Annotated in this window: 51 protein-coding genes, 2 tRNA genes, 1 pseudogene and 1 riboswitch (2 of these 55 running past the window's edge); of the genes and pseudogenes, 24 read left to right on the top strand and 30 right to left on the bottom strand. The window is 34.2% G+C overall.

The features are described from left to right. From RB619_RS08030 to RB619_RS07975, 12 genes and pseudogenes are all read right to left on the bottom strand, one after another. Positions 1 to 181, bottom strand: a pseudogene (locus RB619_RS08030) (hypothetical protein); its annotated part reaches 4796 nt to the left of the window's first position; the annotation flags it as partial. A 1016-nt stretch (positions 182 to 1197) separates the two neighbouring features. Then, positions 1198 to 2124: a tRNA epoxyqueuosine(34) reductase QueG gene (gene queG, locus RB619_RS08025; RefSeq protein WP_308096160.1), complete on the bottom strand. Its 927-nt coding sequence runs from the start codon at positions 2122 to 2124 to the stop codon at positions 1198 to 1200. Next, positions 2121 to 3467 carry a cytochrome P450 gene (locus tag RB619_RS08020; RefSeq protein ID WP_308096158.1) on the bottom strand — a complete coding sequence of 449 codons (1347 nt, stop codon included), beginning with the start codon at positions 3465 to 3467 and terminating at the stop codon, positions 2121 to 2123. Before RB619_RS08020 ends, queG begins: the two co-directional genes overlap by 4 nt. 10 nt (positions 3468 to 3477) lie before the next feature. Then, positions 3478 to 4500, bottom strand: coding sequence for a Holliday junction branch migration DNA helicase RuvB (gene ruvB, locus RB619_RS08015; protein WP_144339625.1), 1023 nt, complete (start codon positions 4498 to 4500; stop codon positions 3478 to 3480). 112 nt (positions 4501 to 4612) lie between these two features. Next, entirely contained in the window at positions 4613 to 6415 is a 1803-nt protein-coding gene (locus RB619_RS08010) for a cbb3-type cytochrome c oxidase subunit I (protein WP_308096155.1), read from the bottom strand. Between the two features lie 30 nt (positions 6416 to 6445). Then, positions 6446 to 7642 (bottom strand): cytochrome c oxidase subunit II, encoded by a 1197-nt coding sequence (locus RB619_RS08005; protein ID WP_308096153.1) that lies wholly within the window; start codon positions 7640 to 7642, stop codon positions 6446 to 6448. Between the two features lie 19 nt (positions 7643 to 7661). Further along, complete coding sequence (locus RB619_RS08000; RefSeq protein ID WP_308096152.1) at positions 7662 to 9056, bottom strand: quinol:cytochrome C oxidoreductase; 1395 nt, start codon at positions 9054 to 9056, stop codon at positions 7662 to 7664. A 27-nt stretch (positions 9057 to 9083) separates the two neighbouring features. Next, positions 9084 to 9629 (bottom strand): cytochrome c, encoded by a 546-nt coding sequence (locus RB619_RS07995; protein WP_026728590.1) that lies wholly within the window; start codon positions 9627 to 9629, stop codon positions 9084 to 9086. An 8-nt stretch (positions 9630 to 9637) separates the two neighbouring features. Then, complete coding sequence (locus tag RB619_RS07990) at positions 9638 to 10162, bottom strand: DUF3341 domain-containing protein (RefSeq protein WP_025572651.1); 525 nt, start codon at positions 10160 to 10162, stop codon at positions 9638 to 9640. After that, the gene (nrfD, locus tag RB619_RS07985; RefSeq protein ID WP_008466839.1) at positions 10155 to 11558 is read right to left on the bottom strand and encodes an NrfD/PsrC family molybdoenzyme membrane anchor subunit; all 1404 of its coding nucleotides are present in this window, start codon (positions 11556 to 11558) and stop codon (positions 10155 to 10157) included. The genes RB619_RS07990 and nrfD overlap by 8 nt, the downstream gene beginning before the upstream one ends. Positions 11559 to 11591: 33 nt before the next feature. Further along, complete coding sequence (locus RB619_RS07980; protein ID WP_308096146.1) at positions 11592 to 14645, bottom strand: TAT-variant-translocated molybdopterin oxidoreductase; 3054 nt, start codon at positions 14643 to 14645, stop codon at positions 11592 to 11594. Positions 14646 to 14677: 32 nt separating this feature from the next. Next, positions 14678 to 16009: a c-type cytochrome gene (locus tag RB619_RS07975; RefSeq protein ID WP_308096144.1), complete on the bottom strand. Its 1332-nt coding sequence runs from the start codon at positions 16007 to 16009 to the stop codon at positions 14678 to 14680. 219 nt (positions 16010 to 16228) lie between these two features. Here RB619_RS07975 and RB619_RS07970 point away from each other — a divergent pair, with 219 nt between their 5' ends. After that, complete coding sequence (locus RB619_RS07970) at positions 16229 to 16618, top strand: SPOR domain-containing protein (protein WP_308096142.1); 390 nt, start codon at positions 16229 to 16231, stop codon at positions 16616 to 16618. A 99-nt stretch (positions 16619 to 16717) separates the two neighbouring features. On the opposite strand, the gene RB619_RS07965 is transcribed toward RB619_RS07970, so the two are convergent. The 4 genes from RB619_RS07965 to rimP all read right to left on the bottom strand — a co-directional run bounded on the left by RB619_RS07965 (position 16718) and on the right by rimP (position 22041). Further along, positions 16718 to 17227: a DUF4920 domain-containing protein gene (locus RB619_RS07965; protein WP_308096141.1), complete on the bottom strand. Its 510-nt coding sequence runs from the start codon at positions 17225 to 17227 to the stop codon at positions 16718 to 16720. Positions 17228 to 17370: 143 nt separating this feature from the next. After that, the gene (gene infB / locus RB619_RS07960) at positions 17371 to 20250 is read right to left on the bottom strand and encodes a translation initiation factor IF-2 (protein ID WP_308096139.1); all 2880 of its coding nucleotides are present in this window, start codon (positions 20248 to 20250) and stop codon (positions 17371 to 17373) included. A 59-nt stretch (positions 20251 to 20309) separates the two neighbouring features. Beyond that, complete coding sequence (nusA, locus tag RB619_RS07955) at positions 20310 to 21563, bottom strand: transcription termination factor NusA (protein ID WP_133526433.1); 1254 nt, start codon at positions 21561 to 21563, stop codon at positions 20310 to 20312. A 13-nt stretch (positions 21564 to 21576) separates the two neighbouring features. Continuing rightward, positions 21577 to 22041, bottom strand: a complete 465-nt coding sequence (rimP, locus tag RB619_RS07950; protein WP_308096136.1) for a ribosome assembly cofactor RimP — start codon at positions 22039 to 22041, stop codon at positions 21577 to 21579. Between the two features lie 176 nt (positions 22042 to 22217). On the opposite strand from rimP, the gene RB619_RS07945 reads away from it, so the two are divergent. The 3 genes from RB619_RS07945 to RB619_RS07935 all read left to right on the top strand — a co-directional run bounded on the left by RB619_RS07945 (position 22218) and on the right by RB619_RS07935 (position 25507). Next, a complete protein-coding gene (locus RB619_RS07945) occupies positions 22218 to 23042 on the top strand; it encodes a universal stress protein (RefSeq protein ID WP_308096134.1) in 825 nt (274 codons plus the stop codon). Between the two features lie 173 nt (positions 23043 to 23215). Beyond that, a complete protein-coding gene (locus RB619_RS07940) occupies positions 23216 to 24637 on the top strand; it encodes an aldehyde dehydrogenase family protein (RefSeq protein ID WP_308096132.1) in 1422 nt (473 codons plus the stop codon). 63 nt (positions 24638 to 24700) lie between these two features. Next, positions 24701 to 25507: an AraC family transcriptional regulator gene (locus RB619_RS07935; protein ID WP_308096130.1), complete on the top strand. Its 807-nt coding sequence runs from the start codon at positions 24701 to 24703 to the stop codon at positions 25505 to 25507. A gap of 176 nt (positions 25508 to 25683) precedes the next feature. Here the strand turns inward: RB619_RS07935 and RB619_RS07930 are convergent. After that, positions 25684 to 25754: transfer RNA gene (locus RB619_RS07930), tRNA-Gln, on the bottom strand. Positions 25755 to 25864: 110 nt separating this feature from the next. Beyond that, a tRNA-Gln gene (locus RB619_RS07925) sits at positions 25865 to 25935 on the bottom strand. Positions 25936 to 26180: 245 nt separating this feature from the next. On the opposite strand from RB619_RS07925, the gene RB619_RS07920 reads away from it, so the two are divergent. Beyond that, entirely contained in the window at positions 26181 to 29462 is a 3282-nt protein-coding gene (locus RB619_RS07920) for a DUF2723 domain-containing protein (protein ID WP_308096128.1), read from the top strand. A 96-nt stretch (positions 29463 to 29558) separates the two neighbouring features. Continuing rightward, positions 29559 to 30197, top strand: a complete 639-nt coding sequence (locus RB619_RS07915; RefSeq protein WP_308096127.1) for a polysaccharide deacetylase family protein — start codon at positions 29559 to 29561, stop codon at positions 30195 to 30197. 26 nt (positions 30198 to 30223) lie between these two features. Here the strand turns inward: RB619_RS07915 and RB619_RS07910 are convergent, their stop codons facing one another. From RB619_RS07910 to RB619_RS07880, 7 genes are all read right to left on the bottom strand, one after another. Beyond that, positions 30224 to 30529: a co-chaperone YbbN gene (locus RB619_RS07910; protein WP_264552321.1), complete on the bottom strand. Its 306-nt coding sequence runs from the start codon at positions 30527 to 30529 to the stop codon at positions 30224 to 30226. A gap of 73 nt (positions 30530 to 30602) precedes the next feature. After that, entirely contained in the window at positions 30603 to 31838 is a 1236-nt protein-coding gene (locus RB619_RS07905; RefSeq protein WP_308096124.1) for a metallophosphoesterase, read from the bottom strand. 179 nt (positions 31839 to 32017) lie between these two features. Beyond that, positions 32018 to 32203: a hypothetical protein gene (locus RB619_RS07900; protein WP_308096122.1), complete on the bottom strand. Its 186-nt coding sequence runs from the start codon at positions 32201 to 32203 to the stop codon at positions 32018 to 32020. 102 nt (positions 32204 to 32305) lie between these two features. Further along, positions 32306 to 33643, bottom strand: coding sequence for a HAMP domain-containing sensor histidine kinase (locus RB619_RS07895; RefSeq protein ID WP_308096120.1), 1338 nt, complete (start codon positions 33641 to 33643; stop codon positions 32306 to 32308). A gap of 12 nt (positions 33644 to 33655) precedes the next feature. Further along, positions 33656 to 34330: a response regulator transcription factor gene (locus RB619_RS07890; RefSeq protein WP_308096118.1), complete on the bottom strand. Its 675-nt coding sequence runs from the start codon at positions 34328 to 34330 to the stop codon at positions 33656 to 33658. Between the two features lie 187 nt (positions 34331 to 34517). Further along, positions 34518 to 34712, bottom strand: coding sequence for a hypothetical protein (locus RB619_RS07885; protein WP_308096116.1), 195 nt, complete (start codon positions 34710 to 34712; stop codon positions 34518 to 34520). A 47-nt stretch (positions 34713 to 34759) separates the two neighbouring features. Continuing rightward, positions 34760 to 34957, bottom strand: a complete 198-nt coding sequence (locus RB619_RS07880; RefSeq protein ID WP_308096114.1) for a hypothetical protein — start codon at positions 34955 to 34957, stop codon at positions 34760 to 34762. Positions 34958 to 35273: 316 nt separating this feature from the next. Between RB619_RS07880 and polA the strand changes: the two genes are divergently transcribed. Beyond that, complete coding sequence (gene polA / locus RB619_RS07875; RefSeq protein ID WP_308096112.1) at positions 35274 to 38114, top strand: DNA polymerase I; 2841 nt, start codon at positions 35274 to 35276, stop codon at positions 38112 to 38114. A 126-nt stretch (positions 38115 to 38240) separates the two neighbouring features. On the opposite strand, the gene RB619_RS07870 is transcribed toward polA, so the two are convergent. Next, positions 38241 to 39269 carry a LacI family DNA-binding transcriptional regulator gene (locus RB619_RS07870; RefSeq protein WP_308096110.1) on the bottom strand — a complete coding sequence of 343 codons (1029 nt, stop codon included), beginning with the start codon at positions 39267 to 39269 and terminating at the stop codon, positions 38241 to 38243. Between the two features lie 195 nt (positions 39270 to 39464). On the opposite strand from RB619_RS07870, the gene RB619_RS07865 reads away from it, so the two are divergent. The 6 genes from RB619_RS07865 to tsf all read left to right on the top strand — a co-directional run bounded on the left by RB619_RS07865 (position 39465) and on the right by tsf (position 44124). Continuing rightward, the gene (locus RB619_RS07865) at positions 39465 to 40211 is read left to right on the top strand and encodes a ferritin-like domain-containing protein (RefSeq protein ID WP_308096108.1); all 747 of its coding nucleotides are present in this window, start codon (positions 39465 to 39467) and stop codon (positions 40209 to 40211) included. A gap of 26 nt (positions 40212 to 40237) precedes the next feature. Next, positions 40238 to 41050: a ferritin-like domain-containing protein gene (locus RB619_RS07860; RefSeq protein ID WP_308096106.1), complete on the top strand. Its 813-nt coding sequence runs from the start codon at positions 40238 to 40240 to the stop codon at positions 41048 to 41050. A 193-nt stretch (positions 41051 to 41243) separates the two neighbouring features. Beyond that, on the top strand, positions 41244 to 41699 hold the full coding sequence (rplM, locus tag RB619_RS07855) for a 50S ribosomal protein L13 (protein WP_133526449.1): 456 nt from the start codon (positions 41244 to 41246) through the stop codon (positions 41697 to 41699). Further along, on the top strand, positions 41699 to 42085 hold the full coding sequence (gene rpsI / locus RB619_RS07850) for a 30S ribosomal protein S9 (RefSeq protein ID WP_308096102.1): 387 nt from the start codon (positions 41699 to 41701) through the stop codon (positions 42083 to 42085). The genes rplM and rpsI overlap by 1 nt, the downstream gene beginning before the upstream one ends. A 173-nt stretch (positions 42086 to 42258) precedes the next feature. Continuing rightward, entirely contained in the window at positions 42259 to 43023 is a 765-nt protein-coding gene (rpsB, locus tag RB619_RS07845; protein ID WP_035645329.1) for a 30S ribosomal protein S2, read from the top strand. 138 nt (positions 43024 to 43161) lie between these two features. Continuing rightward, on the top strand, positions 43162 to 44124 hold the full coding sequence (tsf, locus tag RB619_RS07840; protein WP_308096098.1) for a translation elongation factor Ts: 963 nt from the start codon (positions 43162 to 43164) through the stop codon (positions 44122 to 44124). A gap of 202 nt (positions 44125 to 44326) precedes the next feature. On the opposite strand, the gene RB619_RS07835 is transcribed toward tsf, so the two are convergent. After that, complete coding sequence (locus RB619_RS07835; protein ID WP_308096096.1) at positions 44327 to 46444, bottom strand: M3 family metallopeptidase; 2118 nt, start codon at positions 46442 to 46444, stop codon at positions 44327 to 44329. A gap of 347 nt (positions 46445 to 46791) precedes the next feature. On the opposite strand from RB619_RS07835, the gene RB619_RS07830 reads away from it, so the two are divergent. The 11 genes from RB619_RS07830 to RB619_RS07780 all read left to right on the top strand — a co-directional run bounded on the left by RB619_RS07830 (position 46792) and on the right by RB619_RS07780 (position 55958). Further along, positions 46792 to 47454 carry a queuosine precursor transporter gene (locus RB619_RS07830; protein WP_308096094.1) on the top strand — a complete coding sequence of 221 codons (663 nt, stop codon included), beginning with the start codon at positions 46792 to 46794 and terminating at the stop codon, positions 47452 to 47454. A 107-nt stretch (positions 47455 to 47561) separates the two neighbouring features. Continuing rightward, a complete protein-coding gene (locus RB619_RS07825) occupies positions 47562 to 48146 on the top strand; it encodes a hypothetical protein (protein WP_308096092.1) in 585 nt (194 codons plus the stop codon). Beyond that, on the top strand, positions 48146 to 48718 hold the full coding sequence (locus RB619_RS07820) for a DNA-3-methyladenine glycosylase I (protein WP_308096090.1): 573 nt from the start codon (positions 48146 to 48148) through the stop codon (positions 48716 to 48718). Before RB619_RS07825 ends, RB619_RS07820 begins: the two co-directional genes overlap by 1 nt. 86 nt (positions 48719 to 48804) lie before the next feature. Next, positions 48805 to 48901, top strand: a riboswitch (TPP riboswitch). 66 nt (positions 48902 to 48967) lie between these two features. Further along, positions 48968 to 49174, top strand: a complete 207-nt coding sequence (gene thiS / locus RB619_RS07815) for a sulfur carrier protein ThiS (RefSeq protein WP_308096087.1) — start codon at positions 48968 to 48970, stop codon at positions 49172 to 49174. Between the two features lie 155 nt (positions 49175 to 49329). Then, the gene (thiC, locus tag RB619_RS07810) at positions 49330 to 51153 is read left to right on the top strand and encodes a phosphomethylpyrimidine synthase ThiC (RefSeq protein WP_308096085.1); all 1824 of its coding nucleotides are present in this window, start codon (positions 49330 to 49332) and stop codon (positions 51151 to 51153) included. A gap of 89 nt (positions 51154 to 51242) precedes the next feature. Then, positions 51243 to 51839, top strand: coding sequence for a thiamine phosphate synthase (locus RB619_RS07805; protein ID WP_308096083.1), 597 nt, complete (start codon positions 51243 to 51245; stop codon positions 51837 to 51839). Continuing rightward, positions 51797 to 52549 carry a hydroxymethylpyrimidine/phosphomethylpyrimidine kinase gene (locus RB619_RS07800; RefSeq protein ID WP_308096081.1) on the top strand — a complete coding sequence of 251 codons (753 nt, stop codon included), beginning with the start codon at positions 51797 to 51799 and terminating at the stop codon, positions 52547 to 52549. The genes RB619_RS07805 and RB619_RS07800 overlap by 43 nt, the downstream gene beginning before the upstream one ends. Next, positions 52542 to 53180 (top strand): thiamine phosphate synthase, encoded by a 639-nt coding sequence (locus RB619_RS07795; protein WP_308096078.1) that lies wholly within the window; start codon positions 52542 to 52544, stop codon positions 53178 to 53180. Before RB619_RS07800 ends, RB619_RS07795 begins: the two co-directional genes overlap by 8 nt. Then, positions 53161 to 53937, top strand: a complete 777-nt coding sequence (locus RB619_RS07790; protein ID WP_308096076.1) for a thiazole synthase — start codon at positions 53161 to 53163, stop codon at positions 53935 to 53937. The genes RB619_RS07795 and RB619_RS07790 overlap by 20 nt, the downstream gene beginning before the upstream one ends. A 111-nt stretch (positions 53938 to 54048) precedes the next feature. Next, a complete protein-coding gene (gene thiH / locus RB619_RS07785; RefSeq protein WP_308096073.1) occupies positions 54049 to 55164 on the top strand; it encodes a 2-iminoacetate synthase ThiH in 1116 nt (371 codons plus the stop codon). Between the two features lie 83 nt (positions 55165 to 55247). Continuing rightward, a complete protein-coding gene (locus RB619_RS07780; protein ID WP_308096071.1) occupies positions 55248 to 55958 on the top strand; it encodes a HesA/MoeB/ThiF family protein in 711 nt (236 codons plus the stop codon). Here the strand turns inward: RB619_RS07780 and RB619_RS07775 are convergent. From RB619_RS07775 to RB619_RS07765, 3 genes are all read right to left on the bottom strand, one after another. Continuing rightward, positions 55955 to 56749 (bottom strand): MOSC domain-containing protein, encoded by a 795-nt coding sequence (locus tag RB619_RS07775; protein ID WP_308096069.1) that lies wholly within the window; start codon positions 56747 to 56749, stop codon positions 55955 to 55957. The genes RB619_RS07780 and RB619_RS07775 overlap by 4 nt on opposite strands. A 1-nt stretch (position 56750) precedes the next feature. Next, complete coding sequence (gene aat / locus RB619_RS07770) at positions 56751 to 57395, bottom strand: leucyl/phenylalanyl-tRNA--protein transferase (protein ID WP_308096067.1); 645 nt, start codon at positions 57393 to 57395, stop codon at positions 56751 to 56753. A 262-nt stretch (positions 57396 to 57657) separates the two neighbouring features. Beyond that, positions 57658 to 57671, bottom strand: partial view of a DUF3127 domain-containing protein gene (locus RB619_RS07765; protein WP_308096065.1) — the 3' portion only. It continues 358 nt past the right edge of the window; the window shows 14 of its 372 coding nt (coding positions 359-372); its start codon lies beyond the right edge, outside the window; the stop codon is at positions 57658 to 57660.

Here is a 57671-nt window from a genome sequence, read left to right as displayed (position 1 = left end):
GTGTTTCTGATCTTGTCGCAATTACAATTTCATTTGATTTACTAAAATACTGCCAAGGTGCTGGTGCAATGTAATGTTTCGTATAAAATTGAGCCGAAGCATTGTAGCTAATCAGTAATAAAAATGCAATAAAAAAGGTTAGCCTAGAAAATCTAGACTGATTAGAAGTAGAGTTACGCATACGCAAGTGAGATTTGAGAGCAAATATTGCCAGCTGAAAAAACTACCATAGTTTTCAGCATATTGGACAAATACGAAAAAATGAAGGGATTGGATCTCGAAAGAAAAATAAAATCTCTTTTCAGATTTTTATTAAAATCAAAATTCATTTGAACCTTTTTAGGTCCAAGACATAAAAATTGTCTCATAGGTTATTTTGGTAGTTTTGGTGTCGCGAAAGTATATAAACACCTCATAATTAGCTACATTAGTCGACAAACTACCTATAAAAACGTTGAATAACATCTTTTTTCAACAAAATTCAATTCCGAAATTCATCAAAACTGACTATTTCACAACAAAACAGAAGAATTTTCCTAATTTATTAGCGATAACTCATAATTATCAAATATTTAAGAGAAAAACATCAAAATATCTTACAAAACAAACAATATTATCCATCTCAAAACTTCTTTAACACTTGTTTGCTTTTTTCTGCTCTCTAAATCACATTGATTTTAATTTTTGCAAATCTATTGTTGCCATAAATTTTTCATCCTTTAGTTGTTTTTCAAAGTAAAAAAAAGCACTGATAATTTTTAAAAATATAGTCATTACGAGTGCAACAAAAAAACAAATATATTGACTACCAATACTTTAAATATAGAACAAATTGAATGATTAATCTATAAAGATGTTTTTAAATAATTTGAAATTCTATTTTATCAGTAGAAAACCATATTAATCTCAAATTTAATTAAATACGCTAAAGGCAATAATTAACTTGACATTAATAGCCGCAAAAAATTGAATTTAAAAATTCACTATGAAACAAATGATAAACTAGAATGTCATTTATCGATAATAATTATCGACAAACGGCTTTTGATGTATTTTATTTCTTATACAGAACAGAAAGACACACGTATCAAACTAAAGCATAGCTTCTTACAAAAAATGTGTCTTATCTGAGTGAAAATTTATGAATGAAAAAAGGAAAATAATTGTCCGAAAATTTTAAATTATTTATGAAGTAACTTATTCTAAAAAAGAAATATTTCGCTTTAGTCCCTCAAACTTAGTTCTTTTTATGGGAGAATTTCTAAAAACTGTTCGGAAGGTTTCCTCTGTAATTTCGGTCCAATCTTTTTTGGAAAAAGAAAGCAAATCAGGATTGGGATTAAATAAAGGTTCTGAGTGGGGCTTTGAAAAACGATTCCATGGACAAACATCTTGGCAAGTATCACATCCAAACATCCATTCATCGAATTTCCCTTTCATATCATACGGAAGATTTTCCTTTAATTCGATTGTGTAATAAGATATGCATTTACTACCATCAACTACATAAGGCGCTACGATTGCCTGCGTAGGACAAGCATCAATGCAAGCAGTACAAGAGCCACAATGATCTGTAACTTTGTAATCATATTCTAAATCGAGATCCAAGATAAGTTCTGCAATAAAATAAAAAGAACCTACTTTTTGAGTTATTAGATTACTGTTTTTCCCAATCCAGCCCAAACCGCTTTTTGCTGCCCAAGCTTTATCTAAAACTGGTGCAGAGTCAACAAATGCACGGCCTGAAACTTCACCAATATTCTCTTGAATAGAATGAAGTAATTCTTTTAGTTTTTCTTTAATAACAAAATGATAATCCTGACCATAGGCGTACTTTGATATTTTAAAACTATCATCATTCTGAGATTCCGAAGGAAAATAATTAAGAAGAAGAGAAACCACACTTTTAGCATCATCAACTAGCAAAGTTGGATCTAAACGCTTGTCAAAATGATTTTCCATATAAGCCATTTGGCCGTTATGGTTATTATGCAGCCATTTTTCAAGACGAGGTGCCTCCTCTTCCAGAAAACCAGCTTTTGATATTCCACAAGAAAGAAATCCAAGCCTTTTAGCTTCTTCTTTTATAAACTTTGAATATGTTTCTTTCGAATTGATACTCATCTTTTAGATAGTGAAATTTCAACATTAACTGGTTTCAAAGTTACCAACGGATTAAACTCGACACTAGTTGTATTTGATACTATAACATAACGTTTGACAATTTGAGAGATCGCCAAGCACATTTCATAAATCGCAAAACCAGCTCCAATGCACATACGAGGTCCAGCACCAAAAGGATAAAAATATTGCATTGACTGTTTCTTCTTTTCACCAAGAAATCGCTCTGGAACAAATTTATCTGGATCTTGCCAATATTTTGGATTTCGATGCAATTCATAAAACGAAATCCCAATCAAAGTTCCTTTTTTAATTTTAAAGTCACCAACCGTATCGTCTTCAACATTTTGTCGATCTGTAATCCAGGCTGGCGGATATAAACGCATTGATTCATTCAAAACCGCATTAATATAAGGCATCTTTTGAAGTTGCTCAATCACATTATCTGTTTGCGATTCTACTTCAGCAATCTCATCAAAAACCTTTTGTTGAACATCAGGATTACTCCCAAGAAAATGAAGCGTAAAAGTCAATGCATTTGCCGTCGTTTCATGACCCGCAATAAACAAAATTTTAATTTCATCTATTAGTTGCTGCATTGCCATAGACTCCCCAGTATCTTCATACCGAGTTTCCATCAACATATTAAGCAGGTCATTGAAATCTTCATTTGAACTACTTCTTTCCTCAATAATTTCCTTAATAATCCTATTATTTTCTTCAGCTAATTTCAAATGCTTTTTTACCTGGCCACTTAAGGAAAACCATAAAGCTTTATGAGGAAGTCTAATTTCTTTAACTAGAAATTTTTGAACTTCTTCTATTATAAACTTAATTCTATTAAGCTTTTCTCCCGAAATTGAAAATTCAAATAATGATTTTGCTACAACATTAAATGCTAATTGACTCATCGCCGGGAAAGCATTAAAGGTCGTATTCTCTTCTAAAGAATCAATTTCAGAAATGATAGTCTTATTCATATTATCCACCAGCATATTCATTTTTTGCTTATGAAATGCGGGCTGAATAAGTCTTCGTTGTTTTAACCAAAAATCACCATCGCTTGTTAAAAGTCCTTTTCCTAAATATTTAGAAAGATATACAGACTGAAACTTTGACTTATGATAATTCTTTTGATTTTTAACTAAAATATATTGCGCAATTTCATTATCTCTAGACAAAATTAAGTGTTTAGAAAATCCGATTTTTAAAGAAAAGGAATCGCCAAGTTTATCAAAATATCTTTTATGAAAAGGTATTGGATTTCTACGAACACCTTCAGCATCAAGAAAAAATCTAAATATTGGCAGCTTATTAGGATAATTATATTTTTTGTCTGAAGACATAAAAGTGGATTTAAAACAAACCTCCTTGAATATTAGTGTTTATTTTACCAAGATGTTTATACGCCTTATCAGTAACTTCACGACCACGCGGAGTTCTCATAATAAACCCTTCTTGAATTAAAAATGGCTCATAAACTTCTTCAATAGTTTCACTGCTTTCAGAAACTGCAGTTGCCAAAGTTGAAAGTCCAACCGGACCACCTTTGAATTTATTGATAATAGTTAATAAAATTTTATTGTCCATTTCATCTAATCCATTTGCATCAACATTTAAAGCTTTTAATGCATATTTAGAAATTTCCAAATCAATTCTTCCGTTACCTTTTATCTGAGCAAAATCACGCACTCTTCGCAATAATGCATTTGCAATACGAGGAGTTCCACGGCTGCGACCAGCAATTTCAATTGCCGCTTCAAGATCAATAGGCATTTTTAAAATAGAAGCACTTCTTTCAACAATTGTCGTTAAAAGTTCAGTAGTATAATATTGTAGACGAGATGAAATTCCAAAACGAGCTCTCATCGGAGCAGTCAATAATCCCGAGCGCGTAGTAGCACCAATCAATGTAAACGGGTTCAAATTGATTTGCACTGTTCTCGCATTAGGACCAGATTCGATCATAATATCGATTTTGAAATCCTCCATTGCCGAATATAAATATTCCTCAACAACAGGACTTAATCTATGAATCTCATCAATGAATAAAACATCCCTTTCATCTAAATTAGTCAATAATCCAGCTAAATCACCAGGCTTGTCTAATACAGGTCCTGAAGTTATTTTAATTCCAACTTGAAGTTCATTAGCCAAGATATTAGCCAATGTGGTTTTACCAAGTCCCGGAGGTCCATGAAAAAGAGCATGATCAAGTGCTTCTCCACGTTGATTCGCAGCAGCAACAAAAACTTTTAAATTTTCTAAAACTTGATCTTGTCCGGCAAAATCATCAAATGACAGCGGACGCAATCTTTTTTCAAGATCTAATTCTTCTGGGTTATATCCTTTTGTGGTAGGATCTAGGTTTTCATTCATCCTACAAAGATATAGAAACTAATTAGTTTGTAAAACAGTAAAACTGAACGTTTAAAATTTTAACTAAACAAAAAAAAAAGACTATCATTTCTGATAGTCTTTTCTAATATTTCTAATGGTGTAAAACTTCTTCACCTTCTTTCATTGGTACATTTTGAGGAACAAAATCTACATCATGATTTGGGTTACTATAGTCATACGGCCAACGATATACATGAGGAATTTCACCTGGCCAGTTTCCATGAATATGTTCAACTGGTGTAGTCCACTCTAAAGTTGTAGATTTCCATGGATTCTGAACTGCTTTTTTACCGTAGAAAATACTGCTAAAGAAGTTGTATAAGAATACTAATTGGAAAGCACCTCCTACAAGAGCAAATGTTGTAATTAAAACATTCACATTTTGTAAATCATCAAATAATGGGAAGTTTGTGTTTGTATAATAACGTCTTGGTAAACCAGCTAATCCAATAAAATGCATTGGGAAGAATACTCCATAAGCACAAACAGCAGTTACCCAAAAGTGAATATAACCTAAGTTTTTATTCAACATTCTTCCGTACATTTTAGGGAACCAGTGGTAAATACCAGCAAACATTCCATAAAGTGCAGAGATACCCATTACTAAGTGAAAGTGAGCAATTACGAAGTAAGTATCGTGAACGTTAATATCTAAAGTACTATCTCCTAAAATGATCCCTGTTAAACCTCCAGTGATGAAAGTAGAAACCATTCCGATAGAGAATAACATTGCAGGGTTGAATTGTAAATTACCTTTCCATAAAGTTGTAATCCAGTTGAACGCTTTTACAGCAGATGGAATTGCAATCAATAAAGTTGTAAAAGTAAACACAGATCCTAAGAAAGGATTCATCCCAGAAATAAACATGTGGTGACCCCAAACAATAGTCGATAAGAATGCAATTGCAAGAACTGACATAATCATCGCTCTGTATCCGAATATTGGTTTACGAGAGTTCGTAGCCATAATTTCAGAAACAAGCCCCATTGCCGGCAAGATTACGATGTAAACTTCAGGGTGACCTAAGAACCAGAATAAGTGCTCAAACAATACTGGAGAACCTCCTTGGTAGTGTAAAACCTCTCCCGCAATATAGATATCAGATAAGAAGAATGAAGTACCAAAACTTCTATCGAAAATCAATAATAAAGCTGCAGATAATAATACTGGGAATGAAATAACACCAATAATAGCTGTTACGAAAAATGTCCAGATTGTAAGAGGAAGTCTAGTCATAGACATTCCTTTAGTTCTTAAATTAATAACAGTTACAATGTAGTTTAATGATCCCATTAAAGAAGATGCAATAAAGATCGCCATTGAAACTAACCATAAAGTCATACCAGTTCCTGATCCAGGGATCGCTTGTGGCAACGCACTTAATGGAGGATAAATTGTCCAACCTGCAGAAGCTGGTCCAGCTTCAACAAATAAAGAACATAACATTACTACAGCAGATAAAAAGAACAACCAGTATGAAATCATATTCATAAATCCAGAAGCCATATCTCTTGCTCCAATTTGAAGCGGAATAAGTAAGTTACTAAAAGTTCCACTCAATCCAGCTGTCAGTACAAAGAATACCATGATGGTACCGTGAATTGTAACCAAAGCAAGATAAATATCATTTGCCATCACACCATCAGGTGCAAATTTGTCTCCTAATAAAACATTAAAGATTTTGAAAGACTCTTCTGGCCATGCCAATTGCATTCTGAAAAGCAAAGACATAGCGATACCAATAATCCCCATGATAATACCCGTGATCAAGTATTGCTTAGCGATCATTTTGTGATCAATACTAAAGATATATTTAGTAATGAATGTGTCTTTATGATGATGTTCGTGCTCGTGATCGTGTCCGTGATCGTGACCGTGCGCTTCTGCTGACATATATGTGTACTTTAAATTTTCTTAATAATATTACTTAATCGCAACTTTAGCTACAGTTGCTTTTACAGTGTCAATAACCGCTTTAACAGTATCAATTACTTTTGCAGTTGTATCTGTTGTTGGTGCAGTTGCTTCTGCTGCTTTTGCCTTTTCTGCTTCTGCTGCTGCTTTAATATCCTGTGCTAAAGTAGTTTTTTCGCTTAACCATTTTTTATAATCTTCAGGCGTATCAACCACAACTTTCATTTGCATGTTATAGTGAGAAGCTCCACAAATTTTATTACACAATAATAAATAATCAAATGTGTAAGGATCTAAAGCTGTACCACCTTTAGCAACTAACTGAGTACTTTTTTCAGCTCTAAGTTTATTGATATTAGCAACTTTTTCAACCATAAAAGGCAACTCTCTATATTCAGCTGTAGTATAAGTAGGAACAAAAGCAAATTCTGTAACCATTCCAGGTACACAGTTCATTTGTGCTCTAAAATGAGGCATATAAGCTGAGTGAAGAACATCTTGAGAACGCATTTTGAAATGTACTTTCTTACCTTTTGGTATATGCAATTCAGTAACTACAATATCATCTTGAGCATTAGGATCAGACATATCAACACCTAAAGTATTAACACCTTCAATCAAACGAACGTTTGCTTTTCCTAAAACATTATCTTGACCAGCATATCTTGCTGTCCATTTAAATTGCTGTGCATATAATTCAATTTCAACTACATCTTCATCCTTATCAACAAACATAATATTGTTCCAAGCATATAATCCGTAAAGAATTAAACAAGCTAAAACAACAGATGGAATGATACTCCAAATTGCTTCAAGTTTATTACTATCTGCAAAAAACAAAGCTTTTCTATCTTTATGTCCTCTGTTTTTGAAAGAAAACCAATATAATAAACCTTGAGTAATAACTTGAACAGTAAAAATTAAAACCCAAGTAATATTCATTAAGTTATCTACTAAAAGTCCGTGCTCAGAAGCAGGAGTATGAAGTGCTAAATTACCCCATTTCAGTAAACCGTAAATCGTAAATATATAAATGAAAGCTAAAAAGCCAAACATAATATATCCCTGAACATTATTATCATTATCTGATGCAACCTGCGAATCGTCCGAAGATGAACCTACCTGAGTAAGGTCAAATATCTTCGTCAATTGCCATAATGCAACTGCTAATAAAACTACAACTATAATTACCAACAAACTTGTCATCTGTTTACTTCTTTAAATATTAATAATGAAAATGTTTACTTTCTTCAATGAAAGGATTTCTTTTTGCTAACAAAGGAGCTTTAGTTAATGCAGTAAATACAACAAAAATAAATAAACCTAAGAAGAAAAGAATAGATGCAATTTCAGAAACACCAATAAACCATTTGTCTCCAACTGTACCAGGCATAATCATATTAAAGAAATCAACATAGTGACCTAATAAAATAACAGTACCTGCCATTACAATTACCCAATTTAGACGTTTGAAATCTGTATTGATTAATATTAACAATGGGAAAACAAAGTTCATAACCACAGCACCAAAGAATGGTAAGTTATATAATTGAATTCTTGTTACAAAGTAAGTTACCTCCTCTGGAATGTTAGCATACCAGATTAACATGAATTGAGAGAACCATAAATAAGTCCAGAAAACACTGATACCAAACATGAATTTAGCTAAATCGTGAATATGGCTTGTGTTTACATACTCTAAATATCCTTTAGATTTCAAATAAATTGTTACCAATGCAATACTTGTAATACCACTTACAAAGAAAGAAGCAAACACATACCATCCAAACAATGTACTAAACCAGTGTGGATCAAATGACATAATCCAATCCCAAGACATAATTGATTCTGATACAATAAAGAATACTAAAAATCCAGCAGACATTTTGAAATTCTTTTTGTAGTAAAGATCATCATTAGCTTCATCTTGAGCTAAACAATTTTTTCTAGAATAAATTCTATAAAGGTTCCATCCTAATAAAAATACAAATGCTCTAGCAATCCAAAAAGGGAAATTTAAATAACCAGATTTTCCAGCAATAATTGCGTCATAATTAGCACTAGTTGGGTCAGTAACACCTTCTCCAAGCCAAACGAAAATATGATTAAAATGCAATCCGCATAAAACTAATATTATAAAGAAAATTATTGAACCAGCTGGTAAATAAGCAGTAATACCCTGCATTACTCTAAACAAAACTGGAGACCAGCCTGCCTGAGCCACTTGTTGGATAGCATAAAATGCTAAAACCCCCATAGAAAGCAGTAAAAAGAAAATACAAGCTACATATAATGCAGACCAAGGTTTGTTTTGCAATTGGTGCAATACGTGGTTTAAATGTTCTGTGTGCTCATCAGCAGCAACAACTTTTTCGTGCTCGCCACCTTTGTGCTCTTCGTGTGAAGCTTCAGCAGCTTCATGATGACCCGCTTCTTTATGTGACGCCTCTGCAGACTCCCCATGCGCAGTACCATGAGCTCCATGAGCATCTGCTGCTAGTATTTTTTCAACTTCTTGAATATCTTTAGGTGCACTTAAAAAACCATACCCAATTCCTAATAGTCCAAGAACCATTAAGATGATAGAAAAAGTTTTTAATTTACTTGAAAATGTATACATATCTATTACGATCAGTTTGTTCAACAATTATAATTGGCTTTTTAGTTTTAGAACATAGTCAGCAACTAACCAACGTTCGTGGGCGCTTAATTGATTTGCGTGTGAACCCATTGCATTTAAACCATAAGTCTCAACGTGGAAGATACTTCCTTCAGTAATTACCCTGTCTTTATAACTAGGTACCCCAAGAAATTTTTCTCTTTCAACCAATTTACCTTTACCGTTACCAGTTGCACCATGGCAACTAATACAATAAATTTCGAAAAGCTCTTTTCCTTTTCCAGAATTTCTATCTGCTTCAGTCAACGGTGATTTTAAATTAGCTTTTGCCAATTCATAACCCGCAGTCGAATTTTCATACTCATAAGGTTCAAAACCTCTATTAATAGTTCCTTCAACAGGAAGCTGACCTTCTTTTCCACCCTTAAATACTTTAGCTTCTGCGTAAGGCTCATAACCTACAGACTCATACATATTTGGGAAATACTGATAGTTTGGTGCCGAATTATTGTGGCAAGAAGAAACTAAAATAGTTATACCAACTAAAAGTGTTATTTTATATATCCTTTTCATAGCTACAATTAATTCTTTTCAATTACTTTAACTTCAACAGCTCCTGTACCTTCGAAGAAAGAAACTAATTCAGCTTCGTTATCGTTGACAGCAACTTCCATTAAAAAATGGTCATCTGTTGTTCTTACATCAGGATTTTCAGCTTGCTTAAATGGCCATAATCTACTTCTCATATAAAAAGTAATTACCATTAAGTGTGCAGCAAAAAATACAGTCATCTCAAACATAATTGGCACAAAAGATGGCATATTTTGAATGAAACTAAAACTTGGTTTTCCACCAATGTCCTGTGGCCAGTCATGAATCATAATATAACTCATCATTGTTGTTGCAACAGAAATACCAACACATCCATATAGGAAAGCACAAATTGCTAATCTTGTTGGTGCTAAGCCCATGGCTTTATCCAATCCGTGAACTGGGAATGGAGTAAAAACCTCTTCAATATGATGATGAGCAGCTCTGGTTTTCTTTACTGCATCCATCAAAATATCATCGTCATTATAAATGGCGTATATTACTTTATTACTCATGATGTGAATCTTTACTATTTGCTCTTTCTCTAATGTAATTATCTCCTGTTCCTTTCAAAATCGTTTTTACCTCTGCCTGAGCAATTACAGGGAATGTTCTAGAGTATAATAAAAACAATACGAAGAAGAAACCAATTGTTCCAATGAAAATTCCAATATCAACAAATGTTGGTGAGAACATTGTCCAAGAAGATGGAAGGTAATCTCTATGTAAAGAAGTAACAATGATTACGAATCTTTCAAACCACATTCCGATGTTTACAACGATCGAAATAATAAATGAAAACATGATACTTGTTCTTAATTTTTTAAACCACATAAACTGTGGAGAGAAAACGTTACAAGTCATCATTGACCAATATGCCCACCAGTAAGGTCCAGTAGCTCTGTTTAAGAAAGCATATTGCTCATACTCTACACCTGAATACCAAGCTACGAATAACTCAGTGATGTAAGCCACACCAACGATCGAACCAGTAATCATGATAATGATATTCATTAATTCGATATGTTGTAAAGTGATATACGCCTCAAGGTTAGAAACTTTTCTCATAACGATCAACAATGTGTTTACCATCGCAAATCCTGAGAAAACTGCTCCTGCTACGAAGTATGGAGGGAAAATTGTTGTATGCCATCCTGGAATTACAGAAGTAGCAAAGTCCATAGATACAATCGTGTGTACAGAAAGTACAAGAGGAGTAGCCAAACCAGCTAATACTAAAGATACTTCTTCAAAACGTTGCCAATCTTTAGCTCTACCGCTCCATCCAAAACTTAAGATAGAATAAACTCTTTTATTAAATGGAGTTATAGCTCTATCACGAAGCATTGCAAAATCAGGTAATAAACCAGTCCACCAGAAAACCAATGAAACTGAAAGATAAGTTGAAATAGCAAATACGTCCCATAATAATGGTGAGTTAAAGTTTACCCATAAAGAACCAAATTGATTTGGAATAGGTAAAACCCAGTATGCTAACCATGGACGTCCCATGTGAATAATTGGAAATAAACCTGCTTGAACTACTGAGAAGATAGTCATTGCTTCTGCAGAACGGTTAATAGCCATTCTCCAACGTTGACGGAAAAGTAATAGTACTGCTGAAATCAAAGTTCCGGCGTGACCAATACCAACCCACCAAACGAAGTTAGTAATATCCCAAGCCCAACCAACTGTTTTATTTAATCCCCATGTTCCAATACCGGTAGATACGGTGTAAATTATACAACCTAACCCCCAAAGGAAGGCTATTAATGCGATTGAAAATACAATCCACCATTGTTTATTTGCAGGTCCTTCAACAGGCGCTGCCACATCTACAGTTACATCGTGATAAGATTTATCACCAATAACTAAAGGTTTTCTAATGGGTGCTTCGTAGTGAGACGACATAATCCTTTATATTGTTTCTTATTAATAATTTTACTAAGTATTTCTAACTTTAACGTGGTATACCACATTAGGTTTTGTTCCTACATGCTCCAATAAGTGGTATGATCTTTCATCAGCAGCTAATTTTGCCACTTTACTTTCAGCGTCATTTACATCACCAAATATCATCGCTCCAGAAGAACAAGCACTTGAACAAGCAGTTTGGAATTCACCATCAGCAACTGGGCGACCTTCGTTTTTAGCTTTCAATTTAGTAGCTTGTGTCATTTGAATACACATAGAACATTTTTCCATTACTCCACGAGAACGAACGTTTACGTCTGGGTTTAATACCATACGACCTAAATCATCATTCATGTGATAATCGAATTCACTGTTTTTGTTATACAAGAACCAGTTAAAACGACGAACTTTATATGGACAGTTGTTAGCACAGTAACGAGTACCAACACATCTGTTGTACGCCATGTGGTTTTGACCTTCACGTCCGTGAGAAGTCGCAGCAACTGGACATACTGTTTCACAAGGTGCGTGATTACAGTGCTGACACATTACTGGTTGGAATGCTACTTGTGGATTCTCTCCAGCTTTCTCCATTTCATTGAATGTCGACAATGAACTAGATAAACCAGCAATTCCTTCTTTTCTTTTGTTATCACCTTCAAAAGTGCTTTCAGAAGAATAATATCTATCAATACGCAACCAGTGCATATCACGGCTTCTTCTAACTTCAGCTTTACCAACTACAGGTACATTATTCTCAGCGTGACATGCAATAACACATGCTCCACATCCAGTACAAGCATTTAAATCAATAGAAAGATTAAAATGATGACCAGTTGTACGATCGAATGATTCCCATAAGTCAACAGTTGTAGCTTCAACTTCTTGGTGATCTAAAGATACCATTGGTTTTTCATTCCAATGTTCAGCATCTTTAGTATTAAATATTTCAAGAGTAGTTTCTTTAATGATATCTCCTCTACCCATTAATGTTTTTTGTCCCTGAACACAAGCAAACTCGTGAACACCATTAGCTTTAGCCAAAGATATAGACTGAACATTATTGAAGTTTTTATATAAAGAGTATGCATTTAAACCTACTTGCATCTCTTCTTTTAAAGCCGCTTTACGACCATATCCAACTGCAAATCCAATTGTCCCAACAGCTTGTCCTGGCTGAACAATAACTGGAACATTCTCGATTTTCACACCATCAGCAGTTGTGATTGTAGCATAACTACCGTTCAAACCACCATTAGCAACAATCTCGTTTGATAAATCGTACTTTTTAGCATCTGCATTTGAAACAGTAATGTAGTTATCCCAAGAAACTCTTGTGATTGGATCCGGGAACTCTTGCAACCAAGGATTGTTTGCATGTTGACCATCACCCATACCCGTTTTAGTATACAATACTAATTCAAGACCTCCAGCAGATTTTGATTTAGAAAGCGCACTTGCTGCACCAGCCGAATCAAAAGCTCCACCAGATAATGCAGCTGAACCAGTTACCAAAACACCATCGTGCAATACTTTATTCCAAGAAGAACCAGTAACAAAACTAGAAGCATTAGCTTTAAGGTAATCGTAAAAAGTTCCACCAACACCATTTAAAGACAATAAAACATCTTGAAATTGTTTTGTATTAAAGATTGGACGAATTGTAGGTTGTGTTAAACTATAAGTTCCTTTTGTAATTACAACATCTCCCCAAGATTCTAAGTAATGAGGCGCTGGAGCAGCGATTGTAACAACAGAAGCAGTTTCATCTTCTTTTAAAGAAAAAGCAACAGAAGTTTTTACTTTTTTCAACCCAGATACAAAAGAAGCTGAATCAGCTAAAGTGTAAACAGGATTGATTCCACTCATTATTAAAGTATGAACACTTCCAGCATTCATATCTTTTAACAATTGAGCAACAACCGCATTAGAACCTTTTCTAATTTGTCTAGTACCAACAGTACTAAAAGCTTCACTTGCTAATTTTTGGTTGATTGCCAAAACTAACAACTGAGCATTTTTATCTTCAATTCCAGATACTAAAACTCCTTTTGAACCAGCTGCACTTAATTGCTGAGCAGCTTTTACAACTTCAGCTTTAAAAGCGCCATCCAAAGAAACAGGAATAGAAGCACCTACAATTATATTATATATTTGAACTAATGCTTGCTTTTGATCAGCAGTAGTCATCGGAACACGCTTATCAGCAGCCGCTCCAGATAAAGTCATATTTGATTCAAACTGAAAATGACGAGACATTTTTCCATTTTGAGGAATACGTCCTTTTGCATATCCAGAATCATATCCGCCACCTTGCCAGTCTCCTAAGAAATCAGCACCAACAGATACAATTAATGAAGCTTTTGAAAAATCATAGTCAACTAATGCTCTTTCTCCATAAGCTGTTTCAAATGCATCTAAAGCTTCAGAAGAAGAAACCGCATCATAAACAACATGCTTAGCATTAGGGTTTTTAGCAATAAACTCACCTATCAATTTCTCAGTAGATGGACTTGCCAAAGTATTTGTTAGCAATACAACTTGTCCTCCTTTTGCTTTAGCATCAGCAAGACTTGCTTTAATTTTTAAATCAACAGCAGACCAACTGCTATTTTTTCCTTCCAATTTAGGCTCTTTCAAACGAGTACTATCGTATAATCCTAAGATCGATGCGTGAATTCTTGCGTTAGCTGCAAATTTAGCACCTTCGATAGTATTGTTTTCAACTTTAATTGGACGACCCTCACGAGTTTTTACCAAAAGATTTGCAAAATCAAAACCATCAAAAACGGTAGTTGCATAATAATCTGCAACACCAGGAATGATTTGCTCTGGTTGTAAAACATAAGGGATAGACTTGTGCACAGGACCCTCACAAGCAGCAAGTGTAACAGCAGCTGTACTAAATCCTACGTACTTTAAAAAGTCACGACGTGAAGTTCCAGATGAAGCTAAAGCCTCAGCATTTCCTAAGAATTCATCAGTAGGAATTTCTTCAACAAATTCGTTATTTCTAAGCGCCTCAACAATAGAACCATTCTCTAGTTCTTCAACACTTTTCCAGTATTTTTTGTTTGATGACATTGTATATAAATATTAAAATCTTAATAATTCGATTAATAGTGGCATTTACCGCATTCTAAACCTCCCATTTGCGCTGCAGTTAATTTCTCTACACCGTATTTTTTAGAAAGTTCAGCATGAATTTTATCATAGTAAGCATTTCCTTCCATCTTAACATCAGTTTTTCTATGGCAATCAATACACCATCCCATTGTTAATTTAGAATATTGCTTCATGATTTCAAATTCTTGTACCGGACCATGACAAGTCTGACACTCAATTCCTGCAACAGAAACGTGTTGCGAGTGATTGAAATATACAAAATCAGGAAGATTATGAATACGAACCCATTTTACAGGTTGTGTTTTTCCAGTATAAGCCTGTTTAGTTTTATCCCAACCAACAGCATCATATAATTTTTGAATTTGAGCATCGTAGAACGCTTTGCTGTATTCAGCAGTAGCAGTAGTTTCAGCAACTTCAGAAATGTTTTTATGACAGTTCATACAAACATTCAAAGAAGGAATACCTGCAGTTTTACTTACACGAGCAGCAGAGTGACAATATTTACAATTGATCTCGTTATCTCCAGCGTGAATTTTGTGAGAATAGTGAATTGGCTGAATTGGCTCATAATTTTGATCAACACCTACCTGCATTAAATATCCGTACACAAAATAACCACTAGCTAATAACAAGAAGATAGAAGTAACAAGTACTAAGAATTGATTTTTAGCGAAAGCTTTCCAGATAGGAGTTCTTCCTTCTTTAGGAGCAACCTCAATTCCATTATTGCTAGCAACTTTAGTTAAAACTTTGTTCACCATGAACAACATTACAACCAAAATAGCCATTACAAGAGCAAGAGCTCCTAAAATAACATTATTAGAAATAGCACCACTTTCTACAGCAGTACCCGGAGGCGTAGCAGCCCCTCCAGCCGGAACAGCAGCTTCAACTTTTTTCTCAGAAGTATAAGCAATAATATTATCGATATCACCCTCAGATAATTGAGGAAAAGCAGTCATTACCGCTTTGTTGTTTTCTTCAAAAAGTTTAACAGCAGCAGCATCTCCTGATTTAATCATATCAGAACTGTTGTGCACCCACTTGTAAATCCAAGCCATATCATGCTTTTCAGCAACTCCTCTTAATGCAGGACCTGTTGATTTAGCATCTAATTTGTGACATGCAGCGCAATTTGCATTAAATAGTTCTTTCCCTTTTGCTGGATCACCACCCGCAGTTGCTGCAGGAGCAGCAGCTTCAGGCGCCGCAGGAGCAGCAGCATCTTGAGCAAATGAAGTTAGGGAGAAAATCAGCGTTAGCGATAAGCTAAGGAGCAATTTTCTTGAGATCGAATTATGGTTACCCACCTTTTTCATATAGTATAATAATTATCTACTAATTTTTTGGTATGATTTTTACTGTAACAAATCTGTAAAAACAAATACCCTCTTTTAAAACTTGCACAAAAATACGACTTATGAACTATTCTCAAAACCTTAAAATAGTCTTAAATATCAATTTATATCAATTCTAAATAATATTAAAATTTTCCACTCAAACTTTAAATACTATTTTTGCATAAAAACCATCACATTATGAGAATTTTAACCCCTTCAAAAAGAGTTTTCTTAACACTGACACTATTCACTTTAGCATATAACATTCATGCTCAGGATCAAAATTTAACAGTAAATCAAGACCCAAAATTTGAGCAGTTATTGAATGAGAAACGCAAAATTAACACATCAATAAGTACAAACGACACATACCGAATTCAAATTTTTAGCGGAAAAAGCGAAGAAGCAAAGAAAACGTTATCGGATTTTAAAAGAGAATACAGCAATATTGACGGAACAATCATTTTCAACACTCCAAATTACAAAGTAATAGTTGGGAATTTTAAAACCAGAATTGAAGCAGAACGAAATTTAGCCGATATAAAAAACAGGTATAAAAGTGTCTTTTTACTTAAACCTGGCAAATAAATACGATAGCTAAACACAATAAAAAAAGCGAGATTTTAATCTCGCTTTTTTTATTGCATTATATATAAAATGCATCCATTCAGAAATGCAAACTTAGAGTTAGTTTACCACCTTAATTCCACTCGCTAGAAATCGAATTTCTTCTTTTGGAGAAGTAATAGCATTTATTTCCGTTTGTGATTTTTTAGCATCTTTAGCATAATGCTTCAACTCATCAACAGAAGTGATTTTTTTCTCAGCATTACCTTCTAAAACAACATTTTTTCCTTTAAGAGCTGTTGGCACAAAAAAGGCATAATCTTTCATTTTTACAAAAAAAGAAGAGCCGTTTTCCGTCTTAATAGTCACCCAGCATCCCTTTTTTTCACAAACATCAGTCACCTCTCCTTTTACCGCAATATTTTCAACTTTCTTCTGATCTTTAAATTTATCTTCTAAATTTTTAACCGAGATTGCTTTTTCAACCGCAACGCCAGAAACGTCAGCACCGTAATAATCCCCAACCACAGCATTTCCCACTGGTGGAGCACTTTTTTCTACATCTTCCTGAGCAAAAGAGAAAGCAGAAATGCAAATTGAAAGAACAGCTGTATATAGTAATTGTTTCATAATTAAATAATTTTATTCAAAAATAATAAATTTTAAACAAATAAAGCACTGCCAAAAAACATACTTCTGCCCTACCTACAAGATCAAAAAAAAAAAAAAAAGCCTCAATTTTCATTAAGGCTTTTAAATATATTAATTGAAAATTATTTCAATTTCTTTTTGATTGCAACTTCGTGGTACGCTTCAATAACATCTCTTTCTTCAATGTCATTAAACCCTTTAATCTGAATACCACAATCGTATCCTTTAGTTACTTCTTTAACATCATCTTTGAATCGTTTTAAAGCAACAAGTTCACCTGTATGAACAACAACTCCTTCCCTAATAACTCTAATTTTAGAAGTTCTTAAAATCTTACCATCTGTTACCATACAACCTGCGATTGAACCAACTTTAGAAATTTTGAAAATCTCACGAATTTCAGCAGTACCTAAAACTTCTTCTTTCATTTCAGGAGCCAACATTCCTTCCATCGCATCTTTTAAGTCGTCGATCGCCGCATAAATAATAGAATAGTAACGGATATCGATTTCTTCTTTATCTGCAAGTTGTCTCGCATTTCCAGCAGGACGAACATTAAATCCGATAATAATCGCATCTGATGCAGAAGCTAAGTTAACGTCAGTTTCGGTAATCGCACCAACACCTTTATGGATAATATTAATTTGAACTTCTTCTGTAGAAAGTTTAGAGAACGAATCTGATAATGCTTCAACAGATCCATCAACGTCTCCTTTAAGGATTACGTTCAATTCTTTAAACTGACCAAGAGCAATACGACGTCCAATTTCATCAAGCGTAATATGTCTTTGAGTACGTACGGATTGTTCACGCATTAATTGAGAACGTTTAGATGCAATTTGTTTTGCTTCTTTTTCATCTTCAAAAACATTGAACTTATCACCCGCTGTAGCAGCTCCATCTAAACCTAAAACAGATACTGGAGTTGAAGGTCCTGCTGTTAAAACAGTATGCCCTCTTTCATCATGCATCGCTTTAATCTTACCATGATGCTTTCCAGCCAACATATAGTCTCCAATTTTCAAAGTACCTTGTTGTACTAAAATTGTAGATACATATCCTTTTCCTTTATCCAAGAAAGCCTCAACAACAGTTCCTTGAGCCGCTTTATTTGGATTTGCTTTTAAATCCAAGATTTCAGCTTCTAATAAAACTTTCTCTAATAATTCTTTTACACCTGTTCCAACTTTTGCAGAAATATCATGTGACTGAATTTTTCCACCCCAATCTTCAACAAGTAAATTCATACCAGCCAAACGCTCTTTGATTTTCTCAACGTTAGCATTTGGTTTATCAATCTTATTGATTGCAAATATAATTGGCACTCCCGCAGCTTGTGCGTGAGAAATTGCCTCTTTTGTTTGTGGCATGATATCATCATCCGCCGCTACTACGATAATAGCAATATCAGTAACTTGAGCTCCACGTGCACGCATCGCGGTAAACGCCTCGTGACCTGGTGTATCTAAGAAAGCAATTTTTTGTCCATTATCCAACGTTACTCCATAAGCTCCAATGTGCTGTGTAATACCTCCAGACTCACCAGCGATAACATTTTCTTTACGAATATAATCCAGTAAAGATGTTTTACCGTGGTCAACGTGACCCATTACAGTAACAATTGGCGCTCTAACTACTAGATCTTCTTCTTTATCTTCAACTACCGCAATAGCTTCTTCGATATCAACAGTAATAAACTCAACTTCGTAACCAAACTCATCAGCAACGATAGTCAATGTTTCAGCATCTAAACGCTGGTTCATTGTAACCATGATTCCAAGAGACATACAAGTTCCAATAACTTTAGTAATTGGCACATCCATCATAATAGCAATTTCACCTACTGTAACGAATTCCGTAACTTTAATAGTTTTGCTTCCTTCGTCAAGTGCTCTTTGCTCATCATCAGATTTCTGACGGTGTGTTTCTCTTTTATCTCTTCTATATTTCGCCGCTTTAGATTTTCCTCCCTTACCTTGAAGTTTTTCAAGAGTTTCTCTAATTTGGTTTTTTACTTCTTCTTCTGTTGGCTCTACTTTTGCAACAATAGCAGGACGGTTTCCTTTTACAAAACCAGGTCTTTGACTTCTGTTAGCATTAAAACCTCCGCCTCCAGTATTTGGAGTAATTTTATTAGGATTTGGTGTTCCTGGCGCATTCCCTGTTGCAGGTTTTGGCGCACCCGGTGCACCTGGCTTAGGAGCAATTCTTTTACGCTTGTTTTTATTAGCGTTATTATTGTTTCCAGCCCCTGGAGCTCCAGGTTTATTTGGAGTAATTTTTGGATCTTCTTTTTTCTTTTTAGGCTTGTTAAATTGAGATAAATCAATTGTTTGTCCTGTAAGAGTAGTTCCAGATAATTTTTGATATTGAGTAGTGATTGTTTCCTCTGCGGTTGCAGGATCTGTCGAAACAATAGGTTCCTGAGCCGTTTTAGAACTCTCACTTTTCACTTCTTTTTTCTCAGTAATAATAGGTTTTTCGACCTTTTTCTCTTCAGAAACTACAGGAACCACTGGCTCTGGCTGTACAATTTCTTTTTCAACAGGTTTTTCTGGCTGAGCAGGAGTAACAACTGCTTTTGGTTCACTAGTTTTAACCGGTTCCTCAACAGGAGCAGAAACTGCAGGTTTCTTTGGGTTCAAATCAATTTTACCTACTTGAACAGGTCCGCTTACAACAGCTCTCGCTTTAATGATTTCTTGTTGCTTTTGGCGTTCCTCATCTTGTCTGCGTTTGTCTTCAATTTCTTTCTCACGCTCAACACGCAATGCTTCTTTTTCTTTTCTTTTCTCTTCCCCTACCTCTTTAGAAGCTTCCTTATTCCCCTTATCGCCCGCAAATTGGCTTTGCAGAATATTAAACTCACTATCAGAAATTTTAGCGTTTGGATTTGCATCAATGGCAATTCCTTTATCTTTTAGATAATCAACAGCTCTTTCTAACGAGATATTTAATTCCCTTAAAACCTTGTTTATTCTTATTACTCTCTCTTCAGACATATAACCTTTTTATTATTACCTTTTTCGTTGTGTTGTTAGAGCAGATATTCAGCTATTTTCTAGCTATCAAACTCTTCTTTTAGTATTTTCATAACGTCTAGAATTGTTTCCTCTTCTAAATCCGTTCTTCTTACTAAATCTTCTACTTCTTGTTTTAAGATACTTTTTGCAGTATCTAAACCTATTTTAGCAAATTCTTCGATAACCCATTCTTCGATTTCATCTGAAAACTCTGTTAATTCAACATCATCTTCATCAGCAACTGTACCAGCAACATCGCCTTCACGAATAACGTCAAGCTCGTAACCTGTTAATTGACCAGCTAATTTAATATTATGCCCGCCTCTACCAATTGCTTTAGAAACCTCTTCTAATTTCAAGAAAACTTCAGCTCTTTTATTTTCTTCATCAATTTTGATTGAAGAAACTTTTGCAGGACTTAAAGCTCTTGTAATAAACAGCTGAATATTGTTTGTATAATTGATTACGTCGATATTTTCGTTTCCTAACTCACGAACAATTCCGTGAATACGAGAACCTTTCATACCAACACAAGCTCCAACTGGGTCAATTCTATCATCATAAGAATCCACCGCCACTTTTGCTTTTTCACCAGGAATACGAACTACATTTTTAACTGTAATTAATCCGTCGAAAACTTCAGGAATTTCTTGTTCAAATAATTTTTCTAAAAACTTCTCAGAAGTTCTAGACATAATAATTTGAGGTTTATTTCCTTTTAATTCAACGCTTTCAATGATACCGCGAACATTATCTCCTTTACGGAAAAAGTCAGACGGAATTTGTTTTTCTTTTGGAAGCACAATTTCGTTTCCTTCGTCATCAACTAAGATAACTACTCTAGGACGTACGTGGTGCACCTCTGCAGTATAAATATCACCGATAATATCTTTAAATTGCTTGTAAAGATTTGTATTATCGTGTTCGTGAATTTTAGATATTAAGTTTTGACGCAAAGCCAAAATAGCTCTTCTTCCTAAATCGATCAATTTTACTTCTTCAGAAACCTCTTCACCAATTTCAAAATCCGCTTCAATCATTCTTGCTTCAGTCAAAGTAATTTCTTCGTTTTCAAAATCTAGATCTTCATCAGCAACGATTACTCTTCTTCTCCAGATCTCCATATCACCTTTATCAGGATTTATAATGATATCGAAGTTTTCATCAGAACCGTATTTTTTCTTTAATGCATTTCTAAACACGTCCTCTAAAATTGCCATAAGCGTTACACGATCAATAAGTTTATTATCTTTAAACTCTGAGAATGAATCGATTAATGCTAAATTTTCCATGCGAATTCTTTAATTAAAATGTTACTGTAACAATTGCCTCTTTAATTTCTGTATAAGGTATTTGTTGCTCTTTTTGAACTGTTTCTTTTCCTTTTCCTACTTTTTTTGGTTCTCTTGCTTTCCAAGACAAAATTATAAAAACATCGTTAGCTTCTACCAACTCTGCTTCAATTTTTTCAGTATTTGTAGTAACAATCAGCGTTCTACCAATATTTTTCTTGTATTGTCTTATCATTTTTAAGGGAGATCCTACTCCAACAGATGCTACTTCAAGCGAAAAATCCTGCTCTTCACGATCCAGATTATTCTCGATTGCACGACTAATATCAATACAATCCTGTAGCGCCACTCCATTATCTCCGTCTAAACCTACACTAATTTTGAAAGAATCTGAAACTGACAAATCAATCAAAAAGATTGATGGCTTTTCCAGAAGAGCCTCTTCAATTAATCCGTTTACTTTTTCTTTGAATGTCATAATTTTATAAAAAGAGGGGACACTTAGTCCCCTCATTATTTAGATTTTAATAAATAACGATGCAAATATAGTGATTTTTTTATAAATCAAATAAAATTGATTGCTCTAAAAATATTTCTTATCTTTATAGGAGCATTAAAATAACAGATTACCCAAATAATTTAACCTAAAAAATTATGAAACGAATTCTAGTTCCTACTGATTTTTCAGAACATGCTGAAGATGCCCTAAAAGTTGCCGCACAAATTGCTAAAAAAAATGATTCGGAAATTATCATTTTACACATGCTAGAATTGCCGCACCAAATGAATGACGCCATACTTGGCGGCGCAAGCATCCCCGAAACCATGCTTTTTATGAAAAAAGCAAATGAAATGCTTGACGAAATATCATCAAAACCTTATCTGGACGGAATTTCTGTGACTGAAATTGTAAAAATGGACAAACCAATTCACGGAATCAAACAAGTAAGCCAAGATTACGAGGTTGATTTAATCATTATGGGATCACATGGGTCATCTGGCGTTGAGGAACTTTTAATTGGCTCTAACACTGAAAAAGTAGTTCGGAATTCTGAAATCCCTGTTTTGGTAATCAAAAAAGATATTTCAAATTTTAAAGTAGACGATATTGTTTTCGCTTCTGATTTCTCTGAAGAAACAAAAGTACCGTTTGGGAAACTGCTGAATTTTGTCAAATTCTTTGATTCAAAAATTCACCTTGTCACAATCTGCACACCAAATAGCTTCAAGCCAACGCACGTTATCCAAAAAGCGATGAACGAATTTGTAACACAGTTTAACATTACCAACTACTCAACTCACATCTATAACGACACTAATATTGAGAAAGGCATTATTAACTTTTCTAACAGCATAAATGCAGACATCATTGGAATGTGCACACATGGCCGAACTGGCTTTGCGCATTTTTTCAACGGAAGCATCAGCGAAGGCTTAGTAAATCACGCTGTAAGACCCGTAATTACTTTAAAGATTTAAACAAATCAATATTTGATTTTACGAAAATCGTCTTTCATTTGGAAGGCGATTTTTTTTATTAATTCAAATTTAAAAATGAGCCTTACAACAAAGTTAAATTGAGCCTTACAACAAAGTCAGACCTCTTCTTTATCCTGAAATTTGTCAAATAAAAATTCATTAAACCATACAACATGAAAACAATAGACAAAATTTACATTAATGGAGAATTTGTTTCACCAAAAGGAACAGAATATTTTGACCTCATAAGCCCAACCACAAATGAAAAGCTGGGAAAAGTTCGTTTAGGAAATACCGAAGACACTCAAAACGCAATTGAAGCAGCAAAAAAAGCTTTCAAAACTTTTTCTAAATCTTCTATTTCAGAAAGAATCCAATATCTAAAAAACATCAAAAATTCAGTTGAAAAGAGAAAAACAGACTTCATAAATATAATGATTGAAGAATACGGAGGCACTTTTCAATTTGCATCCATAAGTCACGAATACATGCTAAAAGGATTTGATTCTGCAATCAATTTATTGGATTCTTACAATTTTACTAAAACCATGGGAGAATCTGAAGTTCAAATGGCTCCAATTGGCGTTGTCGGAATTATTATTCCATGGAATTCAAGCAACGGTTTTATTAGTAGCAAATTATCAACAGCAATAGCAGCGGGATGTACAACCGTCATCAAACCGAGCGAAATGAGCGCTCAGCAAACTCAACTAATGCTCGAATGCTTGCATGACGCACAACTCCCAAAGGGTCTTGTAAATATAGTAAACGGGCTAGGCGAAATAGTTGGCGCTGAAATAAGCCGTAATCCTGACATCGCAAAAATTTCTTTTACTGGCTCGACAACCATCGGAAAAATTATTGCAAAAGAAGCTGTTGATACAATGAAACGTGTGACTCTAGAACTTGGAGGAAAATCACCAAATATTATTTTAGATGACGCTGATTTTTCAAAAGCAATTCCGCTAGCCGTAAGTGCTGCATTCATGAACAATGGACAAGCTTGCATAGCCGGAACAAGATTATTGATTCCTGAAAGCAAATTAGAAGAAACCAAAACTCTAATTAAAGAAATCATTCCAAACATAATTGTTGGAGATCCTAAAAACCCAAATACCGTAGTCGGGCCAATGGTGAGCACGAAACAATTTAATCGTGTTCAAGATTACATTCAAATCGGAATTAACGAAGGCGCTGAAGTTTTAATCGGCGGACTTGGAAAACCTGAAGATTTAGAAAACGGAAATTTTGTAAAACCAACCGTTTTCGTACATGCAAATAATCAAATGCGTATTGCAAGAGAAGAAATATTTGGCCCCGTATTAACCATCATCACCTACCAAACAGATGAAGAAGCAGTTGAAATCGCCAACGACACAACTTACGGATTACAAGCTTATGTAAGCTCATCAAACAACGAAAGAGCCCACGATATTGCTTCACAACTTAACGCTGGACGCGTTCAAATAAACGGAATTGGACACGACCCACTGGCTCCTTTTGGCGGATTTAAACAATCAGGAATTGGTCGAGAATTTGGAACAATTGGACTTGAAGCTTATTTAGAACCAAGAGCACTGATTCAATCAAAATAATCTTTTAAGATCTGGGCTTCTTTTCACAAAAAGAATTTCCAGATCTTTTAGTAATTTTACGATATGGCAACAAAAGCAAATCCAAAACCAAAAATACTCTATTCCTGCTATTATGCACGCAGCCGAGAAGGAGAACATTTTATTCCTGAACATGTTTTTAGCTATCAAATTTCAGGAGAAATGACAGCTTCAGACAGCAAAAACACCTATCATACAAAAGCCGGAGATTTTCGTTTCAGCAAAAGAAATCATTTGGCAAAATTCACTAAGATTCCGCCAGAAAACGGAGAATTCAAAACAATATCTCTCTTTTTAGATCAGGAAATTCTTCGTGAAATAAGTAAAGAATATAATTATAAAGTCAACAAAAAAGCAGATTCAGAAGCCATGATTATGTTAGCTCCAAATCCGCTTTACAAATCATTCATGGAATCTTTAATATCGTATCTTGAAGTTGAACAAGAAAACAATGAAGCTTTATTTAATTTAAAAATCAAAGAAGCCGTTCATCTTTTATTAAAAGTAAATCCAGAACTAAAGGACATTTTATTTGATTTTAACGAACCTGGAAAAATTGACATTGAAGCTTTCATGAACAAAAACTTCCATTTTAATGTTCATCTGCATCGTTTTGCTTATCTCACAGGACGAAGTTTAGCAACATTCAAAAGGGATTTTCAGAAAACATTTCAGCAGACACCAGGAAAATGGTTGCTGAACAAAAGACTTCAGGAAGCTTACTATTTAATAAGTCAAGGTAATCCGCCATCAGAAGTTTATATCGGGGTTGGCTTTGAAGATTTATCTCATTTTTCCTTTTCTTTTAAAAAGAAATTCGGCATAGTTCCTTCTTCTTTGAGCCAAAAATAAACCTCCCGTAGTTGAAACCGCGGACTATATTTAAAACACGAAAACACTATTCAAAAACATCTTTGCGTTCTTTGCGCATACTCTAGTGCGTTTTTCGGCTAAAAAAAGGCATCCACAAAAAAAGCACATTGATTTTACAGCATAAAAAAAGCCTCTCATTTCTGAGAGGCTTTGTGTTGGTCTACTAGGACTCGAACCTAGAAAGACGGCACCAAAAACCGTAGTGTTACCATTACACCATAGACCAGCAGTGCTGTTAAGCGGGTGCAAAATTAGAACTTTATTTAGTTTATGCAAATTTTAAACAAAACTTTTTTGCATAAAAAAAAGCCTCTCATTTCTGAGAGGCTTTTTATGTTGGTCTACTAGGACTCGAACCTAGAAAGACGGCACCAAAAACCGTAGTGTTACCATTACACCATAGACCAGCAGTGCGATTAAGCGAGTGCAAATTTAAGGCTTTATTTAGTTTGTGCAAACTTTTTAACTAAAAAAAATCATTTTTTTAGTTTTTTTTCACTCAAGAATCCCACACAGCAACAGAAACTCCTCACATACAACATTTTACTTTCCGAAGATAGTTTTATAGAATTTTTTGTTAATGCTCGTTTCTTTACATAAAAAAACATTTTCTTTGTAGGATAGAAAACATACAAAATTTTAACACCTAAATATGGCACAATTCAATTTCAATAAATGGAATACAATTATTGGTTGGTTTGCATTTGCAATCGCTTTAATTACCTACACTTTAACTGTCGAACCTACCATGAGCTTTTGGGATTGTGGCGAATATATTGCCACAGCAGCTAAACTAGAAGTTGGCCACCCTCCAGGAGCACCTTTATTCCAAATGATGGGAGCCTTTTTTGCCATGTTTGCTATAGATGCGCAACATGTGGCTGTGATGGTAAATATGATGTCTGTTTTTTCTAGCGCATTTACAATTTTATTTATGTTTTGGTCTTCGTCTATGATCTTAAAAAAGATTGTAGCTCGTTTTGCCGAAATTGATCAAAATAATTCAATTGTTATTTTAGGAAGCTCATTTGTTGGAGCACTTGCTTATACTTTCTCTGACAGTTTTTGGTTTAATGCAGTCGAAGCCGAAGTTTATGCGATGGCTTCACTTTTAATTGCATTGCTTTTCTGGCTTGGTCTTCGTTGGGAACAAGATATGGACAAACCAAAAGGAAACAAATGGCTTTTAATTATTTCATTAGTTATTGGACTTTCATTTGGTGTTCACTTTATGGCCCTGTTGACAATTCCGTCTATTGGTTTTCTATACTATTTTAAACATTACGAAAAAGTTACAATCAAAAACTTCCTTATTGCAAATGTGGTTGTAATTGGAATCTTGTTGTTCATTTTCAAATTATTACTGCCGTTAACCATGGCATTCTTCGGAAAAACTGAAATATATATGGTTAACAGCTTAGGACTTCCTTTTAACTCAGGAACTATTTTTGTTGCCCTGCTTTTTATAGCTTTCTTTTATTTTGGCTTAAAATACACGAAACAAAAAGGTTTGATTTTTTACAACACTATTATTCTTTGTATTTTATTTATCCTAATTGGTTTCTCTACTTGGATGATGCTTCCTGTTCGTGCTAATGCAAATACAGTAATCAACGAAAACAAACCATCAGATGCTATTGAGGTTCTTGCTTATTACAATCGTGAACAATATGGCGTAAATCCTTTGTTTTATGGACCACAGTATACTGAATATTTTGCTGGTCTTGATGAAAAAACTCCTTATTTAGACAAAAAACCAAACTACGAAAGAGATTATAAAACGGGTAAATATATCATTACCAACAATTATAAAAACGCAGATCAAAATTCTGATGACAATCAAAAAACGATTCTGCCAAGAATGTGGAGTACCGAAATGGCACACATTCAAAATTACATCAACTTCACAAATCCGCCTAAATTCAAAATCAACCCTAATTATAATTATGAAGATGATTTAGCTAAATACGGAATTGATGCAAGCCAATTAAGTGAAGACGAATACAATAAAGCTACTGCGCAATTACGAAATGAAGTTGAAAAAACAGTTTCGGAGTTCAGAAAAGCATTTGCTCAAAAACAAATTGATAACGAAGGTTATATTAAATTCTTAAAAAGCTACGGAGACTATTTAATTATTGAAAAACCAACAACTGCTGACAACTTCAGCTTTATGTTCGAATATCAATTTGGATATATGTACTGGAGATATTTAATGTGGAATTTTGTTGGGCGCCAAAGCGATGTTCAAGGAAAATACGACAATTTAGATGGAAACTGGATCAGCGGTATTAAAGCACTCGACTCTGTGCATTTAGGCTCTCAAGACAATTTACCTTCGGATGTTTTAAATAACAAAGGGCGAAATGTCTATTATTTCCTTCCTTTTATTTTAGGTCTTATCGGAATTATGTACCATGCAAATAAAGACCTTAAAAGCTTTTATGTGCTTCTAGCTTTGTTTTTATTTACCGGAATTGCCTTAAAAATCTATTTGAACGAAAGACCGTTTGAACCTCGTGAAAGAGATTATGCTCTTGTAGGATCATTTTATGTTTTTGCGATCTGGATAGGCTTTGGAGTTTATTCTTTATACGAAAGCATTCAAAAATATATTGCACCAAAAATTGCTGGACCAGTAATTATTGCCGCAACTTTATTGGCAGCTCCTGTATTAATGGCGTCTCAAAACTGGGATGACCACGACAGATCTGGCAGATATACTGCTGTTGCTATGGCAAAAGCATATTTAAGCTCTTGTGATAAAGACGCAATTCTATTCACGATTGGTGATAACGACACATTCCCATTATGGTATGCACAGGAAATTGAGCATTTTAGAACCGATGTTAAAATCGTAAATACAAGCTTATTTATGACAGATTGGTATATTGACCAAATGAAAGCGAAAGCTTATGAATCTGATCCATTGCCAATATCATTCACGCACGATGACTATGTGGGAGATAAATTAGATTATGTAGCTTATATTCAAAAAATTGACACCAGATGGAATATTAATGATTTTATCGATTTTATTAAAAATCCAAAATCAACTGTTGGTCTTCAAAACGGACAAACAATTCATTTCTATCCAACAAATAAAATAAGAGTTCCTGTTGATAAAAATGCAATTATCAAGAACAAAGTCGTAAATCCAAAATACAACGATTCAATCGTACCTTATTTAGATATCGACATTAAAGGAAGCGCGATATACAAAAACCGCTTAATGATGCTTGATATTTTAGCTAACAACAATTGGAAGCGTCCAATTTATTTTAGTGGAGGTGCTTTTGATGATGAAGATTATTTATGGCTGAAAGACTATCTGCAATTAGACGGAATGGTATACAAATTAGTTCCTATTAGAAACGTTCCGTCAAAAGATGGCGGACCAATGGATATGGGGCAAATTGATGCTGATAAAATGTACGATATTGTAATGAAATGGGATTGGGGCAACAGTGAAAGTGATAAAATTTATCATGATCCTGAAACCAGAAGAAACAGTATTACTTACCGTACCAACTTATCTCGTTTAATGGATCAGCTTATTGCTGAAGGAAAAATTGACAAAGCTAAAAATGTAATCAATTTAGCAATGACAAAACTGCCGTTAGATAAATTTGGCTATTATTCATTAGTAGAACCTTTTACAAACGGATATTACAAAGTAGGAGAAACTGCAAAAGCGCAAGACTTGCTTAATAAATTGGTTAAAAAATACAACGAAAACCTAAATTATTACGCAACATTGCCTCCAGGTGACCAGACTGATCTTGCAATGGATATTATTACTGATATCGAACGCTACAGAAGTCTTTTACAAGTGATGAGCCGTAATAACGATAAAGCGTTCTACGAAAAACACAAAAAGACTTTTAATACATACGTTAATGTATTCGAACGTTTTGGACGTGAAAAAGAATAATAATATACGAAAAATATACTGATTAAAAAAATGCAGTGCTGTTAGATAAATAGCACTGCATTTTTTAATTTTACAGTATCTGTAAATCCATTCAAAATGAGCTTTTATTGGGTCAAAACAAATTCATTTATAAAAACGGTGTTTTCTAAGTATTGTTGGGATATTCCAAACAAGGAAAAGAAAATATACCTCACCTTTGATGACGGCCCTACCCCAGAAGTGACAGAATGGGTTTTAACTGAATTGAAAAAATTTGATGCAAAAGCCACTTTCTTCTGCATTGGAAAAAACATCAATGCAAACACCACTTTGTTTGAAAGGTTAATTGCCGAAGGACATGCTATTGGTAACCATACCATGAATCATATTAACGGCTGGAAAAGCCAGACTAATGACTACATTGAAAACGTAAAAAACTGTGCTTCGATTTTAGCCAATGAAAAAAGACTAAACAGTTTATTATTTCGTCCGCCGTATGGAAAAATCAAAAAAGCGCAGTCTAAAATTTTGCGAAACCTTGGTTATAAAATCGTAATGTGGGATGTTTTAAGCGCCGACTTTGACCAATCGATTACGCCTGAGAAATGTCTTGAAAACGTTACTAAAAATGTAACTTCAGGAAGTGTAATTGTTTTTCATGACAGTATAAAAGCATCGCAAAATTTGAAATTTGCTTTACCTAAAACTTTACATTTTTTAAAAGAAAACGGGTATGCTTTTGACATTATTCATTAAGAAACAACATCAATAAAAAAGCTTTATTACTGATTATTAAATTGCTCTTGAACAATTCCTATAATTGTATTGGCATCAAGCTCGCCTGACTGCCTCCAGATCATTTGTCCTTCTTTATAAATCATAAGAGTCGGAAGACCCTTAATACGAAGAGCCTCAGCCAGTTCTTGATTCTTATCTACATCAATTTTGATTACTTTGGCCTTATCGCCAAGTGCAGCCGCAACATCCTTAATTACCGGATGCATAGAAACTGAAGATTCGTTCCAATCTGTGTAAAAGTCAATCAACACAGGGACTTGAGCATTTATTAGTTCTCCAAATTTTGACATAAAACCAAAAATTTAAATTTTTTAATTTACTACATCGAGGCAAATATTCTACAAATGTAGCATTTTTAACGAATTAAGCCACATTGTTGCCTTTTTTTAGTTCTATCACTGTTATTTCAGGCATGATCCCAACTCGGCCTGGATAGGCATGAAAACCAAATCCTCGGTTAACATAAACGTATCTTCCGGCAGTTTCGTACAAGCCAGCCCACTGTTTGTAGATATATTGTGCAAGGCTCCATTTAAAATAACCCGGTATTTCGATTCCAAACTGCATACCATGTGTATGGCCAGCAAGCGTTAAATGAAAATTCTTAGGATGATCTTTAATTTCAGCATCCCAATGACTTGGGTCGTGGCTCATTAAAACTTTAAAATCTTCTTTGGCTACATTCTCTGAAGCCTTATTTAAATCTCCGGCTTTCTTAAAATTAACACCCCAATTTTCTACTCCAATCAATGCTATTTTGTCCTCGCCTTTTTGAATATAAGTATGTTCGTTCAGCATTAGCTTAAAGCCAATTTGACCGTAAAGCTTTTTGATTTCCTGAAAATTCTCTTCTTTCTGTTTCTCAGACGGCCATGTTACATATTCACCATAATCGTGATTTCCTAAAACCGAAAATTTACCGTATTTATAATCTTTGATTCTGCTAAAAGTCTCTAACCACGGATGCATTTCTTTTGCATGTGTATTTACAATATCTCCTGTAAACAAAATCATATCTGCATCTTGCTGATTTATCAAATCAATCGCATAATTTATCTTTTCTGGATTATCAAAACTTCCACTATGAACGTCTGAAATTTGAGTAATTCTAAAACCATCAAAAGCATCTGGAAGATCTGGAAAAAAGACAGTTTGCTTGATTACTTTAAAATTATATTTCCCTTCAAAAATTCCATAAATCAAAGACAAAAACGGGACTGCAGCCAGGCCCAAAGCAATTTGGCTGATAAACTTTCTTCTGTCCGGCATCATCTCTTTTCTTGGAGTATTATAAATGAAATAATTCAAGATACTTGCTCCTATTCTAAAAATATCTTCACCAAACATAATTAGCGTCAATACGATTTTTGGAACATAAATCAGCAACATCAAACCTGTGGTAAACATAAATTGTCTTGTTTGCCCAACAGATCGATCAACCTGAGAAAAGGAATATATGATAAAAGCTAAAAGCAGCGCGCTTATAATCTGGTAACTTATCAAAACCCATCTTACTTTAATAAGAGTTCGAAAGGCTTGGTAGGAATAAAATTCAATAAGCAGAAAAAGGGCACAAAGAATTACAAAACGAAGGATCATTATTTACAGTTTTAAGCAAAGTAACAAAGAATGAAAATTTTATTGCTTTTTATTATCAAAAATTTAACTCAAAATAAAGAACAAAAAGCTGGCAGATTTCTCTACCAGCTTTTTCTCTACCAAATTTTTTAAAACCTTTTATAAACCAAAACAACGTTTGCTGAGCAAACTTGTGTCTTTTATTTTTGAGCTTTTGCAACTTCTGGCTTAGCAGCCTCTGCTTTTTTAGCTTTTTTATCAGCTTTTTTGTCTTTTTTAGGAGCTTTAGCTTCTTTTGCTGGAGCGGTTTGAGCTGGAGTTGTTTGAGCGTTTACCATTGCTACTGTTCCTAGAACAGCTACTGCTAACATTACTATTTTTTTCATAATTTAATTTTTTGCTGATTATTGTTTCATTATTATACTTCAAAGATAGAATCACCAAATGAAGATTAAATGAAGTTTGAGCAACTCAGAAAAAATTAACTTTTAATTATGTTTTGAAGCTTCTGGAAGCAATAATGTAAAGGTTGTTCCTTCATTTATTTTTGAAACAACTTTGATTTCGATATGATGAAAAGACGCAATACTTTCAGCAATAGCAAGCCCTAAACCCTGCCCGTCTTGATCTGAACTGATTCTGGCAAACCTGTTGAATATTTTTTCAAGATGTGCTTCGCTCATTCCAAGTCCGGAATCTGCGATTGAAATAAAATAACGCCCATTTTCAAAACCATCTTCAATGCTGATATTTCCTTTTGGGCGATTGTATTTTATGGCATTGGTCACCAAATTATAAATCAAAATATGAATTAGCGTTTTATTTCCCGTAAAAGTATAATCCTGATTCATATGGTTTACAAATTGAATTTCGCGATCTTCCAAACGATCTTGGAAATCCAATTGCAAATCATTTATTATTTCATGAAAATTTATGCTCTCGTTAGCTTCATACTGATTGTTTTCTATGCGGGAAATCAGCAATAAATTATTTATTATTTTCTTGAGCATATCCAGCGTCTTTAGTGAACCTGCAATTTTATCGACTGCATTATCATCTAAAGATTCGTTTTGAAGCAAATTTTCAAATTTGTTTTTCAGCAACGCAATTGGCGTCAGCAATTCGTGAGAAACATTCGAAATAAATTGTTTTTCTTTTTTGAAAAGTTCTGCAATTCGGTCCATCATTTGATTTAAAACCAAATCCAGTTCTCTAAAATCTCTTGATTTTGCTTTTATTGGCGTGTGATCAAAAGCTTCAGGCTCATTGACACGCCTTATTTTTGTATCGATGATTTTGTAAAAAGGCTTAAGCAGATATTCGATATAAAAAGTATCTGCCAAAAAAGTGACTAATAAAATTACAACAAAGACAATGAGTATGAAAAAACGGATCACAAAAGTCAAATCATTTACCTCACTTAAACTACTTCCTATCTCAAGCTTATACCCTTCTCCTTCATAAGCAAAATAATACTGTAGAATTCGATACTCATTTTCTTCTCCTTCAATTTTTCGGAAATCATTACTAAAAGTGTAAAATTTTTGACGCGGTTTTAAGGGAGCGCGGGATAAAACCAAAAACTCATTATGAAGCATTGAAAATTCTGAAAAAGTCTCAGTTGAATCATCAGGACTTTCTATAAAATCATTGATTTCTTCTCGATTCAAATGTTTAATAAACTTTTCTTTTTTTTCCAGAAGACTATTATTTATATGATGATAAACAACATTTTCGACTAAAATTGGCAACATCAGCCATAAAATCAAAATCACCAACAAGCGTGTCAGTGCATTAAAAATAGCTAATTGGTGTTTTATCTTCACACGTTTATTTTTTTATTCGCTTATGCGATAGCCCACATTTCGAACGGTTTCAAACCAATCTATAGATCTATGTTTATCTAACTTTTTACGGAGATTACGAACATGGACATCGATAAAATTAGAATCAGAATTAACTTCAAGGATATCACCCCAAATATGTTCTGTTAATTGAAGTCTGGTAATAACCCGATTTTTATTCAGAACCAAATACTGAAAAATATCAAACTCTTTTTTAGTCAAACTAAGCGGTACATCATTATAACTGACTTTATAATCCTGAAGTTGAAGCAAAAATCCGTGAATGCTTAAATTATTTAGTGTAAAACCATGCATTCTACGAATCACAGCAAACAATCTTGCACTCAATTCTGTCAACGCAAAAGGTTTCGTCAAATAATCATCGGCACCTAAATGAAGTCCATTTATTCTATCGTCTAACTCACCACGAGCCGTGAGCACAATTACAGCCATTTTTGATTTCGTTTTTCTAACTGCACTCAAAACTTCAAAACCATCTCCGTCCGGCAAACCCAAATCAAGAAGCATTGCATCATAATCATTACTCGCAACTTCTTCAAGAGCATCATTACAAGTATGCGTTATTTTACAGACATAACCTGCGTTGCACAAAAAGTCATAAACTTCTGCCGCAAGTTCTCTATTATCTTCAACAATCAAAATATTCATAAAAACAGCTATTAAGCGCAATTAAATTTAAGCAATTTTAAAAAATCCTGTTACGCATTATTAAAAAATTAACGAATAAAAAAAGCCGACAAATTTCTTCATCAGCCTTTTCCAACCGCATTCTCCATAAACCATTATTTCTGTTTTGTTTCCTCACAATGCATTGAAAACAAATCAAAAACAATCTTTATTTTTTCACATTTGCTGCTTCTGGTTTTGGAGCATCACTTTTTTCTGTTTTTTCTTTTTTACCAGATTTGTGATTATGGTGTTTTGTTGCTTTTACCTCTTTTGCCGATGCAGCCTGAGTTGGTGCAGTTTGAGCATTTACCATTGCACTTGTTCCTAAAATCAATACTGCTACCATCAATAAATTTTTCATAATTTCTAATTTTTAAAATTAATATTTATCCTCTTACGTTTTTTTTCCTATTTTTTTACTTTTGCAGTTTCTGCTTTTGGAGCTTCACTTTTTTCTGATTTTGCTTTTTTATCAGATTTGTGTTTTGGGTGTTTTGTTGCTGTAACTTCTTTTGCAGGAACTGTTTTACCATCTTTTGCAGGAAACGCCTGAACCATTGCGCTTGTTCCTAAAACTGCCACTAATAACATCAATAAATTTCTCATGATTTCTAAGATTTAAAATTAATTACCTTTTATTTTACAGTTCAAAAGTACCTTCGTAAAATGAAGAGAAAATGAAGAATTCTTACAAACTAAATAATTTAACTAGACATTAACGCTTCGAAGTTTTTCCACCATATAAGTTATATAAATTCATTTAAATATTCTGGATCAATAAATATTAGACGCACTGCTGTGCGTCTCTACAGTGTGCGTCCTGATAAAATGAACTTATATAACCTATATGGTAGAAAAAAAATCTTGAGAGTCTAATTTTTAAAATCCCAATTGTTTATTTTTACAGACTAATATTTTTAATATGTCAACTCAAAAACGCCTTTTTCTTCTAGATGCATACGCACTAATTTTTCGTGGTTATTATGCCTTTATAAAAAACCCGAGAATCAACTCAAAAGGAATGGATACATCTGCAATTATGGGTTTTATGAACTCTCTTTTAGATGTTATCAAAAGAGAAAAACCAGATCATTTAGCTGTTGCTTTTGATAAAGGAGGAAGTCATGTAAGAACCGAAATGTTCGTTGAATATAAAGCCAATCGTGATGCAACTCCAGAAGCGATCAAAATTGCTGTTCCATACATTCAGGAATTATTAAGAGCGATGCATATTCCGATTATTGAAATTGAAGGCTGTGAAGCGGATGATTTAATTGGAACAATTGCAAAACAAGCCGAAAAACAAAACTATCAAGTTTTTATGGTGACTCCAGATAAGGATTTTGCACAATTAGTCTCTGAAAATATTTTCATGTACAAACCTGCCAGAATGGGTAACGGAATCGAGATTTGGGGAATTCCTGAAGTTCTTGCAAAATTCGAAATCGAAAGACCAGAACAAGTAATCGATTTTCTTGGAATGATGGGCGACGCTGTAGATAATATTCCGGGATTGCCTGGAGTTGGTGAAGTTACTGCTAAAAAATTCCTGAAAGAATTTGGCACAATGGAAAACCTTTTAGAAAACACGCATTTACTAAAAGGCAAAATGAAAGAAAACATCGAAGCCAATAAAGAAAAGGGAATTTTATCTAAAAAACTAGCAACGATTATTTGCGACTGTGATGTTACTTTCAATGAAGATGACTACGAATTGTCACGTCCAGATATTGAAAAAACAGATGCTATTTTTCAGGAATTGGAATTTAGAAGAATGGCCGAACAATTTGATAATTTATTTAAAACAGACGGAACTCAAACAACTGCACCGGCAGAACCAGATGCCAAATTATACAAAAAGCCACAACCTAAAAATGAAGATCAATTTGATTTGTTTGGAAGCGCTTCCGCAGATGAAGATGCCGAAACGCCAAGAACTTCATTTTATAACACTTTAGAAAATACACCTCACTCCTACCAGACCATTCAGGGTGACTTAGGAATAAAACTGCTTTTACAGAATTTACAAAATCAGACTTCGGTTTGTTTTGATACTGAAACAACAGGAATTGATGCCTTGCATGCTGAACTTGTCGGAATGTCTTTCTCATATGAAAAAGGAAAAGCATTTTATGTTCCGTTTCCGGAAAGTCAGGAAGAAGCAAAAGCTTTAGTTGATAAATTTGTTCCGTTTTTCGAGAATGAAAACATCGAGAAAATTGGACAGAATTTAAAATACGATTTAAAAATTCTTGCCAATTATGGTGTTACCGTAAAAGGAAAACTTTTTGATACGATGATTGCGCATTATTTGATCAATCCAGATATGCGCCATAATATGGATATTTTGGCCGAAACGTATTTGAAATATTCTCCAAAATCTATTGAAACTTTAATTGGCAAAAAAGGAAAAAATCAGATTTCAATGCGAGATGTTCCTTTAGAAGATATTAAAGAATATACCGCTGAAGATGCTGATGTTACGCTTCAATTAAAAGAAATCTTTACAACAGAATTAGACAAAACAGAAACTAAAAAGTTATTTGACGAAATCGAAATTCCATTAGTAAGCGTTTTAGCTGCAATGGAGACTGAAGGAATTCGTTTGGATGTTGATTTTTTAAGTGCCATGTCTAAAGAAATGGATGTCGAAATCAAATCTTTGGAACAGCAGATTTATGAAACTGCCGGCGAGAAATTCAATCTTGCTTCTCCAAAACAATTAGGAGATATTTTATTTGATAAAATGAAGATTGGCGGTGCAAAACAAAAGAAAACCAAAACAGGTCAATATGCAACCGGCGAAGAAGTTTTAACTTATTTAGCCAACGACAATCCAATTGTAAAACAAATTTTAGATTGGCGTCAAATGGTGAAACTGCAAAGCACTTATATTTTAGCTTTACCAGAACAAGTTGACAAAAAGACGCTACGCGTTCATACTGATTATATGCAAACTGTTGCCGCTACAGGTCGTTTGAGTTCGAATAATCCGAACTTGCAGAATATTCCGATTCGTACTGAAAGAGGCCGTCAAATTCGTAAAGCTTTCGTAGCACGTGATGAAAATCATACTTTAATCTCTGCCGATTACTCGCAAATTGAGCTACGAATTATTGCTGCTTTAAGCGGTGAAGAAAATATGATTAAAGCGTTCCAGGACGGTGAAGATATTCACAAAGCAACGGCTGCAAAAGTATTTAATGTTGCTTTAGAAGAAGTTTCACGCGAACAAAGAAGCAACGCCAAAACAGTAAACTTCGGAATTATATATGGTGTTTCTGCTTTCGGTTTGAGTAATCAGACTTCGTTATCAAGAAGCGAAAGTGCCGCTTTGATCGATGCGTATTACAAAACTTATCCAAGACTGAAATCTTACATTTCAGAACAAGTTGAATTTGCTCGCGAAAAAGGTTACGTACAAACTATTTTAGGACGTCGTCGTTATTTAAAAGATATAAATTCGGCAAATGCTGTAGTAAGAAGTGCTGCTGAACGAAATGCTGTAAACGCACCAATTCAAGGAAGCGCTGCTGATGTGATTAAAATTGCAATGATCAACATTCACAAAAAATTACAGGAAGAAAACTGGAAATCTAAAATGTTGCTTCAAGTTCATGATGAGCTTGTGTTCGACGTGCACAACGACGAATTAGAAAAAATCCAGCCTATGATCAAACACGAAATGGAAAATGCTTTTAAAATGGCGGTTCCTTTGGAAGTTGAACTTGGTCTGGGCAAAGATTGGTTAGAAGCGCATTAATAATTTTAGATTTCTTGAATTAAAATATGCATAATCTTGTCATTTCTCCTTCGTCGAAATGACAAAAAACATACAAAAAAAGGACCGTTCTTTCAAACGGTCCTTTTTTTATTACTTATACTTTTTTTATTTAACTTTTCTAGTCGATTCTCTTTCTTTCAAAACCGTCTTAATAACGATTGTTTCATAATCTGAAGTTTCTTCTTCGCTTTCTTCCAATCTTTTGATCAATCTTTTTGCAGCAACTTCACCAATTTCAATTCCGTGCTGGCTTACTGTTGTCAAACTTGGAGACAGACGTCTTGAAGCTAAAATTCCGTCAGCAAAACCAATTATCGAAATATCTTCAGGAACTCTATAACCTTTTTTCAAACTCACTCTTAAAGCCGCAACCGAATCATTTTCATCTAAAGCAAAAATGGCATCCACTTTATTGTCAAAAATGGCATCAATTTTCGATTTCATATCATCTTCAGAATCGGTACGAAGAATAATTTTTTCGTTAACCGGAATATTATTGTCTTTTAAAGCTTTCAAATAACCATCAGCTCTTAATTTTCCAACACTTAAATTATCTACAGAAGAAATAAGCGCGATATTTTTACATCCTAAATTAATTAAATGCTGTGTAGAGTTTAAAGCCGAATCAAAATCATCCACTACCACTTTATCGCAATCAACTTCATCTGCAATTCGGTCAAACATTACAATTGGCGTTCCGTCATTTATAATTTCAGAGAAATGATTATAATCTTGTAGTTTTTGAGCTTCTTCAGAAACCGAAAGAATAAATCCGTCGATCGTTCCGTTGCTCAGCATTTCCAAAGTATGAATTTCTTTTTCTAAAGACTCGTTCGAAATACACGTAATTACATTATATCCTTTCTTATCGGCTACTTTTTCGATACCACTAAACACTTTCGCGAAAAAAGAGTTTAATATATTAGGTATAATTACACCAATCGTTTTGGTTTTGCGATTTTTCAAATTCAGACCAATAACATTCGGCTTATAATTTTTGAGTTTGGCATACTCCTTAATCTTCACCTTCGTTTGCTCACTGATTTCTGGACTGTCATTTAATGCCTTAGACACCGTAGACACAGAAACACCTAGTTCTTTCGCAATTTGTTTAAGAGTTGCTTTAGCTTTCATCTATTAAAATTTTATGTAATTAATACAAATATAGTAGAATTACCTAAAATAAAACAAAAAAGCCCTACCACTATTTAAAATTATAAGCCTTTTTTAAAATAAAATTAAAATAAGGGTGACTTTCTAAAACCGCTCTTACAAAAATCTCGTTAATAACCTAATACATGTTATTAACCTTAATAAAAACCTTTGATTATGAAAAATGAAGTTAAAATTCAGGAAGTTAATCCTTCTCTGGATAGCAGAAGGAGCTTTCTAAAGCTCAGTGGGCTAACATTAGTTACCGCAGGTTTGGTTTTAGCTGGTTGCAGCGACAATGATAATGATAACGATATGCAGGATAGTACCCTGCCAGGCATAAAAAACGGAGTGTTTGATCTGGGTTCTGGAGACTTTGGCGTATTAACATACGCATACGCTCTAGAACAATTAGAAGCCGATTTTTATACGAAAGTAGTAAACGCCTCAAATTTCAACTCTACTTTTAATGATATTGAGCGTCAGGTTTTGACCGATTTATATCATCATGAAGTTATTCACAGAGATTTTTTCAAAGCCGCTTTGACTGGAGCGCTTCCAGATCCAAGCTCACAATTGCTTCCCTCCTTAGCTTTTAACTATGGTTCCATGAATTTTAACAGTCGCAACGAAGTCCTTGCAACTGCAAAAGCGCTTGAAGATACCGGAGTTGCAGCGTACAACGGCGCTGGAAAACTAATTAAAAGTGCCGACTATTTATTATTGGCCGGAAAAATTGTTTCTGTTGAAGCAAGACACGCTTCGGCCATAAGAAGTTTAATCAACCCAAATTCTAAAGATTTTGCTGGTGACGATATTATAAGCACATCAACTGGTTTAGATGCCGCGAAAGATCCTTCTAAAATTCTACCTATTGCTGGAGGATTTATCACTACAAAATTTACTGCCAAATATTTACCTTAATCTTAACGAGCTAAAACTTAGAAATTATGAATATTTTAAAATTTATCGAAACCTTTACTGATGACAGTTTAATGGCTAGAACAGGCTCAAGAAGAGACAGTTTTAATCAGTTTGGAAATATTGGAAGAAATCTCGCGCTGGCCTCAATCCCTTTCGGATTATCTGCAATGGCCAATAAAGCGCTTGCAAAAGATATAACACCAACACCAGCAACTCCAATTGGAGCTTTGCAGTTTGCACTGACTTTAGAATATCTAGAAAACGAATTTTATGCAATGGCTTTAGATTCTGGAGTAATTCCTGCATCAGAAAATGGCGGACGTGATCTAAAAGTTTTTCAACAGATTGCAGATCATGAAGCTGATCACGTAAAATTTTTAATCGCAGGATTAGGCGGTACAATGAGTCCAAATTTTGTTGCAAAACCAACTTTTGACTTTACTGTAGGAGGCGCATTTGATCCTTTTCACGATTATCCAACGTTTTTGGCATTAGCACAAGCTTTTGAAGATACAGGCGTAAGAGCATATAAAGGTCAGGCTGCGAATTTAATTACAACACCAGATTTATTGACTGCCGCATTGCAGATACATTCAGTTGAAGCACGACACGCATCAGAAGTACGACGCTTGCGCGGATTGAAAGGATGGATTTCAAATGCCGAAAGAGGTGCTGGAATGCCAGCTGCAACACAAGCCGTTTATGACGGTGAAGGAGTTACTATGCAAGCGGGCTATAACACTGCCAGTTTATTTGGAGCAGCCGCAGGATCAGAAGCTTACGACGAACCACTGAATACACAGCAAGTAGTTGACATTGCAAATTTATTCATTGTTTAATACAAAAAATTCAAAATATTGAACCACCTTCGCGTTATCGTGAAGGTGTTTTTTTTTTAATGATTTAAATATAAAACTGATGGCCTGATTTTCAGGATATAAAATATTCTTTTCAGGTATTTGGTTTTAAAATAATTAATTGTACTTTTGCATCCCCTTTATTGGGGATGGAATGTTTAATTAAAATAATATTATGGACGCATTAAGCTACAAAACAGTTTCAGCTAGCAAAGCCACTGTAACTAAAGAGTGGATTGTTGTTGACGCTGAAGGTCATAACTTAGGACGTCTTGCTTCAAAGGTTGCAATGATCTTAAGAGGTAAGTACAAGCCAAGTTACACACCGCACGTTGACTGTGGAGATAACGTAATTGTTATCAACTCAGAAAAAATTAACCTTACAGGTACAAAATTGAATGACAAAATTTACATGCGTCATACAGGTTACCCAGGAGGACAAAGAACTTTAACTGCTAAAGTATTGCAATCTAAAAACCCTGCATTATTAGTAGAAAAAGCTGTAAAAGGTATGTTACCTAAAAACAAATTAGGAGCTGAACTTTTTAGAAATCTAAATGTTGTTGTAGGAGCTGAGCACAAACATGGCGCTCAAAAACCTAGAACTGTTAACCTAAATGATCTTAAGTAATGGGAGTTATTCACAAAATCGGTAGAAGAAAAACCGCTGTTGCACGTGTATACGTTTCTGAAGGAACAGGAACTATCACTGTAAACAAAAAAGAATTCGCAACTTACTTTCCAACTGCAACTTTACAATACAAAGTTTTACAACCGCTTTCTATGACAGAAAACGCTAGTAACTTTGACGTAAAAGTAAACGTTTACGGAGGTGGTACAACTGGTCAGGCAGAAGCTGTAAGAATGGCATTAGCACGCGTAATGTGTGAAGTTAACGCTGAAAACAGAGCTATCCTTAAACCAGAAGGTTTATTAACAAGAGACCCAAGAATGGTTGAACGTAAGAAATTCGGTCAGAAGAAAGCTCGTAAGAGATTCCAGTTCTCTAAACGTTAATATTACCTGTCTTGTACATTGGTACAAGACTATCAATTATTTATTGAAATTAAAAAACACAGTTATTGTTGCTCTCCTATCGAGGTAGGAAATAGTTTAGCATCTAAATGTATAAAGCCAGAGAAATCGCCATTTATACATTGCTAATCAACAGAACGTAAACTAGTACAAAAATGGCAAACAAAATAGAAGTAAAAGAATTACTAGAAGCAGGTGTTCACTTCGGACACATGACTAGAAAATGGGATCCAAACATGGCTCCTTACATTTATATGGAGCGTAATGGTATTCACATTATCAATCTATATAAAACTGCAGCTAAAATTGAAGAGGCTAATGAAGCTTTGAAAAAAATTGCTGCATCAGGTAGAAAAATCTTATTCGTAGCTACCAAAAAACAAGCAAAAGACATCGTTGCTGATAAAGCAAAAGCTGCAAACATGCCTTACATCACTGAAAGATGGCCAGGTGGAATGTTGACTAACTTTGTAACAATCAGAAAGGCAGTTAAAAAAATGTCTTCTATTGATAAAATGAAGAAAGATGGTACTTTCATGACGTTATCTAAAAAAGAGCGTTTGCAAGTTGATCGTCTACGTGCTAAATTAGAGAAAAACTTAGGTTCAATTGCTGATATGTCTAGATTACCTGCAGCATTGTTCGTAGTAGATATCAAAGCTGAACACATCGCAATAAAAGAAGCTCAAAAATTAAACATTCCAGTTTTCGCAATGGTTGATACGAATTCTGACCCAAGAGAGGTTGATTACGTGATTCCTGCAAATGATGACGCTTCTAAATCAATTGACAAAATTTTATCTTTAGTAACTACTGCAGTAATCGAAGGTCTTTCTGACAGAGGTGCTGAAAAAGAAGTTGAAGCTGCTGAAGAAGCTCCTGCTGTTGAGGCTGAAGCTGCTCCTGCAACTGAAGAATAAATCAAATTTTAAATTCCAAATTTTAAATTCCAAATTCCAAATACAAAATTAAAAACGCTATGTTGATAATTTAATAAAATTGGAGTTTGGGATTTAGAAGATGGAATTTTTACTTTTAACATTAAAATTCAAAATATTATGGCAACAATTACTGCTGCAGACGTAAATAAATTAAGACAATCTACAGGTGCCGGAATGATGGACTGTAAAAAAGCTTTAGTTGAAGCTGAAGGAGATTTCGATAAAGCTATACAAATCCTTAGAGAAAAAGGACAAAAAGTTGCTGCTAACCGTTCTGACCGTGAGTCTTCTGAAGGAGCTGCTGTTTCTTTTATCAATGCAGACAACACTAAAGGAGCTATCATCACTTTAAACTGTGAAACTGACTTCGTAGGTAAAAATGAAGCTTTCGTAACTTTAGCTAAAGATTTAGTTGAAAGAGCTATCAACTTCTCTTCTAAAGAAGAATTTTTAGCTTCTGATTTCAACGGAATTACTGTTGCTGAAAAATTAATCGAGCAAACAGGTGTTATCGGTGAAAAAATCGAAATCGGTGGTTTCGAAATTTTAGAAGGTGCTTTCGTTGGATCTTATGTTCACGTTAACAAAATTGCTGCTTTAACAGCTATTTCTGCTCCAATCGCTAATGCTGAGACTTTAACAAAAGACGTATCTATGCAAGTTGCTTCTATGGGAGCTGACACATTATCTTACAAAGATTTTGATCCTGCTTTCGTTGCTTCTGAACTTGCTGCTCGTATTGCTGTAATCGAAAAAGAAAATGAAGAAGCTGCACGTTTAGGAAAAACTTTAAAAAATGTTCCTAAATACATCTCTTTCTCTCAATTAACTCCTGAAGTTATCAAACAAGCTGAAGAAGATGCTAAAGCTGAATTAAAAGCTGAAGGCAAACCAGAGCAAATATGGGATAAAATTCTTCCAGGAAAAGTTCAACGTTTCATTTCTGACAACACTACTTTAGATCAAGAGAAAGCTCTTTTAGATCAAAACTTCATCAAAGATGACAGTAAAAAAGTTGGTGATTATGTTAAAGGATTCAATGTTGAAATCACAGGTTTCAAAAGAGTTACTTTAGGTTAATATAATTATTTCAATATAAAAAGCCCTGGATCTTACGATTCAGGGCTTTTTTTGTTATTCGACAAAACTGAACTAAAGTCCAGCTCTACAATATAATTTGTTCCTTTCGGAACTTACCGAAGAGCTTTTAACTCAATACAATTCAATAAAAAAATCCCCGAATAAATAATTATTCGGGGACTTTAATCAGATTTTGATCTTATTATTTTTTACTCTTAATCGGGAAGTTTCGTGCACGCATCAAAGCATCTGACTTTGGAGCTCTGCCTCTGAAATTTTCATAAGCTTTCTCTTGATCGATTGTGTTTCCAACACTGAAAACAGTTTCATACAAACGTTTTGCAACTGCTTTATCATAAGGACCTTTTCCTTCTGTAAAAGCTTCCCATGCATCTGCATTAATAACGTCTGCCCATAAATAACTGTAGTAACCTGCAGCATATCCATCACTTGAAAAAATATGCCCGAATTGTGGAATACGGTGACGCATTACAATTTCTGAAGGCATATGAAGTGCATCTAAAGTTTCTTTTTCAAATTTATGAGGATCGATAGGTTCCGTAGCTAAATGTAGTTTCATATCGACTAAAGAACTTGAAATTGTTTCTACAGTAGAGAAACCTTCTCCAAAATTAGATGCTTTTTCAATTCTGTCAACTAAAGCCTGTGGTAATGGTTGATTTGTTTTATAATGCAAAGCGAATTTATTCAACACTTCTGGAGTTGCCAACCAGTGCTCTAATAACTGTGAAGGGAACTCAACATAATCTCTTGCAACAGAAGTTCCTGCTAAACTTGGGTAAGTTACATTTGAACATAATCCGTGAAGTGCGTGTCCAAATTCGTGGAATAATGTACTGGCATCTTCCCATGAAATTAAAATTGGCTCATTTGGTGCTCCTTTAACAAAGTTACAGTTGTTAGAAACAATTGTTAGTACATCTCCGTCTAGTTTTTGCTGATCACGGTAAGCATTCATCCAAGCTCCTGAACGCTTTCCTGCGCGAGCATAAGGATCAAAATACCATAAACCAACTACTTTGCCTGTTACTTTATTACTTACCTCCCAAACACGTACATCTGGATGATAAACTGGAACATTTGTAATTTGTTTAAAACTTAAATTAAACAATTCACCAGCAACCCAAAACATACCTTCACGCAAGTTTTCTAATTGAAGATAAGGTTTAACTTCGTTTTGGTCTAAATCATATTTTGCTTTTCTAACTTTCTCTGCATAAAAACGGTAATCCCACGGCTGAATTTTAAAGTTTCCGCCTTCAGCATCAACGATTTTTTGCATTTCTGCAACATCTTTATGAACTTGCTCAACAGCTGGCTCCCAAACTGATTCCATTAAAGCCAAAGTCTTTTTTGGATCTTTTGCCATTTTGTTAGATAAACTCCAATCAGCAAAAGTTGGGTAACCCAATAATTTTGCTTTTTGAGTACGCAATTGTAAAATAGAAACCAATGTTGCATTGTTGTCATTTTCGTTTCCGTTGTCTCCACGTTTAACAAAAATATCAAAAGCTTTTTCCCTTAAATCTCTTCGAGTTGAAAATGTCAAAAATGGTTCGATAGAAGAACGTGTATTTGCAATACAACCTAAAACGTCTAATTTTCTTTCTTTCGCTTCAGCAATAGCTGCATTTTTAACTTCTGTTGGCAAACCATCAAAATCACTTTCAGTTTTTAAAGCAACATATTGATTATGCTCTTCTGCCAATAAATTCTGGCTGAAACGTGTAAAAAGTGTTGCTAATTCTTTGTTTATTCCTGCAACTTTTGCTTTGTCAGCATCATTAAGTTGAGCACCTTGACGAACAAAATTAGTATAATACAACCAAATTAAACGTTGTTGCTCACCTGTAAGTTTGCTTTTTTCTTTTGAATTATAAACCGCTTGAATTCTAGTAAATAATTTTTTATTCTGATTGATTTTATCTGAAAACTCAGAAAATTTAGGTGACAATTCTCTGTCAATTGCGCTAAATTCTGGACTGCTTAGGTTTGATCTGTAAATTCCGTAAACAGTTAAAATTCTTTCAATAGTTTGTCCTGAACGCTCCATTGCAACAATTGTATTTTCGAAAGTCGCTGGTTTTGGATTGTTAGCAATAACATCTATTTCGTTTAATTTTTCCTGAATTGCAAACTGAATTGCTGGTTTAAAGTCTGAAACTTTATACTCATTAAAGGCAGGAACTCCTCCGTAAGGGCCGGCCCAAGGTTTTAGCAACGGATTATCAGAATTGCTTTGTGCGGAAGCCGCAAAAAAAGTTGTACTCATGATAAAAATTGACATTAATTTTTTCATTGTCATTAATTTGATTTTAAATAATAGAAACTTGTTCTTCTTCCAAAAATACCTAAAAATTATGTATCAGCCACATATCACAATATGTTAAAAAAATGATACAAATAAAACAATCTGCTTTTTTTGGAAAGTTTTATTTCGAAAATACAACACAAAAAACATAACATACTGAAATAAAACACAATACGACAATCAAATACAATCCTTTTAATTCTGGTTCTTTTACTTTTATATTCCTAAAAAAGAAAAAAACTTAAAATGAAATCTTCCTTCCGAAAGAATATTTTGATTTATTTTCAGCTTAAAATAATTAACTTTGAAAAAAACAGATTTTATAATAAGCTTATATGTTTAAAACCAAAAAGGAAATTGTCTTTGTAATTCTGGCAGGTATATTTATAACTAATGCAGTTGTAGCTGAATTAATTGGAGGAAAACTGATTCAAATTGGCCCATTTGTAATGAGCATTGGAATTTTGCCTTGGCCTATAGTTTTTTTGACAACAGATTTAATAAATGAATATTTTGGTGAAAAAGGAGTTAAAAAACTCTCTTTTATAACAGCCTGCTTAATCGCTTATGCCTTTTTGATTTTATTTATGGCGATTATAATTCCTGCTGCAAAAGGAATAAGTCCGGTTAATGACGATCAATTTCAAGCTGTTTTTGGTCAGAGTATGTGGATTATTGTTGGTAGTTTGATTGCCTTCATGGCATCGCAATTAATTGATGTATGGATTTTTTGGTTTTTCAAAAGACGTACAGGTGAAAGAAAAATATGGCTCAGAACAACGGGATCAACAGTAATTTCGCAATTATTTGATTCTTTTATTGTTCTTGGAATTGCATTTTGGCTGCCTGGAAAAATTAATTTTGATACATTTATATCTTCAGCTTTAATTGGTTATACTTTCAAATTATCAATTGCCATATTGCTGACACCTTTAATATATGCTGGACATCATTTGATTAAAAAATATTTGGAAGAAGATCCTCCTCACAAAGAATAAAAAACAATCGGGTTATGAGAAATGTTAGCTTACTTATTTTATTCGCATTAACATGTTTCCTTTTTAGCTGTGGCCAAGACGAAAAAAAGCCTCCTAAAAAAATAATCATGCCCGTCAATATGCTGAAACCAGCTCCCGTTAAAACTGGAGTAAAAATCGCATCTAAAAATATTAAGGCTCCAAAAGAAATTGGAACAAAAAAACCTGTGACAACCCAAAAAGCTTTTGCTGTAAAAAACACCATCAGCATAACGCCACTTCCTACCCCTGTAAGCAAAACAGAAAATTCTAGCCCTAATATCAAAAAAGAAGTCAACGATAAATTACTGAATTTTGTAAATGTTAGAAAAATACTGAATAACTGCAAAATGGGTCAGACTTTAACTCAAAAAGAACTGACACAAAATTTTGAAATTCCTGAAGAAGCAGTTAAACTAGTTAAAAGCGTCACTAAAACTGCTGAAAATGAGCTTTCCGTAAAATGGAAATCAACTTGGCTTGTTGAAAAAGTATCAGATGCCGAGCTTGAAGACGGCAAAATGAAAGTAAAATTCAAAGCAAATAAAATGTATATGTCCGGCAATGCTATCGGCATTAAATACAACCGAAAAATATATACCAATTTAGTGATAGTTGGCCGTTCTGCTTATATTCCGAGTGTTAAAGGATACAGCTGGCAAATAGGAAGATAATGGAAAAAGAAGATTTAATTCGATGTGGCTGGTGTACTTCCAGCGATTTATACAAAAAATATCATGATGAAGAATGGGGAGTTCCTGTTTATGACGATCCTACTTTATTTGAATTTTTAATTCTCGAAACTTTTCAGGCAGGATTAAGCTGGATTACGATCTTAAACAAAAGAGAAAACTTCAGAGCCGCTTTTGACTATTTTGATTATCAAAAAATAGCTAATTATTCTGAAGAAAAAATCGAAGAATTAATGCAGAATACAGGCATAATTCGGAATAAATTAAAAATTAAAGCTGCAGTTTCAAATGCTCAGGCTTTTATGAAAGTTCAGGAAGAATTTGGTAGTTTCTCCGATTATATTTGGAAATACACTGACGGAAAACCTATTATAAACAATCTCAAAACTTCAAAAGAAGCGCCAGCCACTACTCCACTTTCTGATGAAATCAGTAAAGATTTAAAAAAAAGAGGATTTAAATTTGTTGGCTCAACCGTTATTTATGCACACATGCAAGCCACCGGAATGGTCAATGATCACGCCGAAGATTGCTTTATACGCAAACGAAAATAGTCGCAGTTCTCAGTCACAGTTTTCAGTTTTTTTCAAACCTGAAACTTGAAACCTGAAACTTATAAACAAAAAATACATATATTTGCTTCACACTTTAGGGGTGTCTACAACTTGTAGGCTGAGATTTTACCCTCTGAACCTGATCTAGTTCATACTAGCGTAGGGAAAAGTAAGATGACTTCTGCGCGCATTTTTATGCGTTCTTGTAGCCATTCCTAATGTGTATCTATACACTAAACTCAAAAAGGAATGGAACTAAAAATCAACCAACAAACTAAACATTTCAATGCTGAATCGCTAAGCGTTCAATCATTGCTCGATCTCGAAATTCCGCACAAACAAAACGGAATCGCCATTGCTATTAACAACACCGTTGTTCCAAAAACAAAATGGAACGAATTCCTCGTACAAGAAACTGACGAAATTTTAATTATTTCTGCTACGCAGGGAGGTTAGAATTTAAATTCCTCCCGATAGCTATCGGGACCAAATTCCAATTACATATTGAATGTAGACGCACTGCAGTGCACCTCTACAGAAAAATTTTGTGAGACAAACACAATCAGAATCAACTTGAAACTTCCAACCTGAAACTTGAAACAAAAAACATTATGACTACAGAAGAACAAATATCCAGAACCCCTTTCCCGAATTCTAAAAAAGTTTACATCGACGGAGAAATTCATCCTATAAAAGTAGCAATGCGCGAGATTCATTTAAGCGACACCAAACTTTCAAATGGAGGAATTGAGAAAAACCCACCAGTTACAGTTTACGACACTTCTGGGCCATACACTGATCCAAATGTTGAAATTGACATTAGAAAAGGATTGCCACGCTTACGCGAAAACTGGATTCTAAACCGAAATGATGTTGAAATTTTAAACGAAATCACTTCAGATTACGGTCAAAGTCGATTGAAAGATGAAACACTGAATCATCTTCGTTTTGAGTATTTGCATCAGCCAAAACGTGCTAAAAAAGGCGCCAACGTAACACAATTGTATTACGCCAAACAAGGAATTATTACTCCGGAAATGGAATATATTGCGATTCGTGAAAACCAAAGAATCGAACTTTTAAACGAACAAACCAAAGCGATGCAATGCCAACACGGCGGCCACAGTTTTGGAGCTAATACACCTAAAAGCAAAATCACTCCAGAATTTGTTCGTTCTGAAGTGGCTTGCGGAAGAGCTATAATCCCAAACAACATCAATCATCCCGAAAGTGAGCCTATGATTGTAGGTCGAAATTTCCTAGTGAAAATTAATGCCAATATTGGAAACAGTGCTGTAACATCTAGCATTGAAGAAGAAGTTGAAAAAGCTGTTTGGGCTTGTCGTTGGGGCGCAGACACGATTATGGATTTATCAACGGGAAAAAACATTCATGAAACCAGAGAATGGATTATTCGAAACTCACCTGTCCCAATTGGTACAGTTCCTATTTATCAGGCATTAGAAAAAGTAAAAGGAATTGCCGAAGATTTAACTTGGGAAATTTTCCGCGATACTTTAATAGAACAAGCAGAACAAGGGGTTTCGTACTTCACAATTCACGCTGGTGTTTTACTTCGCTACATTCATTTAACCGCAAATCGCGTTACCGGAATCGTATCACGTGGCGGATCGATTATGGCAAAATGGTGTTTATTTCATCATAAAGAAAACTTTTTGTACACACATTTCGAAGAAATCTGCGAAATCATGAAACAATATGATGTGGCTTTTTCTTTAGGAGATGGTTTGCGTCCGGGTTCCATTGCAGATGCCAACGATGCTGCTCAATTTGCTGAATTAGAAACTTTGGGAGAATTGACGAAAATTGCTTGGAAACATGATGTTCAGGTTTTCATTGAAGGTCCAGGACACGTTCCGATGCATATGATCAAAGAAAACATGGACAAACAATTAGAACATTGCCATGAAGCTCCATTTTATACTTTAGGCCCTTTAACTACTGATATTGCACCGGGTTACGATCATATTACATCGGCAATTGGCGCGGCGATGATTGGCTGGTACGGCTGCGCGATGCTGTGTTATGTAACGCCAAAAGAGCATCTTGGTTTACCAAATAAAAAAGATGTAAAAGACGGTGTGATTACTTATAAAATTTCTGCTCATGCTGCTGATTTGGCTAAAGGTCATCCTGGAGCGCAATATCGCGATAATGCTTTGAGTAAAGCCCGTTTTGAATTCCGTTGGGAAGATCAGTTTAATTTGGCTTTAGATCCTGATACAGCAAGAGAATTTCACGATGAAACCCTTCCGGCTGATGGTGCAAAAGTGGCACATTTCTGTTCGATGTGCGGCCCGAAATTCTGCTCTATGAAAATATCTCAAGAAATCAGAGATGTTGCTGCTGCAGAAAAAGGAATGCAAGAGAAATCAGAGGAGTTTATTGAGCAGGGTAAAGAGATTTATATATAACAAAAGTATTAAGATGGAAGAATTAAGCATTAAGACTGTTAAACTAAAACTCTTAATACTTTCATCTTAATACTTAATACTATCCAGATATGATTGTAATTTCGAATCCTTTTTTAGTTGAAGATGAAATTGACATTCTTCATTCTTTATTTGAAGAAGGATTGCCTTTGCTTCATATCAGAAAACCTGATTTTTCTGAATTGGAAATGGCGCAATTTATTCATCAGATAAAAGTAGAATTTCGTACTAATCTAGTTCTGCACAGTCATTATCATTTGGCTGAAGATTTTGGAATTAGCAGAATTCATTTTTCTGAAAACAACAGAAATTCTCCTGCAAGGTTTTCAAAACCTTGTAGGTCGAAATCAACGTCAACACATTCAATTGAAGATTTCAATTCTCTTCAAAATTTTGATTATGCTTTTCTAAGTCCGATTTTCAAAAGTATTTCAAAGGAAAATTATCATCCGAAAAGAGATCTTTTTGGAGAAATAAAATCAAGAACAAATTACAGAACAAAAGTGGTCGCTTTAGGCGGAATTGACCCTGAAAAAATTCAAAAAACACTTGAAGCAGGTTTTGATGATGTTGCACTTTTGGGAACAATTTGGAATGCCGAAAATCCATTAAAACAATTTAAATTATGTCAGAAAATCGTCCTTACGCACTTACAATCGCAGGCTTAGATCCTTCTGGAGGCGCAGGAATTTTGGCTGATATCAAAACATTTGAACAGCATAAAGTTGCTGGCTTTGCAATTGCGACTGCCAATACAATTCAGACCGAAAATAAATTTTATGAAATCCAATGGATCAATTTAAGCTTTGTTATTCGATCAATTGAAACCTTTTTTCTAACCTATAAAATCAGCGTGGTAAAAATTGGAATCGTTCCATCTTTGCATTATTTAAACCGAATTCTTTCGACTATAAAACTACTGTCACCAACTACACAAATTGTTTGGGATCCGGTCTTGAAATCAACTACAAAATTCGAGTTTTTAAACGTTGAAGATCGTTTAGACTTAAGCAAAATCCTATCAAAAATTGATTTGATCACGCCTAATTATATAGAAATTGAAAAATTACTTCCTGGTTTTACAAAAGATCATCTTTGGATTGAAAATGAAATTTCAACTGCAATTTTACTAAAAGGCGGTCATAATTTAAATGAAGTTGGAAAAGATCAATTGTTTTTGAAAAATAAAATCATCGATTTGTTTCCAACTAATAAAAACTGTTCAGAAAAACATGGTTCAGGCTGTGTACTTTCTTCGGCAATCGCTTCTAATTTAGCCCTAAATCAAACTATTGAAGCTGCTTGTCAAAATGCTAAAACCTACATAGAAAAATACTTAAGTTCAACTTCAACACTAATAGGATATCATTATGTATAATAAAATGCAATATATATCGCAGGGAAAAACAATCGAAGAACAATTATATAATATTCATCAAGCACTTGACGCCGGCTGTGATTGGATACAAATGCGCTTTAAAAATCAAAACGCTAAAAACACCTTTACTTTGGCCGAAGCCGTAAAAGTTTTATGCGAAGAATATTTGGCAAACTTTATTGTAAATGACGATTTATATCTCGCACAACAAATTGCGGCAGACGGGGTTCATCTTGGTTTAACAGACATGAATATAAAAGAGGCACGAGCCATTTTAGGCAAAACCAAGATCATTGGTGGAACGGCAAATACTTTTGAAGATATTCGAAACCATGTTCAAAACGGATGCGATTATATTGGTTTAGGTCCTTTTCGATTTACTGATACAAAGGAAAAACTAAGTCCGATTTTAGGTTTATCAGGCTATTTTGAAATTCTTCAAAAAATGAAAAAAAATAAAATCGAAATTCCGGTTTACGCTATTGGAGGAATCACTTTGAAAGATGTAAACCCTTTAATGGAAACTGGAATTTACGGAATTGCCGTTTCTGGAATCATCACAGAAAGCCCTGAAAAGAAAATACTAATTCAACAATTAAACGAAAAATTATATGCAAACGTCATTGTTTAATATTGGAGACAAAAGCTTCAAATCCCGATTGTTTTTAGGAACTGGAAAATTTGGTTCGAATGAAGAAATGGAAAATGCCATTTTAGCTTCAGAAAGTGAATTGGTAACTGTTGCTTTAAAACGTATCGATTTGGAAACCGATACTGATGCTATTTTATCGCATTTAAAACATCCAAATATAAATTTACTGCCAAATACATCTGGCGCAAGAAATGCGAAAGAAGCTGTTTTTGCAGCACAATTGGCCAGAGAAGCATTAGAAACAAATTGGGTAAAACTAGAAATTCATCCCGATCCAAAATACTTAATGCCGGATCCAATTGAGACTTTAAAAGCGACTGAAGAATTGGCAAAATTGGGTTTTATAGTTCTTCCCTACATTCACGCCGATCCCGTTTTGTGTAAACATTTAGAAAGTGCCGGAACTGCTGCAGTTATGCCTTTGGGTTCACCAATTGGAAGCAATAAAGGTTTGAAAACTATTGATTTTTTAGAAATTATAATTGAACAAAGCAATGTTCCTGTTATTGTTGATGCTGGAATTGGCGCTCCTTCTGATGCTGCAAAAGCAATGGAAATTGGTGCCGATGCTGTTTTGGTTAATACTGCAATTGCCGTTGCCGGAAATCCAAAATTAATGGCCGAAGCTTTTAAAGAAGCTGTAATAGCTGGAAGAAAAGCTTTTGAAGCTAAAGTTGCTCATAAGCAGAATTTTGCTATAGCTTCTAGTCCTTTGACTTCTTTTCTTTATGACTAAATAATTTAACCGCAAAGTTCGCAAGGTTTTTCCGCAAAGCACGCAAAGCACGTAAAGCTTAGCGAACCTTGCGTAATTCTTAGCGTGCCTTGCGGTTAAAAACCAAAAACTATGAACAACACATTCAAATCTATTTTTGACCAATATAATTGGGATGACATTCAAACCAAAATATACCAAACAACTTCAAAAGATGTCGAGCGAACTTTGGCTAAAACCAAATACAATCTCGATGATTTTTTGATTCTGATTTCTCCTATTGCACAAAATTATCTGGAAGAAATGGCTCAAAAATGCCATGAAATCACTAAAAAACGTTTTGGAAAAACAATCCAAATGTATGCACCATTGTATTTGAGCAACGAATGCCAAAACATTTGTACCTATTGCGGTTTCAGTTTAGACAATAAAATCAAACGAAAAACACTGACTGATGCCGAAATAAAACTCGAAGTTGAAGCGTTAAAAAATACAGGTTTTGATCAAGTTTTATTGGTTACTGGCGAAGCAAATTATAGCGTAAACATCAATTATTTCCTGAATGCAATTGATTTAATTAGAAAAGAATTTTCGATTATTTCTGTTGAAGTACAGCCACTTTCTACAGAAGATTATAAGCGATTACACGATGCTGGAGTTTATTCCGTTTTGGTTTATCAGGAAACGTATCATCAGGAAGTTTATAAAAAATACCATACCAAAGGCAAAAAATCAAATTTTGATTATAGATTGGAAACTCCAGATCGAATTGGAACGGCTGGAATTCATAAAATTGGTTTGGGTGTTTTACTAGGTTTGGAAGATTGGCGCACCGACAGTTTTTTTAACGCTTTGCATTTAGATTATCTTCAAAAGAAATATTGGCAGACAAAATATTCTGTTTCTTTCCCACGTCTTCGTCCAGCTGAAGGAATTATTGAACCCAATTTTATTATGGATGACAAAGATTTGACGCAATTAATTTGTGCGTATCGTTTATGGAATGAAGATCTAGAAATTTCAATTTCGACTAGAGAAAATGAAAAATTCAGAAACAATATTATTCCGATTGGTGTTACGAGTATGAGTGCCGGTTCTAAAACAAATCCGGGTGGTTATGTGGTTGATCCGCAATCATTAGAACAATTTGAAATCAGCGATGAACGCTCTGCTGAAGAAATTTCAAAAATTATAAAAAGCAAAGGCTATGAACCTGTTTGGAAAGATTGGGACAAGGTTTATAGTTGAAATGTTTCAAGTTTCAAGTTTCAAGTTTCAAGTTTGAATACTTAACATTTTACAATTCACAACTCACAATTCACAATTAAAAAATGAGCATCATACAAGAATTCCTTCGTTACAACAGACAAACTATACTTCCTGAAATTGGCGATGAAGGTCAGAAAAAACTAAAAAAAGCACGAGTTTTAGTAATTGGAGCTGGTGGTTTGGGTTGTCCCATTTTACAATATATTGCTACTGCTGGAGTTGGTTTTATTGGAATTATGGATTTTGATACTATTGAGATTCACAATCTGCATCGACAAATATTATATACCGAAAATGAAATTGGGCAACAAAAAGCGATTGTGGCAAAAGAAGTGGTTTCGAAATTAAATCCGCTTATTGAAGCTGTTGCAATTACGGAGAAATTAACCTTGGAAAATGCTTCAAAAATCATAAACCAATATGATATAATTGTCGATGGTTCAGATAATTTTACAACACGTTATTTGGTCAACGATACTTGCGTTCAGCTAAACAAACCTTTGATTTACGGAAGTATTTTGAAATTTGAAGGCCAAATTGCTGTCTTTAATCACAATGGAAGTAAAAATTTGCGTGATTTATTTCCTGAAATGCCAGATCCAAAAGATGTTCCGAATTGCAATTTGAATGGCGTTATGGGAACTTTACCAGGAATTATTGGAAATATGATGGCGCATGAAACACTAAAAGTAATTTTAGAATTACCTTCTTTAAAAAATGAAATTATAATTTTTAATACGCTAAATTGGAATTTTACAAAACTGAATTTCTAGAAAACAAGCGTATCTCCAACCTTGATATTTCCCGCATTCAAACTCACAATATTAGTTCCGAATAAAACCGAATTATCAACATTTCTGTATTTGCTTAATGTTTTTAAAGGTTCTTTTTTCAAACGTCCATTTTCCGGATCATTATTCACCATAATACATCTTCCGCAAGGTTTTATATTTTTAAATTGAACTTCTCCAATTGAAAAAGTATTAAAATCATCTTCTTCATGAGGGTTTTCAGTACTTACTACAATGTTTGGGCGAAACCTTTTTATTGTGATTTTCTCATCCAATTTATCATTTAAAAAATCCAAACTTTTTGATCCAATTAATAAATAAGGATAACCATCTGCCAAGCTAACATTGAAAGTTTCTTTTAATCTGGAGCTTTCATGTTTACGAGCTCCATTTTTTAGTATCTTGACTAATTTACATTCAAAACCTAAATGTTGGCTGAACCAATTTGAAGTATTTTCATTAACCTCAACAACTTCGCTTTGATCATCCCAAACATTCACTTTTAAAGCGTTTCCAAAATGTTCATCAACAGAAAATTCATGCTTTTGATTTTCAAAAGTAATACTGATTTTTCCATCTAAAATCTGAGGATAAAACTGACTCATTATTCGATGTTCTCTTTGCGTAATCATTTGATTTTCTGCATCAATCAACATCCATCTTCGATCGTTCTCAAAACCCATTTCTTCAGCCAAAGCAACTTCACAGCTTATTCCTGCCAAACTTTTTATTGGATAAATATAAATTTCCTTTACAACATGAACTGCACTCATATTACTTGCTTTTTAAAATGGACATAAATTCATCACGATCAATTTCGCGACAGCCTAAACTCTCTAAATGCGGGTTATAGACCTGGCAATCTAATAATTTGTAATTTTCTTTTTGCAAATATAAAGCTAAAGCAATAAAAGCAACCTTTGATGCATTTGAAACTTTAGAAAACATACTTTCTCCACAAAAAATAGTTCCTTTTCCCAAATCAATTCCATAAAGACCACCAACCAATTTTTCGTCCTGCCAAACCTCAACCGATTTTGCAATTCCTTCTTCATTTAGTTTGCAATATGCATCGATCATTTCGTTGGAAATCCAAGTACCGCTTTGCCCATCACGTTTTATCTGCTGGCAATTCGAAATAACTTCTTTGAAATTTTTATTATAAGTAACCTTAAACATTTTCCGATTCAGAATATTTCGCATGCTTTTGGATATTACCAATTCATCAAAAAACAATACCATTCTAGGATCTGGTGCCCACCAAAGTATGGGTTCTCCTTCATTAAACCATGGAAAGATGCCGCTGTTATACGCTAATTTCAATCGTTCCGGATTTAAGTCACCGCCAACAGCCAGAATTCCTTCTTCATCGGCTTCTGAAACTGGCGGGAAAAATAAATCTTTTAATAAATAATACATGTTTTAAAATTATCAATATTGAAAAAATCCAAAAACAAAATTCCAAATTCCAAAAGGATAACTCATCGAAGCTTATAGCTACCGTTTGTCATCCTGAGCGAAGTCGAAGGACCGCAAAGTGCGTCGACAATCTTTGGCGAGTTTCGTGTGTGATTTCTCCTTCGTCGAAATGACATAACTGAGAGTAAAAACAAAATTCCAAACTCCAAATTCACGTTAATGAATTGGAATTTGGAATTTAATTATTGAAATTTCTAATTTCTTAGAAAGGTAAAT

Origin of the sequence: Flavobacterium sp. LHD-80 (assembly GCF_030929605.1) — a bacterium.
Taxonomy (GTDB): domain Bacteria; phylum Bacteroidota; class Bacteroidia; order Flavobacteriales; family Flavobacteriaceae; genus Flavobacterium.
This window is presented reverse-complemented; position numbering and strand designations above follow the sequence as displayed.

Excerpts from the sequence above, each read along its gene's own strand:
- thiH (WP_308096073.1), top strand. The coding sequence starts at position 54,049 with ATGAACAACACATTCAAATCTATTTTTGACCAATATAATTGGGATGAC.
- RB619_RS08005 (WP_308096153.1), bottom strand. The coding sequence starts at position 7,642 with ATGACAAGTTTGTTGGTAATTATAGTTGTAGTTTTATTAGCAGTTGCA.
- RB619_RS07775 (WP_308096069.1), bottom strand. The coding sequence starts at position 56,749 with ATGAGTGCAGTTCATGTTGTAAAGGAAATTTATATTTATCCAATAAAA.
- RB619_RS07995 (WP_026728590.1), bottom strand. The coding sequence starts at position 9,629 with ATGAAAAGGATATATAAAATAACACTTTTAGTTGGTATAACTATTTTA.
- RB619_RS07820 (WP_308096090.1), top strand. The coding sequence starts at position 48,146 with ATGGAAAAAGAAGATTTAATTCGATGTGGCTGGTGTACTTCCAGCGAT.
- RB619_RS07905 (WP_308096124.1), bottom strand. The coding sequence starts at position 31,838 with ATGATCCTTCGTTTTGTAATTCTTTGTGCCCTTTTTCTGCTTATTGAA.
- RB619_RS07970 (WP_308096142.1), top strand. The coding sequence starts at position 16,229 with ATGAGAATTTTAACCCCTTCAAAAAGAGTTTTCTTAACACTGACACTA.
- RB619_RS07935 (WP_308096130.1), top strand. The coding sequence starts at position 24,701 with ATGGCAACAAAAGCAAATCCAAAACCAAAAATACTCTATTCCTGCTAT.
- aat (WP_308096067.1), bottom strand. The coding sequence starts at position 57,395 with ATGTATTATTTATTAAAAGATTTATTTTTCCCGCCAGTTTCAGAAGCC.
- RB619_RS07800 (WP_308096081.1), top strand. The coding sequence starts at position 51,797 with ATGTCAGAAAATCGTCCTTACGCACTTACAATCGCAGGCTTAGATCCT.
- RB619_RS07945 (WP_308096134.1), top strand. The coding sequence starts at position 22,218 with ATGAAACGAATTCTAGTTCCTACTGATTTTTCAGAACATGCTGAAGAT.
- rimP (WP_308096136.1), bottom strand. The coding sequence starts at position 22,041 with ATGACATTCAAAGAAAAAGTAAACGGATTAATTGAAGAGGCTCTTCTG.
- RB619_RS07885 (WP_308096116.1), bottom strand. The coding sequence starts at position 34,712 with ATGAAAAATTTATTGATGGTAGCAGTATTGATTTTAGGAACAAGTGCA.
- RB619_RS07790 (WP_308096076.1), top strand. The coding sequence starts at position 53,161 with ATGCAAACGTCATTGTTTAATATTGGAGACAAAAGCTTCAAATCCCGA.
- RB619_RS07830 (WP_308096094.1), top strand. The coding sequence starts at position 46,792 with ATGTTTAAAACCAAAAAGGAAATTGTCTTTGTAATTCTGGCAGGTATA.
- RB619_RS07835 (WP_308096096.1), bottom strand. The coding sequence starts at position 46,444 with ATGAAAAAATTAATGTCAATTTTTATCATGAGTACAACTTTTTTTGCG.
- rplM (WP_133526449.1), top strand. The coding sequence starts at position 41,244 with ATGGACGCATTAAGCTACAAAACAGTTTCAGCTAGCAAAGCCACTGTA.
- RB619_RS07825 (WP_308096092.1), top strand. The coding sequence starts at position 47,562 with ATGCCCGTCAATATGCTGAAACCAGCTCCCGTTAAAACTGGAGTAAAA.
- RB619_RS07890 (WP_308096118.1), bottom strand. The coding sequence starts at position 34,330 with ATGAATATTTTGATTGTTGAAGATAATAGAGAACTTGCGGCAGAAGTT.
- RB619_RS07805 (WP_308096083.1), top strand. The coding sequence starts at position 51,243 with ATGATTGTAATTTCGAATCCTTTTTTAGTTGAAGATGAAATTGACATT.
- thiS (WP_308096087.1), top strand. The coding sequence starts at position 48,968 with ATGGAACTAAAAATCAACCAACAAACTAAACATTTCAATGCTGAATCG.
- rpsB (WP_035645329.1), top strand. The coding sequence starts at position 42,259 with ATGGCAAACAAAATAGAAGTAAAAGAATTACTAGAAGCAGGTGTTCAC.
- RB619_RS07980 (WP_308096146.1), bottom strand. The coding sequence starts at position 14,645 with ATGTCATCAAACAAAAAATACTGGAAAAGTGTTGAAGAACTAGAGAAT.
- queG (WP_308096160.1), bottom strand. The coding sequence starts at position 2,124 with ATGAGTATCAATTCGAAAGAAACATATTCAAAGTTTATAAAAGAAGAA.
- RB619_RS08010 (WP_308096155.1), bottom strand. The coding sequence starts at position 6,415 with ATGTCAGCAGAAGCGCACGGTCACGATCACGGACACGATCACGAGCAC.
- RB619_RS08000 (WP_308096152.1), bottom strand. The coding sequence starts at position 9,056 with ATGTATACATTTTCAAGTAAATTAAAAACTTTTTCTATCATCTTAATG.
- RB619_RS07860 (WP_308096106.1), top strand. The coding sequence starts at position 40,238 with ATGAATATTTTAAAATTTATCGAAACCTTTACTGATGACAGTTTAATG.
- RB619_RS07795 (WP_308096078.1), top strand. The coding sequence starts at position 52,542 with ATGTATAATAAAATGCAATATATATCGCAGGGAAAAACAATCGAAGAA.
- RB619_RS07965 (WP_308096141.1), bottom strand. The coding sequence starts at position 17,227 with ATGAAACAATTACTATATACAGCTGTTCTTTCAATTTGCATTTCTGCT.
- RB619_RS07915 (WP_308096127.1), top strand. The coding sequence starts at position 29,559 with ATGAGCTTTTATTGGGTCAAAACAAATTCATTTATAAAAACGGTGTTT.
- RB619_RS07990 (WP_025572651.1), bottom strand. The coding sequence starts at position 10,162 with ATGAGTAATAAAGTAATATACGCCATTTATAATGACGATGATATTTTG.
- infB (WP_308096139.1), bottom strand. The coding sequence starts at position 20,250 with ATGTCTGAAGAGAGAGTAATAAGAATAAACAAGGTTTTAAGGGAATTA.
- RB619_RS07975 (WP_308096144.1), bottom strand. The coding sequence starts at position 16,009 with ATGAAAAAGGTGGGTAACCATAATTCGATCTCAAGAAAATTGCTCCTT.
- rpsI (WP_308096102.1), top strand. The coding sequence starts at position 41,699 with ATGGGAGTTATTCACAAAATCGGTAGAAGAAAAACCGCTGTTGCACGT.
- nusA (WP_133526433.1), bottom strand. The coding sequence starts at position 21,563 with ATGGAAAATTTAGCATTAATCGATTCATTCTCAGAGTTTAAAGATAAT.
- RB619_RS08020 (WP_308096158.1), bottom strand. The coding sequence starts at position 3,467 with ATGTCTTCAGACAAAAAATATAATTATCCTAATAAGCTGCCAATATTT.
- tsf (WP_308096098.1), top strand. The coding sequence starts at position 43,162 with ATGGCAACAATTACTGCTGCAGACGTAAATAAATTAAGACAATCTACA.
- nrfD (WP_008466839.1), bottom strand. The coding sequence starts at position 11,558 with ATGTCGTCTCACTACGAAGCACCCATTAGAAAACCTTTAGTTATTGGT.
- thiC (WP_308096085.1), top strand. The coding sequence starts at position 49,330 with ATGACTACAGAAGAACAAATATCCAGAACCCCTTTCCCGAATTCTAAA.
- ruvB (WP_144339625.1), bottom strand. The coding sequence starts at position 4,500 with ATGAATGAAAACCTAGATCCTACCACAAAAGGATATAACCCAGAAGAA.
- RB619_RS07880 (WP_308096114.1), bottom strand. The coding sequence starts at position 34,957 with ATGAGAAATTTATTGATGTTATTAGTGGCAGTTTTAGGAACAAGCGCA.
- RB619_RS07940 (WP_308096132.1), top strand. The coding sequence starts at position 23,216 with ATGAAAACAATAGACAAAATTTACATTAATGGAGAATTTGTTTCACCA.
- polA (WP_308096112.1), top strand. The coding sequence starts at position 35,274 with ATGTCAACTCAAAAACGCCTTTTTCTTCTAGATGCATACGCACTAATT.
- RB619_RS07780 (WP_308096071.1), top strand. The coding sequence starts at position 55,248 with ATGAGCATCATACAAGAATTCCTTCGTTACAACAGACAAACTATACTT.
- RB619_RS07910 (WP_264552321.1), bottom strand. The coding sequence starts at position 30,529 with ATGTCAAAATTTGGAGAACTAATAAATGCTCAAGTCCCTGTGTTGATT.
- RB619_RS07870 (WP_308096110.1), bottom strand. The coding sequence starts at position 39,269 with ATGAAAGCTAAAGCAACTCTTAAACAAATTGCGAAAGAACTAGGTGTT.
- RB619_RS07920 (WP_308096128.1), top strand. The coding sequence starts at position 26,181 with ATGGCACAATTCAATTTCAATAAATGGAATACAATTATTGGTTGGTTT.
- RB619_RS07865 (WP_308096108.1), top strand. The coding sequence starts at position 39,465 with ATGAAAAATGAAGTTAAAATTCAGGAAGTTAATCCTTCTCTGGATAGC.
- RB619_RS07900 (WP_308096122.1), bottom strand. The coding sequence starts at position 32,203 with ATGAAAAAAATAGTAATGTTAGCAGTAGCTGTTCTAGGAACAGTAGCA.